51 protein-coding genes, 1 tRNA gene, 3 rRNA genes and 1 pseudogene (1 of these 56 only partly in view) are annotated in these 57,502 nt (G+C 66.5%); 40 read left to right on the top strand and 16 right to left on the bottom strand.

Annotated features, from left to right (window positions below):
• The 18 genes from thrC to G6N51_RS11725 all read left to right on the top strand — a co-directional run.
• A protein-coding gene (thrC, locus tag G6N51_RS11810; protein ID WP_083170156.1) for a threonine synthase crosses the window boundary here: on the top strand, positions 1-326 show its 3' portion. 757 nt of this gene lie to the left of the window's left edge; 326 of the gene's 1,083 nt are visible here — the last part of the coding sequence; its start codon lies beyond the left edge, outside the window; it ends in the stop codon at positions 324-326.
• A gap of 15 nt (positions 327-341) precedes the next feature.
• Entirely contained in the window at positions 342-1,289 is a 948-nt protein-coding gene (gene thrB, locus G6N51_RS11805) for a homoserine kinase (protein ID WP_083170158.1), read from the top strand.
• A 268-nt stretch (positions 1,290-1,557) separates the two neighbouring features.
• The gene (gene rho, locus G6N51_RS11800; RefSeq protein WP_083170172.1) at positions 1,558-3,384 is read left to right on the top strand and encodes a transcription termination factor Rho; all 1,827 of its coding nucleotides are present in this window, start codon (positions 1,558-1,560) and stop codon (positions 3,382-3,384) included.
• 141 nt (positions 3,385-3,525) lie between these two features.
• Entirely contained in the window at positions 3,526-3,762 is a 237-nt protein-coding gene (gene rpmE, locus G6N51_RS11795; RefSeq protein ID WP_083170496.1) for a 50S ribosomal protein L31, read from the top strand.
• 103 nt (positions 3,763-3,865) lie between these two features.
• On the top strand, positions 3,866-4,939 hold the full coding sequence (prfA, locus tag G6N51_RS11790) for a peptide chain release factor 1 (protein WP_083170174.1): 1,074 nt from the start codon (positions 3,866-3,868) through the stop codon (positions 4,937-4,939).
• Positions 4,936-5,784 (top strand): peptide chain release factor N(5)-glutamine methyltransferase, encoded by an 849-nt coding sequence (gene prmC, locus G6N51_RS11785; protein ID WP_083170176.1) that lies wholly within the window; start codon positions 4,936-4,938, stop codon positions 5,782-5,784. Before prfA ends, prmC begins: the two co-directional genes overlap by 4 nt.
• Positions 5,777-6,436, top strand: coding sequence for an L-threonylcarbamoyladenylate synthase (locus tag G6N51_RS11780; RefSeq protein ID WP_083170178.1), 660 nt, complete (start codon positions 5,777-5,779; stop codon positions 6,434-6,436). The genes prmC and G6N51_RS11780 overlap by 8 nt, the downstream gene beginning before the upstream one ends.
• 28 nt (positions 6,437-6,464) lie before the next feature.
• Entirely contained in the window at positions 6,465-7,697 is a 1,233-nt protein-coding gene (locus G6N51_RS11775) for a glycosyltransferase family 4 protein (RefSeq protein WP_142274894.1), read from the top strand.
• A 216-nt stretch (positions 7,698-7,913) separates the two neighbouring features.
• Positions 7,914-8,378 (top strand): ATP synthase subunit I, encoded by a 465-nt coding sequence (locus tag G6N51_RS11770; RefSeq protein WP_083170180.1) that lies wholly within the window; start codon positions 7,914-7,916, stop codon positions 8,376-8,378.
• Positions 8,371-9,126: a F0F1 ATP synthase subunit A gene (gene atpB, locus G6N51_RS11765; protein WP_083170182.1), complete on the top strand. Its 756-nt coding sequence runs from the start codon at positions 8,371-8,373 to the stop codon at positions 9,124-9,126. The genes G6N51_RS11770 and atpB overlap by 8 nt, the downstream gene beginning before the upstream one ends.
• An 84-nt stretch (positions 9,127-9,210) precedes the next feature.
• A complete protein-coding gene (locus tag G6N51_RS11760) occupies positions 9,211-9,459 on the top strand; it encodes a F0F1 ATP synthase subunit C (RefSeq protein WP_024636915.1) in 249 nt (82 codons plus the stop codon).
• Positions 9,460-9,468: 9 nt separating this feature from the next.
• Positions 9,469-9,993, top strand: a complete 525-nt coding sequence (locus G6N51_RS11755) for a F0F1 ATP synthase subunit B (RefSeq protein WP_083170184.1) — start codon at positions 9,469-9,471, stop codon at positions 9,991-9,993.
• Between the two features lie 6 nt (positions 9,994-9,999).
• Positions 10,000-11,340, top strand: coding sequence for a F0F1 ATP synthase subunit B/delta (locus G6N51_RS11750; protein WP_083170186.1), 1,341 nt, complete (start codon positions 10,000-10,002; stop codon positions 11,338-11,340).
• A 57-nt stretch (positions 11,341-11,397) separates the two neighbouring features.
• The gene (gene atpA / locus G6N51_RS11745) at positions 11,398-13,062 is read left to right on the top strand and encodes a F0F1 ATP synthase subunit alpha (RefSeq protein WP_083170188.1); all 1,665 of its coding nucleotides are present in this window, start codon (positions 11,398-11,400) and stop codon (positions 13,060-13,062) included.
• Positions 13,063-13,068: 6 nt separating this feature from the next.
• The gene (locus G6N51_RS11740) at positions 13,069-13,974 is read left to right on the top strand and encodes a F0F1 ATP synthase subunit gamma (protein ID WP_083170190.1); all 906 of its coding nucleotides are present in this window, start codon (positions 13,069-13,071) and stop codon (positions 13,972-13,974) included.
• 20 nt (positions 13,975-13,994) lie between these two features.
• On the top strand, positions 13,995-15,461 hold the full coding sequence (gene atpD, locus G6N51_RS11735; RefSeq protein WP_083170192.1) for a F0F1 ATP synthase subunit beta: 1,467 nt from the start codon (positions 13,995-13,997) through the stop codon (positions 15,459-15,461).
• Positions 15,462-15,496: 35 nt separating this feature from the next.
• A complete protein-coding gene (locus G6N51_RS11730; RefSeq protein ID WP_067747732.1) occupies positions 15,497-15,862 on the top strand; it encodes a F0F1 ATP synthase subunit epsilon in 366 nt (121 codons plus the stop codon).
• A gap of 6 nt (positions 15,863-15,868) precedes the next feature.
• A complete protein-coding gene (locus G6N51_RS11725; protein ID WP_083170194.1) occupies positions 15,869-16,312 on the top strand; it encodes a DUF2550 domain-containing protein in 444 nt (147 codons plus the stop codon).
• Positions 16,313-16,327: 15 nt separating this feature from the next.
• Here G6N51_RS11725 and G6N51_RS11720 read toward each other — a convergent pair whose 3' ends face one another.
• Positions 16,328-16,912, bottom strand: a complete 585-nt coding sequence (locus G6N51_RS11720) for a cob(I)yrinic acid a,c-diamide adenosyltransferase (RefSeq protein WP_083170500.1) — start codon at positions 16,910-16,912, stop codon at positions 16,328-16,330.
• Between the two features lie 187 nt (positions 16,913-17,099).
• On the opposite strand from G6N51_RS11720, the gene murA reads away from it, so the two are divergent.
• From murA to rrf, 4 genes are all read left to right on the top strand, one after another.
• Entirely contained in the window at positions 17,100-18,353 is a 1,254-nt protein-coding gene (murA, locus tag G6N51_RS11715; RefSeq protein ID WP_047322147.1) for a UDP-N-acetylglucosamine 1-carboxyvinyltransferase, read from the top strand.
• Between the two features lie 371 nt (positions 18,354-18,724).
• Positions 18,725-20,254, top strand: a 16S ribosomal RNA gene (locus G6N51_RS11710).
• Between the two features lie 281 nt (positions 20,255-20,535).
• Positions 20,536-23,636 (top strand): 23S ribosomal RNA (locus tag G6N51_RS11705).
• A gap of 92 nt (positions 23,637-23,728) precedes the next feature.
• Positions 23,729-23,841 (top strand): 5S ribosomal RNA (rrf, locus tag G6N51_RS11700).
• The 16S, 23S and 5S rRNA genes sit together here, the layout of an rRNA operon.
• Positions 23,842-23,899: 58 nt before the next feature.
• Here rrf and G6N51_RS11695 read toward each other — a convergent pair.
• From G6N51_RS11695 to G6N51_RS11680, 4 genes are all read right to left on the bottom strand, one after another.
• Positions 23,900-24,403: a methylated-DNA--[protein]-cysteine S-methyltransferase gene (locus G6N51_RS11695; RefSeq protein ID WP_083170196.1), complete on the bottom strand. Its 504-nt coding sequence runs from the start codon at positions 24,401-24,403 to the stop codon at positions 23,900-23,902.
• Positions 24,400-25,887 carry a DNA-3-methyladenine glycosylase 2 family protein gene (locus tag G6N51_RS11690; RefSeq protein WP_083170198.1) on the bottom strand — a complete coding sequence of 496 codons (1,488 nt, stop codon included), beginning with the start codon at positions 25,885-25,887 and terminating at the stop codon, positions 24,400-24,402. The genes G6N51_RS11695 and G6N51_RS11690 overlap by 4 nt, the downstream gene beginning before the upstream one ends.
• A 168-nt stretch (positions 25,888-26,055) precedes the next feature.
• Positions 26,056-26,436 (bottom strand): hypothetical protein, encoded by a 381-nt coding sequence (locus G6N51_RS11685; protein ID WP_083170200.1) that lies wholly within the window; start codon positions 26,434-26,436, stop codon positions 26,056-26,058.
• A gap of 71 nt (positions 26,437-26,507) precedes the next feature.
• Positions 26,508-28,121, bottom strand: coding sequence for an adenylate/guanylate cyclase domain-containing protein (locus G6N51_RS11680; protein WP_083170202.1), 1,614 nt, complete (start codon positions 28,119-28,121; stop codon positions 26,508-26,510).
• 45 nt (positions 28,122-28,166) lie between these two features.
• Here G6N51_RS11680 and nucS point away from each other — a divergent pair, with 45 nt between their 5' ends.
• Together nucS and G6N51_RS11670 are read left to right on the top strand one after the other, a co-directional pair.
• Positions 28,167-28,838, top strand: a complete 672-nt coding sequence (gene nucS, locus G6N51_RS11675; protein WP_083170204.1) for an endonuclease NucS — start codon at positions 28,167-28,169, stop codon at positions 28,836-28,838.
• Between the two features lie 22 nt (positions 28,839-28,860).
• The gene (locus tag G6N51_RS11670) at positions 28,861-29,154 is read left to right on the top strand and encodes a hypothetical protein (RefSeq protein WP_083170206.1); all 294 of its coding nucleotides are present in this window, start codon (positions 28,861-28,863) and stop codon (positions 29,152-29,154) included.
• A 12-nt stretch (positions 29,155-29,166) separates the two neighbouring features.
• Here the strand turns inward: G6N51_RS11670 and mce are convergent, their stop codons facing one another.
• Positions 29,167-29,634 (bottom strand): methylmalonyl-CoA epimerase, encoded by a 468-nt coding sequence (gene mce, locus G6N51_RS11665; protein ID WP_163750690.1) that lies wholly within the window; start codon positions 29,632-29,634, stop codon positions 29,167-29,169.
• A 78-nt stretch (positions 29,635-29,712) separates the two neighbouring features.
• On the opposite strand from mce, the gene G6N51_RS11660 reads away from it, so the two are divergent.
• Entirely contained in the window at positions 29,713-30,894 is a 1,182-nt protein-coding gene (locus G6N51_RS11660) for an acetyl-CoA C-acetyltransferase (protein ID WP_083170210.1), read from the top strand.
• Between the two features lie 186 nt (positions 30,895-31,080).
• Positions 31,081-31,998 carry a tetratricopeptide repeat protein gene (locus G6N51_RS11655; RefSeq protein WP_083170212.1) on the top strand — a complete coding sequence of 306 codons (918 nt, stop codon included), beginning with the start codon at positions 31,081-31,083 and terminating at the stop codon, positions 31,996-31,998.
• A 28-nt stretch (positions 31,999-32,026) separates the two neighbouring features.
• On the opposite strand, the gene glgB is transcribed toward G6N51_RS11655, so the two are convergent.
• Together glgB and G6N51_RS11645 are read right to left on the bottom strand one after the other, a co-directional pair.
• A complete protein-coding gene (gene glgB / locus G6N51_RS11650; protein ID WP_083170214.1) occupies positions 32,027-34,222 on the bottom strand; it encodes a 1,4-alpha-glucan branching protein GlgB in 2,196 nt (731 codons plus the stop codon).
• Positions 34,223-34,245: 23 nt separating this feature from the next.
• On the bottom strand, positions 34,246-36,339 hold the full coding sequence (locus tag G6N51_RS11645) for an alpha-1,4-glucan--maltose-1-phosphate maltosyltransferase (protein ID WP_083170502.1): 2,094 nt from the start codon (positions 36,337-36,339) through the stop codon (positions 34,246-34,248).
• Positions 36,340-36,563: 224 nt separating this feature from the next.
• Here G6N51_RS11645 and glgP point away from each other — a divergent pair, with 224 nt between their 5' ends.
• Positions 36,564-39,233 carry an alpha-glucan family phosphorylase gene (gene glgP, locus G6N51_RS11640; RefSeq protein ID WP_083170216.1) on the top strand — a complete coding sequence of 890 codons (2,670 nt, stop codon included), beginning with the start codon at positions 36,564-36,566 and terminating at the stop codon, positions 39,231-39,233.
• A 2-nt stretch (positions 39,234-39,235) separates the two neighbouring features.
• Here the strand turns inward: glgP and G6N51_RS11635 are convergent, their stop codons facing one another.
• On the bottom strand, positions 39,236-41,248 hold the full coding sequence (locus G6N51_RS11635) for an ATP-dependent DNA helicase (RefSeq protein ID WP_083170218.1): 2,013 nt from the start codon (positions 41,246-41,248) through the stop codon (positions 39,236-39,238).
• Between the two features lie 19 nt (positions 41,249-41,267).
• Complete coding sequence (locus G6N51_RS11630) at positions 41,268-42,581, bottom strand: nicotinate phosphoribosyltransferase (RefSeq protein ID WP_083170220.1); 1,314 nt, start codon at positions 42,579-42,581, stop codon at positions 41,268-41,270.
• Between the two features lie 67 nt (positions 42,582-42,648).
• Here G6N51_RS11630 and clpS point away from each other — a divergent pair, with 67 nt between their 5' ends.
• The 8 genes from clpS to G6N51_RS29555 all read left to right on the top strand — a co-directional run bounded on the left by clpS (position 42,649) and on the right by G6N51_RS29555 (position 48,832).
• On the top strand, positions 42,649-42,954 hold the full coding sequence (gene clpS / locus G6N51_RS11625; protein ID WP_083170222.1) for an ATP-dependent Clp protease adapter ClpS: 306 nt from the start codon (positions 42,649-42,651) through the stop codon (positions 42,952-42,954).
• Between the two features lie 25 nt (positions 42,955-42,979).
• Entirely contained in the window at positions 42,980-43,561 is a 582-nt protein-coding gene (gene aosR, locus G6N51_RS11620; protein WP_083170224.1) for an oxidative stress transcriptional regulator AosR, read from the top strand.
• Positions 43,562-43,577: 16 nt separating this feature from the next.
• Complete coding sequence (locus tag G6N51_RS11615; protein ID WP_083170226.1) at positions 43,578-44,621, top strand: P1 family peptidase; 1,044 nt, start codon at positions 43,578-43,580, stop codon at positions 44,619-44,621.
• 36 nt (positions 44,622-44,657) lie between these two features.
• The gene (locus G6N51_RS11610) at positions 44,658-45,338 is read left to right on the top strand and encodes a rhomboid family intramembrane serine protease (RefSeq protein ID WP_083170228.1); all 681 of its coding nucleotides are present in this window, start codon (positions 44,658-44,660) and stop codon (positions 45,336-45,338) included.
• Positions 45,335-46,150: a glutamate racemase gene (gene murI / locus G6N51_RS11605; RefSeq protein WP_083170230.1), complete on the top strand. Its 816-nt coding sequence runs from the start codon at positions 45,335-45,337 to the stop codon at positions 46,148-46,150. Before G6N51_RS11610 ends, murI begins: the two co-directional genes overlap by 4 nt.
• 85 nt (positions 46,151-46,235) lie before the next feature.
• Positions 46,236-47,018 (top strand): cyclic nucleotide-degrading phosphodiesterase, encoded by a 783-nt coding sequence (locus tag G6N51_RS11600; RefSeq protein ID WP_083170232.1) that lies wholly within the window; start codon positions 46,236-46,238, stop codon positions 47,016-47,018.
• A 24-nt stretch (positions 47,019-47,042) separates the two neighbouring features.
• Positions 47,043-47,822 (top strand): ribonuclease PH, encoded by a 780-nt coding sequence (gene rph / locus G6N51_RS11595; RefSeq protein ID WP_083170234.1) that lies wholly within the window; start codon positions 47,043-47,045, stop codon positions 47,820-47,822.
• Between the two features lie 410 nt (positions 47,823-48,232).
• Complete coding sequence (locus tag G6N51_RS29555; RefSeq protein WP_332107961.1) at positions 48,233-48,832, top strand: DUF4395 family protein; 600 nt, start codon at positions 48,233-48,235, stop codon at positions 48,830-48,832.
• Positions 48,833-48,919: 87 nt separating this feature from the next.
• On the opposite strand, the pseudogene G6N51_RS29550 reads toward G6N51_RS29555, so the two are convergent.
• A pseudogene (locus tag G6N51_RS29550) lies at positions 48,920-49,087 on the bottom strand (aminobenzoate oxygenase); the annotation flags it as partial.
• Between the two features lie 83 nt (positions 49,088-49,170).
• Between G6N51_RS29550 and rdgB the strand changes: the two are divergent.
• Positions 49,171-49,770 carry an RdgB/HAM1 family non-canonical purine NTP pyrophosphatase gene (gene rdgB, locus G6N51_RS11580; RefSeq protein ID WP_083170238.1) on the top strand — a complete coding sequence of 200 codons (600 nt, stop codon included), beginning with the start codon at positions 49,171-49,173 and terminating at the stop codon, positions 49,768-49,770.
• A 38-nt stretch (positions 49,771-49,808) separates the two neighbouring features.
• On the opposite strand, the gene G6N51_RS11575 is transcribed toward rdgB, so the two are convergent.
• The 3 genes from G6N51_RS11575 to G6N51_RS29180 are packed head-to-tail and all read right to left on the bottom strand — an operon-like array spanning position 49,809 to position 50,813.
• The gene (locus G6N51_RS11575; protein ID WP_083170240.1) at positions 49,809-50,159 is read right to left on the bottom strand and encodes a DUF3817 domain-containing protein; all 351 of its coding nucleotides are present in this window, start codon (positions 50,157-50,159) and stop codon (positions 49,809-49,811) included.
• On the bottom strand, positions 50,156-50,536 hold the full coding sequence (locus tag G6N51_RS11570; RefSeq protein WP_083170242.1) for a hypothetical protein: 381 nt from the start codon (positions 50,534-50,536) through the stop codon (positions 50,156-50,158). The genes G6N51_RS11575 and G6N51_RS11570 overlap by 4 nt, the downstream gene beginning before the upstream one ends.
• Positions 50,537-50,552: 16 nt before the next feature.
• Positions 50,553-50,813, bottom strand: coding sequence for a hypothetical protein (locus G6N51_RS29180; RefSeq protein ID WP_232078344.1), 261 nt, complete (start codon positions 50,811-50,813; stop codon positions 50,553-50,555).
• A gap of 470 nt (positions 50,814-51,283) precedes the next feature.
• Here G6N51_RS29180 and G6N51_RS11560 point away from each other — a divergent pair.
• Positions 51,284-51,366, top strand: a tRNA-Leu gene (locus tag G6N51_RS11560).
• 374 nt (positions 51,367-51,740) lie between these two features.
• Here G6N51_RS11560 and G6N51_RS11555 read toward each other — a convergent pair.
• A complete protein-coding gene (locus G6N51_RS11555) occupies positions 51,741-52,055 on the bottom strand; it encodes a hypothetical protein (RefSeq protein WP_083170244.1) in 315 nt (104 codons plus the stop codon).
• A gap of 227 nt (positions 52,056-52,282) precedes the next feature.
• On the opposite strand from G6N51_RS11555, the gene G6N51_RS29545 reads away from it, so the two are divergent.
• Positions 52,283-52,591 carry a hypothetical protein gene (locus G6N51_RS29545; protein ID WP_083170246.1) on the top strand — a complete coding sequence of 103 codons (309 nt, stop codon included), beginning with the start codon at positions 52,283-52,285 and terminating at the stop codon, positions 52,589-52,591.
• Here G6N51_RS29545 and G6N51_RS11545 read toward each other — a convergent pair.
• A complete protein-coding gene (locus tag G6N51_RS11545; protein ID WP_083170248.1) occupies positions 52,588-53,013 on the bottom strand; it encodes a thiol-disulfide oxidoreductase DCC family protein in 426 nt (141 codons plus the stop codon). The genes G6N51_RS29545 and G6N51_RS11545 overlap by 4 nt on opposite strands.
• Positions 53,014-53,161: 148 nt before the next feature.
• Here G6N51_RS11545 and G6N51_RS11540 point away from each other — a divergent pair, with 148 nt between their 5' ends.
• The gene (locus G6N51_RS11540; RefSeq protein WP_083170250.1) at positions 53,162-55,747 is read left to right on the top strand and encodes an ABC transporter ATP-binding protein/permease; all 2,586 of its coding nucleotides are present in this window, start codon (positions 53,162-53,164) and stop codon (positions 55,745-55,747) included.
• Positions 55,744-57,483, top strand: coding sequence for an ABC transporter ATP-binding protein (locus G6N51_RS11535; RefSeq protein WP_083170504.1), 1,740 nt, complete (start codon positions 55,744-55,746; stop codon positions 57,481-57,483). Before G6N51_RS11540 ends, G6N51_RS11535 begins: the two co-directional genes overlap by 4 nt.
• Positions 57,484-57,502: the final 19 nt, after the last annotated feature.

The following is a 57,502-nucleotide window of genomic DNA, read 5'->3' as shown; positions in this document are numbered from 1 at the left end:
GTGCCCCCGCGTCGTGGGCGGCCGCCGTCAACGCGCAGCAGCAGTCGAACGGGCGTTTCCTCGCCGCCACCGACGAAGAGATCCTGGCCGCCTACCACCTGGTGGCCGAGAGCGAAGGCGTCTTCGTCGAGCCCGCGTCGGCGGCCAGCATCGCGGGCCTGCTCAAGGCGGTCGACGACGGTTGGGTGGCGCGCGGGTCGACGGTGGTGTGCACGGTCACCGGCAATGGCCTCAAGGATCCCGACACCGCGCTGCGGGACATGCCGGCCGTGTCCCCGCTGCCGGTGGACCCGGTGCTCGTCGTCGAGAAGCTGGGACTCGCCTGAAATGAAGGCCCGTCGGTGAGCCGGCCGCTGCCCGCCGGGCTGGTGGCAAGCGCCGTGGTGTCGGCGTCCAGCGCCAACCTCGGTCCCGGTTTCGACAGCATCGGCCTGGCGTTGAGCCTGAGCGACGAGATCGTCGTGGAGACAACGGGTTCCGGCCTGGTGGTGCTCGTCGAGGGGGAGAGCGCCGAGCAAGTGCCGCGGGGCCCGGAACACCTGGTGGTGCGCGCCGTCGAATGCGGGTTGCGGGCCATGGGCGTCCGCGCCGCGGGCCTGGTGGTCCGCTGCCGCAACGCCATCCCGCACTCCCGCGGCCTGGGCTCGTCGGCTGCCGCCGTGGTCGGTGGCCTGGCTGCCGCGAATGGCCTTGTGGCACAGGTGGATTCGTCAGAGCTCTTGAGCGACGCGCAGCTGATCCAGCTGTCCTCGGAGTTCGAGGGCCATCCCGACAACGCCGCGGCCGCGGTGCTCGGCGGTGCGATCGTGTCCTGGATCGACAACTCCGGTTCGCGGCCCCGGTATTCGGCGGCGTCGGTGCGGCTCCACCCCGACATCCACCTGTACTGCGCGATACCCCAGGAGCGCTCCCTGACCGCGGAGACCCGGGTGCTGCTGCCCGACCGGGTGAGCCACGACGACGCCCGGTTCAACGTCAGCCGCGCGGCCTTGCTGGTGGTAGCGCTGTCCGAACGCCCCGACCTGCTGATGCCGGCCACCGAGGATGTGCTTCATCAACCGCAGCGCGCGCCGGCGATGCCGGCCTCCGCGGAATATTTGCGGCTCTTGCGGCGTAGTAACGTGGCAGCGACACTTTCGGGGGCCGGTCCGGCACTGATTGCGCTGAGCACGGAGCCGGAGTTGCCCGCGGAAGTGGTGGAGTACGGGGCCGCGAACGGATTTGCCCTCACTGAGATGACCGCCGGCGAACGAGTTCGCTGGAGCCCGGGAGTCAAAGTCCCCGGTTGATCCACAGCGTGGCCGGAGGGTTTGCTTGCTTCCGACAAGGATGCGGGCTATCCTCGGACCCGTCCAGCAATCGCAGCATCTGCATCTGCATAAATACTGCCTTGCCGCTAGGACAACACCAATTCTTCTCGTGAACGAGGTTCGCCGCCTACTCCGCCGACTGAGGCGATCACCGTTGCAGAGTCGATGATTGGGTGCACTCGGCAAATTTGGCTGAATGCAACGAACCCCCCGAATGACCTGATCAGCGGGGGAAGAAAGGAACTCCGTGACCGATACGGACCTGTTCACGGCTGACGCGAGCGCCGACAGCAATGACGCGCCGAACGCCGTGACCCCAGACACATCCGACGTCAAAACCGATGCCCCGGTTGGCTCACTGTCGACCATGGTGCTTCCCGAACTGCGCGCGCTGGCTAACCAGGTCGGCGTCAAGGGAACGTCGGGCATGCGCAAGAACGAACTCATCGCCGCCATAAAGGAAATCAGGGGACAGTCCAACGGGACATCGGCCCCTGCCGCCCCCGAGGACAGCGGCAAGTCCGACGCCGCCGGCGCTGACGCACCGCCCGCCCAGGACCACCAGAACGGTTCGACGACCGAGGCCCCCCGCCGCGAACGGCGCAGCGCCTCCCGCGAGCCGGGATCGGCCCGCACCGGCGACGATGCGGATGGCGAGCGGCCACGCAACCGCGAGGGCGCGACCACCCGCGAGGACGACAACCGCCAAGGTGGCAAGCGCGAGAACGACGAGCGCGGCCAGGACGGCGGAAGCGACCAAAGCGGTGACCAGCAAGGATCGGGCGGGCAGCAATCCCGTGGCGGCTCGAACCAGCAGGACGACGACGGCGAGGGCCGTCAGGGCCGGCGCGGCCGCCGATTCCGCGATCGCAGGCGGCGCGGTGAGCGGTCCGGCGAGGGCGGCGACACCGAGCTGCGTGAAGACGACGTCGTGCAGCCGGTCGCCGGAATCCTTGACGTTCTCGACAATTACGCGTTCGTCCGCACCTCCGGCTACCTGGCCGGCCCGCATGACGTCTACGTGTCGATGAACATGGTGCGCAAGAACGGCCTGCGCCGCGGTGACGCCGTGACCGGTGCGGTTCGCGTGCCGAAGGACGGCGAACAGCCCAACCAGCGCCAGAAGTTCAACCCGCTCGTCCGCCTGGACAGCGTCAACGGCGGCCCGGTCGAGGACGCGAAGAAGCGCCCCGATTTTTCCAAGCTGACGCCGCTCTACCCCAATCAGCGGCTTCGCCTGGAAACCACACCCGACCGGTTGACCACCCGGGTCATCGACCTGATCATGCCGATCGGTAAGGGCCAGCGCGCACTGATCGTGTCGCCGCCCAAGGCGGGTAAGACGACGATCCTGCAGGACATCGCCAACGCGATCACCCGAAACAACCCGGAATGCCACCTCATGGTCGTGCTCGTCGACGAGCGGCCCGAGGAGGTCACCGACATGACGCGCTCGGTCAAGGGCGAGGTCATCGCCTCCACGTTCGACCGGCCGCCGTCGGACCACACCTCGGTCGCCGAGCTGGCCATCGAACGGGCCAAGCGCCTGGTCGAGCAGGGCAAGGACGTCGTGGTGCTGCTCGACTCGATCACCCGCCTGGGCCGCGCCTACAACAACGCGTCGCCCGCGTCGGGCCGAATCCTGTCCGGTGGTGTCGACTCCACCGCCCTGTACCCGCCGAAGCGGTTCCTGGGTGCCGCCCGAAACATCGAGGAAGGCGGGTCGCTGACGATCATCGCCACCGCGATGGTCGAGACCGGATCCACCGGTGACACCGTCATCTTCGAGGAGTTCAAGGGCACTGGTAACGCCGAGCTGAAGCTGGATCGCAAGATCTCCGAGCGGCGGGTCTTCCCGGCGGTCGACGTGAACCCCTCCGGCACCCGCAAGGACGAGCTGTTGCTGTCGCCGGACGAGTTCGGCATCGTGCACAAGCTGCGCCGGGTGCTGTCGGGTCTGGATTCCCACCAGGCCATCGACCTGCTGATGTCGCAGTTGCGCAAGACGAAGACCAACTACGAGTTCCTGGTGCAGGTCTCCAAGACCACACCGGGGTCCATGGACAACGACTGACCGAACCCAGTTCCTCGGCGCGGGGCATCATCGCGACACTTAAACCACGTGCGCCGGGAATGCCGAGGAGCACCCCATTGTTTTGGGAGAGCAATGGTTGACCTGGCATAATCGGTGCTCGACAAGATCGAAGAGGACAGCATGAAAACTGACATTCACCCCGCCTACGGGGAGACCACCGTGCATTGCGGGTGTGGGAACACCTTCCAGACCCGCAGCACCAAGCCGGGCGGCAACATCGTCGTCGAGGTGTGCTCGCAGTGCCACCCGTTCTACACCGGCAAGCAGAAGATTCTCGACAGCGGCGGCCGGGTGGCCCGCTTCGAGAAGCGTTACGGCAAGCGCAAAGGTGCCGCGACGGACAACACCGACAAATAGCTGCGTTGCCGACGCCCGAACTGTGCGAGTAAGCACAGGCCGGGCGTCGGTTTGCGTTTGCGGCAACGAGAGCGCGGGGCTGAACGGGACAGGAGGTGAACACGTGACGCAGCCGGTCCAGACGATTGATGTGCTGCTGGCCGAACACGCCGAGCTCGAGCGACGGCTGGCGGACCCCGACTTGCACACCAATCCCGCCGAGGCGCGCAAGGCCGGCCGGCGGTTCGCCCGGCTGGCCCCGATCGTCGCCACCTACCGCAAGTTGGAGTCGGCGCGGGGCGACTTGGAGACCGCGCGTGAGCTGGCCGCCGACGACGAGTCGTTCGCCGAAGAGGTCACCGAACTTCAGGCAAGGGTCGCCGAATTGGACACCCAACTGACCGACATGCTCGCCCCACGCGACCCGCACGACCCCGACGACATCGTCCTGGAAGTCAAATCGGGTGAGGGCGGCGAGGAATCGGCGTTGTTCGCGGCCGACCTGGCCAGGATGTACATCCGCTATGCCGAGCGGCACGGCTGGACGGTGACCGTCCTCGACGAAACCACGTCGGACCTCGGCGGCTATAAGGACGCGACGCTGTCCATCGCCAGCAAGGGCGACTCGCCCGACGGGGTGTGGTCCCGGATGAAGTTCGAGGGCGGCGTGCACCGGGTGCAGCGCGTGCCGGTGACGGAGTCCCAAGGCCGCGTGCACACTTCGGCGGCCGGCGTCCTGGTCTACCCCGAGCCCGAGGAAGTGGGCGAGGTGCAGATCGACGAGTCGGACCTGCGCATCGACGTGTACCGCTCGTCCGGCAAGGGCGGGCAGGGGGTCAACACCACCGACTCCGCGGTGCGGATCACGCATCTGCCCACCGGCATCGTGGTCACCTGCCAGAACGAACGCTCGCAGCTGCAGAACAAGGCGCGCGCGTTACAGGTGCTGGCCGCGCGCCTGCAAGCGCTGGCCGAAGAACAGGCACTGGCCGACGCGTCGGCCGACCGCGCCAGCCAGATCCGGACCGTGGACCGCAGCGAGCGGATCCGCACCTACAACTTCCCGGAGAACCGGATCACCGATCACCGGATCGGTTTCAAGGCACACAATCTCGATCAGGTACTCGACGGCGACCTCGACTCGATGTTCGACGCGTTGGGCGCCGCCGACAAACAGGCACGGCTGCAACAGGCATGAGTGCCTTGAGGCGCGCGATCGACTCCGCTGCGGCGACGCTCGCCGAAGCGGGGATCGACTCCGCGCGTTGGGATGCCGAGGAGTTGGCCGCGCATGTGGCCGGCACCGAGCGGGGTCGGCTGGGCTTGCTGCGGTCGATCGGCGCCGACTTCCCGGGTCGTTACGGCGACGTCGTGGCCGCGCGGTCCCGACGGGTGCCGCTGCAGCACCTCACCGGCACGGCGGCCTTCGGACCGCTGACGCTGCACGTCGGCCCCGGCGTCTTCATACCGCGCCCGGAGACCGAAGCCCTTTTTGCGTGGGTCACCGAACAGCGCCTCCCTGCCCGGCCCGTCGTCGTCGACCTGTGCACCGGTTCGGGCGCATTGGCGGTGGCGCTGGCCCACAAGCACCCGGCCGCGCGAATCATCGGCATCGATGACTCCGATGTGGCCCTGGGGTATGCGCGCCGCAACGCTGCGGGCACCGGCGTCGAGTTCGTCCACGCCGACGTCACCGAGGCCACGCTGCTGCCCGAGCTGGACGGGGCTGTCGACGTGGTGGTGGCCAACCCGCCCTATGTGCCCGATGCTGCCGTTGTGGAACCCGAAGTCGTTCAACACGATCCACACCACGCCGTGTTCGGCGGGCCGGACGGGATGGCGGTGATCGCCCCCATCGTCCGGCTGGCCGGACGCTGGCTTCGCCCGGGCGGCATCTTCGCTGTCGAACACGACGACACCACCTCGCGTGAAACCGTCGAATTGGTCTGCAAGAACGGGCTTTTCGAAGACGTCCAGGGCCGCCGCGACCTCGCCGGCCGGCCGAGATTCGTCACCGCGCGCAGGAGCGGCGCGGATGGCTGAAGTCTTCGACTGCGCCGATCCCGGCCAGCGGTCGCGTGGAATCGCCTCTGCGGCCGGGGCCCTCAAGGGCGGCCGACTGGTCGTCATGCCGACCGACACCGTCTACGGCATCGGCGCCGACGCCTTCAACAGCGCCGCGGTGGCCGCGCTGCTGTCGGCGAAGGGGCGGGGCCGGGACATGCCGGTCGGCGTGCTGGTCGGCTCCTGGCACACCATCGAGGGCCTGGTCTACACGATGCCGGGCGGGGCCCGCGACCTGATCCGCGCCTTCTGGCCGGGCGCGCTGAGCCTGGTGGTGACGCAGGCACCGTCGCTGCAATGGGACCTCGGCGACGCTCGCGGCACCGTGATGCTGCGGATGCCGCTGCACCCGGTCGCGATCGAGCTGTTGCGTGAAGTGGGGCCCATGGCGGTGTCCAGCGCGAACGTCTCCGGCCGTCCGCCCGCGGTGGATGCCAACGAGGCCCGAAATCAACTCGGTGATCTCGTCGACGTCTATCTCGACGCGGGGACGGCCGAGCAGCAGGCCGCCTCCACGATCGTCGACCTGACCGGCCCGGCCCCCCGCATCCTGCGGCCCGGCCCGGTGAGTGCCGAACGGATCGCCGAAGTGCTCGGCGTGGACCCCGAAAGCCTAACCGCCCAGGCCTAACCGGAGCGGTTCCCCCGTTGCCAGGTTGGTGCAGTACGGTCTCGACGTGTCCAGCGACCCGGCCGGCGGACTAGCCAACCTTGCCAGCGGTTTGCTCGCGCTGTCTGACCGTGGCGCCGGTGTCCCGCTGCGCGAGCTTGCGCTCGTGGGACTGACCGCGGCGATCATCACCTACTTTGCGACCGGTCCCGTGCGGGTGCTCGCCACCCGACTGGGCGCGGTCGCCTATCCGCGGGAACGCGACGTACACGTGACCCCGACGCCGCGCATGGGCGGGTTGGCGATGTTCCTCGGCGTCGTCTCGGCGGTATTCCTGGCCTCCCAACTGCCCGCGCTCACCCGGGGATTCGTCTACTCGACGGGCATGCCGGCGGTGCTGGTGGCCGGCGCGGTCATCATGGGCATCGGCCTCATCGACGATCGTTGGGGGCTCGACGCCCTGACGAAGTTCGCGGGCCAGATCACCGCGGCCAGCGTGCTGGTCACCATGGGCGTGGCGTGGAGCGTCCTCTACATCCCGATCGGCGGTGTCGGCACCATCGTGCTGGACCAGGCCTCGTCGATCCTGCTCACGCTGGCGCTGACGGTGTCCATCGTCAACGCGATGAACTTCGTCGACGGGCTCGACGGACTGGCGGCCGGGCTCGGGTTGATCACCGCGCTGGCGATCTGCATGTTCTCGGTCGGGCTGCTGCGCGATCACGGCGGCGATGTCCTCTTCTATCCGCCCGCCGTGATCTCCGTGGTGCTCGCGGGGGCGTGTCTGGGCTTCCTGCCGCACAACTTCCACCGCGCCAAGATCTTCATGGGCGATTCCGGCTCGATGCTGATCGGCCTCATGCTCGCCGCCGCCTCTACCACCGCCGCGGGGCCGGTCTCGCAAAACGCCTACGGTGCGCGGGACGTGTTCGCCCTGCTGTCGCCGTTCCTGCTGGTGGTGGCGGTCATGTTCGTGCCGATGCTCGATTTGCTGCTGGCGATCGTGCGCCGCACCCGCGCGGGCCGCAGCGCCTTCAGTCCCGACAAGATGCATCTGCACCACCGGTTGCTGCAGATCGGTCATTCCCACCGCCGGGTGGTGTTGCTGATCTATCTCTGGGTGGGCATTGTCGCGTTCGGTGCGGCCAGCACGATCTTCTTCAACCCTCGTCACACCGCGGCGGTGATGCTGGGGGCCATCGTGGTCGCCGGGATCGCGACGGCGATCCCGCTCATGCGCCGGCGCGACGACTACGTGGACGAGGACTACGACAGCAAGTAGTAGTGGTGCTTCGCCATGTGGTACGGTGCAGGTAGAGCCCCAAAAAGCCGCACAAATTGCCGGTCCATCGGACGCAGATCCGAATGGGTCGGCGGAGGACTCGCGTCGGAAGATACCCCTTGGGCGATTCCACTGTGACGTGCGATACGCTCGGCGGGCCACCGATCAGTCGGTCGGGGGACTCCCGCTCCACCAACTTGGGATTGAGGTGCTGCAGTGACGACACCAGCGCAGGACGCGCCGTTGGTGTTTCCCTCTGTTGCGTTCCGCCCGGTCCGCCTGTTCGTCCTCAGCATCGCGATTACCGCGGTGGCAATCGTCATCGCCGGCTTGACCGGTCATCCGATGGTCGGGGTGTTCTTCGGCGTCGGGTTGCTACTGGGTTTGCTCAACGCCCTTTTGGTGCGTCGTTCGGTCGCGTCGATCACCGCGAAAGACCATCCACTGAAAAGCACGATGGCCCTGAACTCGGCCACCCGGCTGGCCATCATCACCGTCATCGGGCTGATCGTCGCCTACATCTTCCGTCCCGCCGGCCTGGGTGTCGTGTTCGGATTGGCGCTCTTCCAGGTCTTGTTGGTGGCGTCGACGGCGCTTCCGGTGTGGAAGAAGCTGCGCGCCGGCGGCGGCGTGGTCGCGGGGTCGGATGGAATGGAAGGAAGAAGCAGCAGCGATGACTGAGACGACGTTCCTGGCCGCCGCGATCGAGGTTGGAGAACACCACCAGGCCAAATGGCTGGGGCTGACGGTGAACACCGACACCATCCTGTCGACCGGGATCGCCGCGGTGATCGTGCTCGCACTGGCTTTCTTCCTGCGGGCGAAAATCACGTCGACCGGCGTCCCCAGCGGCGTTCAGTTGTTCTGGGAGGCCATCACCGTCCAGATGCGCGATCAGATCGAGAGCGCGGTCGGCATGCGGATTGCGCCGTTCGTGTTGCCGTTGGCCGTTACCATTTTCGTGTTCATCCTGATCTCCAACTGGCTGTCGGTGCTTCCGCTGCAATACACCGACAAGTCCGGGCACACCACCGAGCTACTGAAGTCGGCGGCCGCCGACATCAACTACGTCCTGGCGCTGGCCCTCTTCGTGTTCGTCTGCTACCACGTGGCCGGCATTTGGCGCCGCGGCATCGTCGGCCACCCGCTCGCCGTGCTCAAAGGTCACGTGGCGTTCCTGGCGCCGATCAACCTCGTCGAAGAACTCGCCAAGCCGATCTCGTTGTCGCTCCGACTTTTCGGCAACATCTTCGCCGGCGGCATCCTGGTCGCGCTGATCGCGCTCTTCCCGCCGTACATCATGTGGGCACCCAACGCCATCTGGAAGGCCTTCGACCTGTTCGTCGGGGCGATCCAGGCGTTCATCTTCTCGATCTTGACCATCCTCTACTTCAGCCAAGCCATGGAGATCGAGGAACATCATGACTGAGACCGCCATGAATTGTTTTGTCCCACGCATCATTACAGAGGCCTGGTAGACCGCTACCAGCTATCAAGGAGGATAAGAATGGCTCTGGACCCCCAAGTCGCTGCCGCTGCACTCATCGGCGGTGGACTCATCATGGGCGGCGGCGCGATCGGCGCCGGTATCGGTGACGGTATCGCAGGTAACGCGCTGGTCTCCGGCATCGCCCGCCAGCCCGAGGCGCAAGGCCGGCTGTTCACGCCGTTCTTCATCACCGTCGGTCTGGTCGAGGCGGCCTACTTCATCAACCTGGCGTTCATGGCGCTGTTCGTCTTCGCCACCCCCGTCGGCACCTAACGCGCTGTGATGGGTGACGCGAGCCTGAGCGTTCTGGCATCCAGCCAGGTGGTAGCCGAGGGAGGCAACAACTTCCTCGTTCCGAACGGCACTTTCTTCTTCGTGCTGGCGATCTTCCTGATCGTGCTGGCCGTCATCGGCACGTTCGTCGTGCCGCCCGTCATGCGGGTGCTGCGTGAGCGTGACGCCATGGTCGCCAAGACGGTCGCCGACAACAAGAAGGCAGGCGAACAGTTCGACGCCGCGAAGGCCGACTACGAAGAAGCCCTGACGGAAGCGCGGGTTCAGGCGTCGTCGTTGCGCGACAATGCCCGCGCCGAGGGCCGTAAGCTGATCGAAGACGCGCGCGCCCGTGCCGAGCAACAGGTGATGTCGACGTTGCAAATGGCCTCCGAGCAACTGAAGCGGGAGAGAGACGCCGTGGAGCTGGATCTGCGCGCCAACGTGGCGGCCATGTCGGCGACGCTGGCCAGCCGGATCCTCGGTGTCGACGTGGCCCCGGCCACCGCCGCCACCGGGAAGTCTGGACGGTAATCGCGTATGTCGACTTTCATCGGGCAGTTGATCGGTTTCGCGGCCATCGTTTTCTTGGTCGTGCGCTACGTCGTGCCGCCGGTGCGTCGTCTGATGGCCGCTCGCCAAGACGCCGTGCGCCAGCAGCTGAAAGACGCTGCGGCGGCGGCCGATCGGCTGAGCGAGTCCACCACCGCCCACAGCCAAGCCGTGGAATCCGCCAAGACCGAGGCGGAACGGCTCGTCGACGAGGCCCAGACGGACGCGGGCCGGATCGCCGAACAGTTCCGGGCCCAGTCTCAGTCCGAGGCCGAACGCATCACCGCACAGGGCGGCCGGCAGGTCGACCTGCTGCGCACGCAGCTGAGCCGCCAGCTCCGCCTGGAGCTCGGCCACGAAGCGGTGCGGCAGGCGGGCGAATTGGTGCGCAACTTCGTCGCCGATCCGGCGCAGCAATCGGCTACCGTCGACCGGTTCCTGGACGACCTCGAAGCGATGGCCCCCGCGCCCGCGGAGGTCCAATATCCGCTTCTGGCGAAGATGCGCTCCGCCAGTCGCGCGGCGGTGGCCGGGCTGTTGGAGCGGTTCAGTGACATAGCGAAAGACCTTGACAATAAAGCTCTTTCCAATCTGTCAGCCGAGCTCGTTTCGGTGGCCGAAATGCTGGACCGCGAGATCGTCGTCACCCGGTATCTGACCGTGCCCGCCGACGATGCGGCGCCCCGGATCCAGTTGATCGAGCGTCTGGTCTCCGGCAAGGTCGCCGACGTCACGCTCGAAGTCTTGCGGCTAGCCGTCTCGGAGCGTTGGTCGGCCAACTCCGATCTGGCCGCCGCCATCGAGCACATCTCGCGCCAGGCGCTGCTCGAAGTCGCCGAACGTGAGAACAAGATCGACGACGTGGAGGACCAGTTGTTCCGGTTCTCCCGCATCCTTCAGGCCCAGCCACGGCTCGCCATCTTGTTGGGCGACTACGGCGTACCGGTAGAAGGCCGGATCAGCCTGCTGCGCAAGGTGCTTGACAGCGCGAACGACAGAGTCGATCCGATCGCGGTCGCGCTGCTGACCCAGACCGTCCAACTGCTCAGAGGTGAGTCGGCCGAGGAGGCCGTCCAGTTCTTGGCGGAGGTCGCCGTGGCACGTCGCGGCGAGATCGTCGCACAAGTCAGTGCTGCGGCCGACCTCAGCGATGCCCAGCGGTCTCGCCTCACCGACGTACTCGGCCGTATCTACGGCCACCCGGTGACGGTGCAGCTGCAGGTCTCCGACGAACAGCTGGGCGGGCTGCTCATCTCCGTGGCCGACGAAGTGATTGACGGGACACTCGCTTCTCGCCTTGCCGCGGCCCAGGCGCATTTGCCCGACTGACACCAACCATCATCACAAGCACACGCGAACCGCGATCAAGTAGGAAGACGAAACGCCATGGCCGAGTTGACAATCTCCGCTGATGACATCCAAAGCGCCATCGAGGAGTATGTAGGCTCTTTCACCTCCGACACCTCACGCGAAGAGGTCGGTACGGTCGTCGATGCCGGTGACGGCATCGCGCACGTCGAAGGCTTGCCCTCCGTCATGACGCAGGAGCTGCTCGAGTTTCCGGGCGGAGTTCTCGGCGTCGCCCTGAACCTCGACGAGCACAGCATCGGCGCGGTGATCCTGGGTGACTTCGAGAAAATCGAACAGGGTCAACAGGTCAAGCGCACCGGGGAGGTCTTGTCCGTCCCCGTCGGCGACGCATTCCTGGGCCGGGTTGTCAATCCGCTCGGCCAGCCCATCGACGGTCGGGGCGACATCGACACCGATATCCGCCGCGCGCTGGAGATCCAGGCGCCGTCGGTGGTGCAGCGGCAGAGCGTCAGCGAGCCGCTGCAGACCGGCATCAAGGCCATCGACGCGATGACGCCGATCGGCCGCGGCCAGCGGCAGCTGATCATCGGCGACCGCAAGACCGGCAAGACCGCGGTGTGCGTCGACACCATCCTCAACCAGCGGGGGAACTGGGAGAGCGGCGACGAGCGCAAGCAGGTCCGCTGCGTGTACGTGGCCATCGGTCAGAAGGGCACCACGATCGCGTCGGTCCGGCGAGCGCTCGAAGAGGGTGGCGCGATGGACTACACCACCATCGTCGCGGCCCCGGCGTCCGACTCGGCCGGATTCAAATGGCTTGCGCCGTACACGGGTTCGGCGATCGCCCAGCACTGGATGTACGACGGTAAGCACGTGCTGATCGTCTTCGACGACCTGAGCAAGCAGGCCGAGGCATACCGGGCGATCTCGCTGCTGCTGCGTCGGCCGCCGGGCCGCGAGGCCTACCCCGGTGACGTGTTCTACCTGCACTCGCGCCTGTTGGAGCGCTGCGCGAAGCTCTCCGACGAGCTCGGGGGTGGCTCACTGACCGGCCTGCCGATCATCGAGACCAAGGCCAACGACATCTCGGCCTACATCCCGACCAACGTCATCTCGATCACCGACGGTCAGTGCTTCCTGGAGTCCGACCTGTTCAACCAGGGTGTGCGGCCGGCCATCAACGTCGGTGTGTCGGTGTCCCGCGTGGGCGGTGCGGCGCAGATCAAGGCCATGAAAGAGGTGGCCGGCTCGCTGCGTCTGGACCTGTCGCAATACCGCGAACTGGAATCGTTCGCGGCGTTTGCATCCGACCTGGACGCGACCTCCAAGGCGCAGCTGGAGCGCGGTGAGCGGCTCGTCGAACTGCTCAAGCAACCGCAGTATCAGCCCATGCCGGTTGAGGAGCAGGTGGTTTCGATCTTCCTGGGCACCGGAGGCCACCTGGACTCCGTGCCCGTCGAGGACGTCCGGCGTTTCGAAACCGAGTTGCTGGACCACATGCGGGCGTCGGAGGAGAAGTTCCTGGCCGGTATCCGTGACAGCGGCAAGCTTCCCGAAGAGGCCGAGAACCAGCTGACCGAGATCATCAACAACTTCAAGAAGGGCTTCGCGGCCACGGGCGGTGGATCGGTGGTGCCCGACGAACACGTCGAGCCCCTGGACGAAGAAGACCTCGAGAAGGAGTCGGTGAAGGTGAAGAAGCCGGCGCCGGAGAAGAAGGCAAAGAAAGAGAAGAAGTAGCAACCAATGGCTGCCACACTTCGCGAATTACGCGGCCGGATCCGTTCGGCGGGCTCGATCAAGAAGATCACCAAGGCCCAGGAGATGATCGCGACATCGCGCATCGGAAAGGCACAGGCCCGGCTGGAATCCGCCAGGCCCTACGCGTTTCAGATCACGGCGATGTTGACGACCCTGTCTTCCGAAGCCGCCCTGGACCACCCCCTGTTGGTCGAGCGCGACGAACCCAAGCGCGCCGGCGTCCTGGTGGTGTCGTCCGACCGTGGGCTGTGCGGCGCCTACAACTCCAGCATCTTCCGTCGCTCCGAGGAGCTGTTCTCCCTGCTGCGGGAGGAAGGTAAGACGCCGGTCGTGTACACGGTGGGCCGGAAGGCGCTGAACTACTTCAAGTTCCGCAACTGGGACATCACCGAATCATGGACGGGCTTCTCCGAGCAACCTCAGTACGAGAACGCCGCGGAGATCGCTTCGACCCTGGTCGATGCCTTCATGCAGGGTGCAGACGACGACTCGCAGGAAGACCAGGGTGTCGACGAACTGCACATCGTCTACTCGGAGTTCAAGTCGATGATGTCGCAGGCGGCTGCGGCTCACCGGATCGCGCCCATGGTGGTCGAGTACGTCGAGGACCAACCGGAGGTACGCACCCTGTATTCGTTCGAGCCAGACGCGACAACGCTTTTCGAGTCGCTTCTGCCGCGGTACGTAACCACCCGCGTCTACGCCGCGCTACTCGAATCGGCGGCATCGGAGCTCGCGTCGCGTCAACGAGCGATGAAGTCGGCCACCGACAACGCGGACGACCTGATCAAAGAGCTCACGCTGATGGCGAACCGCGAGCGGCAGGCCCAGATCACCCAAGAGATCAGCGAAATCGTCGGTGGTGCAAACGCACTCGCCGACGCTATGTAGCACACGAGGAAGAGAAAAATATGGCTGCTACTACTGGAACGACAGAAAAGACCGAAAAGTCCACCGACTCCGAGACCAGCGGCCGTGTCGTACGGATCACCGGCCCGGTGGTCGACGTCGAGTTCCCGCGTGGATCGGTGCCCGAACTGTTCAACGCGCTCAACGCCGAGATCACGTTCGAGGAGCTCAAGAAGACCCTCACCCTGGAGGTCGCACAGCACCTCGGGGACAACCTGGTTCGCACCATTTCGTTGCAGCCCACCGACGGCCTGGTCCGTGGTGTCGAGGTGACCGACAGCGGCAAGCCGATCTCGGTTCCGGTTGGCCAAGAGGTCAAGGGGCACGTCTTCAACGCGCTGGGCGACTGCCTGGACAAGCCGGGATACGGCGAGGACTTCGAGCACTGGTCGATTCACCGCAAGCCGCCGCCCTTCGAGGAGCTCGAGCCGCGCACCGAGATGCTCGAAACCGGGCTGAAGGTCGTCGACCTGCTCACCCCGTATGTGCGTGGTGGCAAGATCGCGCTGTTCGGTGGTGCCGGCGTGGGCAAGACGGTGCTGATCCAGGAGATGATCAACCGTATCGCCCGAAACTTCGGCGGTACCTCGGTTTTCGCTGGAGTGGGGGAGCGCACCCGTGAGGGCAACGACCTCTGGGTAGAGCTCAAAGAGGCCGACGTGCTCAAGGACACCGCGCTGGTGTTCGGTCAGATGGACGAGCCGCCCGGCACCCGTATGCGGGTGGCCCTGTCGGCGCTGACGATGGCAGAGTGGTTCCGCGACGAAGCCGGCCAGGACGTGCTGCTGTTCATCGACAACATCTTCCGATTCACCCAGGCCGGGTCCGAGGTGTCCACGCTGCTCGGCCGGATGCCCTCCGCGGTGGGATACCAGCCCACGCTGGCCGACGAGATGGGTGAGCTGCAGGAGCGCATCACCTCGACGCGGGGCCGCTCGATCACCTCGATGCAGGCGGTCTACGTGCCCGCCGACGACTACACCGACCCGGCGCCGGCGACCACGTTCGCACACCTGGACGCCACCACCGAGCTGTCGCGATCGGTGTTCTCCAAGGGCATCTTCCCCGCGGTGGACCCGCTGGCCTCGAGCTCGACCATCCTCGACCCGAGCGTGGTCGGTGACGAGCACTACCGGGTGGCGCAGGAAGTCATCCGGATCCTGCAGCGCTACAAGGACCTCCAAGACATCATCGCGATCCTCGGTATCGACGAGTTGTCCGAAGAGGACAAGCAGCTGGTCCAACGCGCACGACGCATCGAGCGGTTCCTCTCGCAGAACATGATGGCGGCCGAACAGTTCACCGGCCAGCCGGGTTCGACGGTGCCGTTGAAGGAGACCATCGAGGCGTTCGACCGCCTGACCAAGGGCGACTTCGACCACATCCCGGAGCAGGCGTTCTTCTTGATCGGTGGCCTCGACGACCTGGCCAAGAAAGCCGAAAGCTTCGGCGCCAAACTGGATTCCTGAGGCGTGAGCGAAAAGGCTCTGAAAGGCTCTGTGGCATGGCCGAATTGAACGTCGAGATAGTCGCCGTCGACCGGAAGATCTGGTCGGGTGAGGCAACGTTTTTGTTCACCCGCACCACCGTCGGCGAGATCGGCATCCTGCCCCGGCACATTCCGGTCGTGGCCCAGTTGGTCGACGACGCCATGGTGCGCGTCGAACGCGAAGGCGAAGACGATTTGCGGGTCGCCATCGAAGGCGGCTTCCTGTCGGTCACCGAAGAGACGGTGACCGTCCTGGCCGAGTCCGCCGCGTTCGAGTCCGAGATCGACGAAAGCGCCGCCAGGGAGGACTCGGAGTCCGACGACCCCCGCATCGCGGCGCGGGGGCGCGGCAGATTGCGCGCCGTCGGCGCGATCGACTAACCGCCGATGAGCGCGCCCATGATCGGAATGGTCGTGCTCGTCGTCGTCCTGGCGGGCGCGGTGGTCGCGCTCAGTTACCGGTTGTGGAAGCTGCGGCAGGGCGGCACCGCGGGAATCATGCGCGACATTCCCGCGGTCGGAGGTCACGGCTGGCGCCACGGCGTGATCCGTTACCGCGGCGGTGAGGCCGCCTTCTACCGGCTCTCCAGCTTGCGTTTGTGGCCGGACCGCCGACTCAGCCGCAGGGGAGTCGAGATCGTCGCCCGCCGAGCACCGCGCGGCGACGAGTTCGACATCATGACCGACGAGATCGTCGTGCTGGAGTTGCGTGATACGACGCAGGATCGCCGGACCGGTTACGAGATCGCGCTCGACAAGGGAGCTTTGACCGCCTTCCTGTCGTGGCTGGAGTCCCGCCCGTCACCCCGCGCTCGTCGTCGCAGCGTCTAGTCCCGGCGCCGCGGGTTAACTCGCGTTCGGCGCGCCGCCGCCGGGCTTCCAGAGCACGTCGCCGTCGGGATTCGCCGCCCGCGCCAGGATGAAGAGCAGATCCGAAAGGCGGTTCAAGTACTTCGCCGGAAGGACGTTGATCTGCTGCGGCGCGGCCTCCACCGCCGCCCACGCCGAGCGTTCCGCGCGGCGGACGACGGTGCGGGCCACGTGCAACAGCGCCGACAGGGCCGAACCGCCAGGCAGCACAAAGGAATTCAGCGCCGGCAGGTTCTCGTTATATTTGTCACACCAGCCCTCGAGCCGGTCGACATAGGGCTGGGTGACCCGCAGTGGCGGGTACTCGGGGTTCTCCACCACCGGGGTCGATAGGTCCGCGCCGGCGTCGAACAGGTCGTTCTGGATCTGTCGCAGCACTCCGGCGATTTCCTCGTCCGGTTGACCTAGGGCGATTGCGACGCCGATCGCCGAGTTGGCCTCGTCGCAATCCGCGTAGGCAACCAGGCGTGGGTCGTTTTTGGAGACTCGCGAGAAGTCACTCAACCCCGTCGTGCCGTCGTCACCGGTTCGCGTGTAGATGCGGGTCAGGTGTATCGCCATGAGCACGACGGTACTGCGGCTCGGGAAAGGGCCGTGCCTCGGCTGACTGCTTGACTCGCCCCCTCGCCGCTTCGGGGCTGGGGGTGCCCCCTCCTCACTCCGCTCCCGCTTCACTCCGCCCCGCGGAGCGCATCGTCGTCAAGCGGCCTGACTGACAAGCCCATACCGCTTCACTAGACTGACGCGGGTGGCTGAGCGATTCGTGGTGACCGGCGGAAACCGGTTGTCCGGCGAAGTCGCAGTAGGGGGCGCAAAGAACAGCGTGCTCAAGCTGATGGCCGCCACGCTGCTGGCCGAAGGCACCAGCACCATCACCAATTGCCCCGACATCCTTGATGTGCCGTTGATGGCGGAGGTGTTGCGCGGCCTGGGCGCCACCGTCGAACTCGACGGCGATGTCGCCCGCATCACCTCTCCCGATGAGCCCAAGTACGACGCGGACTTCGCGGCGGTGCGGCAGTTCCGGGCGTCGGTCTGCGTGCTGGGACCGCTGGTCGGCCGCTGCAAGCGCGCCAGGGTCGCGCTCCCGGGTGGCGACGCGATCGGTTCCCGCCCGCTGGACATGCATCAGGCGGGGCTGCGGCAGCTGGGCGCGCAGTGCAACATCGAGCACGGCTGCGTGGTCGCCCACGCCGATACGTTGCGCGGTGCGGAGATCCAGCTGGAATTTCCATCGGTGGGAGCCACCGAGAACATCCTGATGGCCGCGGTCCTGGCCGAGGGTGTCACCACGATCCACAATGCGGCGCGCGAACCCGACGTCGTGGACCTGTGCACCATGCTGAACCAGATGGGCGCGCAGGTCGAAGGTGCCGGTTCGCCGACCATGACCATCACCGGTGTCCCGCGGCTGTACCCGACCGAACACCGGGTGATCGGGGACCGCATCGTCGCCGCCACCTGGGGCATCGCCGCAGCGATGACCCGAGGCGACATCTCGGTGACGGGCGTCGACCCGGCCCACCTCCAGGTGGTGCTGCACAAACTGCACGACGCCGGCGCGACCGTCACCCAAACGGACAACAGCTTTCGGATCACCCAGTACGAGCGACCCAAGGCCGTCAACGTGGCGACCCTGCCGTTCCCCGGGTTTCCCACGGATTTGCAACCGATGGCCATCGCCCTGGCGTCGATCGCCGACGGCACCTCGATGATCACGGAAAACGTCTTCGAGGCGCGCTTCCGTTTCGTCGAAGAGATGATCCGGTTGGGCGCCGACGCGCGCACCGACGGCCACCATGCCGTCGTGCGGGGCCTGCCGCAATTGTCGAGCGCCCCGGTGTGGTGTTCGGACATTCGGGCCGGTGCCGGCCTGGTGCTGGCGGGGCTGGTGGCCGACGGTGACACCGAGGTACACGACGTCTTCCACATCGATCGCGGCTACCCGTTGTTCGTCGAGAACCTGGCGATTTTGGGAGCGGAGATCGAGCGGGTAGAGTAGCCAAAGTCAGTGTCCCGCAGGGCCGGTCGCCACACCAGGCGGTCGACACCCCGGGCGCTTGACTCCCTCGCTGGATTGGTACTAGCCTGGCACGGCTGCTCCCGAAACGGTCTCTCGAAGACCAAAACTGGGAGTTGACTCCACTGCCGGACTTGTATTAAGCTGGCAGGGTTGCCCCAAAACGGGCGAAACAAGTGTTGTTTGAGAACTCAATAGTGTGTTTGGTCTTTTTATTTTGTTGTTGTTTTTTTGGCCATACCTCGCACTCCCCGTGTGTGGGTATGGCAATCTTTGATGCCAGTTATTTGGTGTCTTTTTGTTAGGTCAGATTTTCTCTGATTTGAAATTCACCTCGTTTTGCGAGGAGATTTTGTTTGGAGAGTTTGATCCTGGCTCAGGACGAACGCTGGCGGCGTGCTTAACACATGCAAGTCGAACGGAAAGGCCCCTTCGGGGGTACTCGAGTGGCGAACGGGTGAGTAACACGTGGGCAATCTGCCCTGCACTTCGGGATAAGCCTGGGAAACTGGGTCTAATACCGAATAGGACCACTTGGCGCATGCCTTGTGGTGGAAAGCTTTTGCGGTGTGGGATGGGCCCGCGGCCTATCAGCTTGTTGGTGGGGTGATGGCCTACCAAGGCGACGACGGGTAGCCGGCCTGAGAGGGTGTCCGGCCACACTGGGACTGAGATACGGCCCAGACTCCTACGGGAGGCAGCAGTGGGGAATATTGCACAATGGGCGCAAGCCTGATGCAGCGACGCCGCGTGGGGGATGACGGCCTTCGGGTTGTAAACCTCTTTCACCATCGACGAAGGTCCGGGTTTCTCGGATTGACGGTAGGTGGAGAAGAAGCACCGGCCAACTACGTGCCAGCAGCCGCGGTAATACGTAGGGTGCGAGCGTTGTCCGGAATTACTGGGCGTAAAGAGCTCGTAGGTGGTTTGTCGCGTTGTTCGTGAAATCTCACGGCTTAACTGTGAGCGTGCGGGCGATACGGGCAGACTAGAGTACTGCAGGGGAGACTGGAATTCCTGGTGTAGCGGTGGAATGCGCAGATATCAGGAGGAACACCGGTGGCGAAGGCGGGTCTCTGGGCAGTAACTGACGCTGAGGAGCGAAAGCGTGGGGAGCGAACAGGATTAGATACCCTGGTAGTCCACGCCGTAAACGGTGGGTACTAGGTGTGGGTTTCCTTCCTTGGGATCCGTGCCGTAGCTAACGCATTAAGTACCCCGCCTGGGGAGTACGGCCGCAAGGCTAAAACTCAAAGGAATTGACGGGGGCCCGCACAAGCGGCGGAGCATGTGGATTAATTCGATGCAACGCGAAGAACCTTACCTGGGTTTGACATGCACAGGACGCGTCTAGAGATAGGCGTTCCCTTGTGGCCTGTGTGCAGGTGGTGCATGGCTGTCGTCAGCTCGTGTCGTGAGATGTTGGGTTAAGTCCCGCAACGAGCGCAACCCTTGTCTCATGTTGCCAGCGGGTAATGCCGGGGACTCGTGAGAGACTGCCGGGGTCAACTCGGAGGAAGGTGGGGATGACGTCAAGTCATCATGCCCCTTATGTCCAGGGCTTCACACATGCTACAATGGCCGGTACAAAGGGCTGCGATGCCGCAAGGTTAAGCGAATCCTTTTAAAGCCGGTCTCAGTTCGGATCGGGGTCTGCAACTCGACCCCGTGAAGTCGGAGTCGCTAGTAATCGCAGATCAGCAACGCTGCGGTGAATACGTTCCCGGGCCTTGTACACACCGCCCGTCACGTCATGAAAGTCGGTAACACCCGAAGCCAGTGGCCTAACCCTTGGGAGGGAGCTGTCGAAGGTGGGATCGGCGATTGGGACGAAGTCGTAACAAGGTAGCCGTACCGGAAGGTGCGGCTGGATCACCTCCTTTCTAAGGAGCACCACGAAAGCACCCCAATTGGTGGGGTGCGAGCCGTGAGGGGTTCCCGCCTGTAGTGGGCGAGAGCCGGGTGCGCAACAGCAAATGATTGCCAGACACACTATTGGGCCCTGAGACAACACTCGGCCAGTCCGTGTGGTGTCCCTCCATCTTGGTGGTGGGGTGTGGTGTTTGAGAATTGGATAGTGGTTGCGAGCATCTAAACGAATGCGTTGCCGGCAACGGTCGCGTGTTCGTTGAAATGTGTAATTTCTTCTTTGGTTTTTGTGTGTAAGTAAGTGTTTAAGGGCGCATGGTGGATGCCTTGGCATCGAGAGCCGATGAAGGACGTGGGAGGCTGCGATATGCCTCGGGGAGCTGTCAACCGAGCATTGATCCGAGGATTTCCGAATGGGGAAACCCAGCACGAGTGATGTCGTGTTACCCGCATCTGAATATATAGGGTGCGGGAGGTAACGCGGGGAAGTGAAACATCTCAGTACCCGTAGGAGAAGAAAACAATTGTGATTCCGTTAGTAGTGGCGAGCGAACGCGGAACAGGCTAAACCGCATGCATGGATAACCGGGTAGGGGTTGTGTGTGCGGGGTTGTGGGATTGATATGTCTCAGCTCTACCTGGCTGAGGGGTAGTCAGAAAGTGTCGTGGTTAGCGGAAGTGGCCTGGGACGGCCCGCCGTAGACGGTGAAAGCCCGGTACGCGAAAACCCGGTACCTACCTTGTATCAACACCCGAGTAGCAGCGGGCCCGTGGAATCTGCTGTGAATCTGCCGGGACCACCCGGTAAGCCTAAATACTTCTCGATGACCGATAGCGGATTAGTACCGTGAGGGAATGGTGAAAAGTACCCCGGGAGGGGAGTGAAAGAGTACCTGAAACCGTGTGCCTACAATCCGTCAGAGCCTCCTCGTGGGGTGATGGCGTGCCTTTTGAAGAATGAGCCTGCGAGTCAGGGACACGTCGCGAGGTTAACCCGTGCGGGGTAGCCGCAGCGAAAGCGAGTCTGAATAGGGCGCATCCCCTTTGGGGTGTAGTGGCGTGTTCTGGACCCGAAGCGGAGTGATCTACCCATGGCCAGGGTGAAGCGCGGGTAAGACCGCGTGGAGGCCCGAACCCACTTAGGTTGAAGACTGAGGGGATGAGCTGTGGGTAGGGGTGAAAGGCCAATCAAACTCCGTGATAGCTGGTTCTCCCCGAAATGCATTTAGGTGCAGCGTTACGTGTTTCACCACGGAGGTAGAGCTACTGGATGGCCGATGGGCCCTACTAGGTTACTGACGTCAGCCAAACTCCGAATGCCGTGGTGTATAGCGTGGCAGTGAGACGGCGGGGGATAAGCTCCGTACGTCGAGAGGGAAACAGCCCAGATCGCCGGCTAAGGCCCCTAAGCGTGTGCTAAGTGGAAAAGGATGTGCAGTCGCAAAGACAACCAGGAGGTTGGCTTAGAAGCAGCCACCCTTGAAAGAGTGCGTAATAGCTCACTGGTCAAGTGATTGTGCGCCGATAATGTAGCGGGGCTCAAGCACACCGCCGAAGCCGCGGCAACCGTAAGGTTGGGTAGGGGAGCGTCCCCCATGCAGCGAAGCTACCGGGTAACCGTGTGGTGGAGTTTGGGGGAGTGAGAATGCAGGCATGAGTAGCGATAAGGCAAGTGAGAACCTTGCCCGCCGTAAGACCAAGGGTTCCTGGGCCAGGCCAGTCCGCCCAGGGTGAGTCGGGACCTAAGGCGAGGCCGACAGGCGTAGTCGATGGACAACGGGTTGATATTCCCGTACCCGTGTGTGGGCGTCCCTGACGAATCAGCGGTACTAACCACCCAAAACCGGATCGACCATTCCCCTTCGGGGGCATGGAGTTTCGGGGCTGCGTGGGACCTTCGCTGGTAGTAGTCAAGCAATGGGGTGACGCAGGAAGGTAGCCGTACCAGTCAGTGGTAATACTGGGGCAAGCCCGTAGGGAGAGCGATAGGCAAATCCGTCGCTCATTAATCCTGAGAGGTGATGCATAGCCGATTGAGGCGAATTCGGTGATCCTCTGCTGCCAAGAAAAGCCTCTAGCGAGCACACACACGGCCCGTACCCCAAACCGACACAGGTGGTCAGGTAGAGCATACCAAGGCGTACGAGATAACTATGGTTAAGGAACTCGGCAAAATGCCCCCGTAACTTCGGGAGAAGGGGGGCCGGAATACCGTGAACACCCTTGCGGTGGGAGCGGGATTCGGCCGCAGAAACCAGTGGGTAGCGACTGTTTACTAAAAACACAGGTCCGTGCGAAGTCGCAAGACGATGTATACGGACTGACGCCTGCCCGGTGCTGGAAGGTTAAGAGGACCCGTTAACCGCAAGGTGAAGCGGAGAATTTAAGCCCCAGTAAACGGCGGTGGTAACTATAACCATCCTAAGGTAGCGAAATTCCTTGTCGGGTAAGTTCCGACCTGCACGAATGGCGTAACGACTTCCCAACTGTCTCAACCATAGACTCGGCGAAATTGCACTACGAGTAAAGATGCTCGTTACGCGCGGCAGGACGAAAAGACCCCGGGACCTTCACTACAACTTGGTATTGGTGTTCGGTACGGTTTGTGTAGGATAGGTGGGAGACTGTGAAACCCCAACGCCAGTTGGGGCGGAGTCGTTGTTGAAATACCACTCTGATCGTATTGGACACCTAACGTCGAACCCTTATCGGGTTCACGGACAGTGCCTGGCGGGTAGTTTAACTGGGGCGGTTGCCTCCTAAAATGTAACGGAGGCGCCCAAAGGTTCCCTCAACCTGGACGGCAATCAGGTGTTGAGTGTAAGTGCACAAGGGAGCTTGACTGCGAGACTTACAAGTCAAGCAGGGACGAAAGTCGGGACTAGTGATCCGGCACCCCCGAGTGGAAGGGGTGTCGCTCAACGGATAAAAGGTACCCCGGGGATAACAGGCTGATCTTCCCCAAGAGTCCATATCGACGGGATGGTTTGGCACCTCGATGTCGGCTCGTCGCATCCTGGGGCTGGAGCAGGTCCCAAGGGTTGGGCTGTTCGCCCATTAAAGCGGCACGCGAGCTGGGTTTAGAACGTCGTGAGACAGTTCGGTCTCTATCCGCCGCGCGCGTCAGAAACTTGAGGAAACCTGTCCCTAGTACGAGAGGACCGGGACGGACGAACCTCTGGTATACCAGTTGTCCCACCAGGGGCACCGCTGGATAGCCACGTTCGGACAGGATAACCGCTGAAAGCATCTAAGCGGGAAACCTTCTCCAAGATCAGGTTTCTCACCCTTTTAGAGGGATAAGGCCCCCCGCAGACCACGGGATCGATAGGCCAGACCTGGAAGCTCAGCAATGAGTGCAGGGAACTGGCACTAACCGGCCGAAAACTTACCAACACACAATCGCAACCACTTTCCATTTCCGCGACAATTCGTCGTAGGAAACTTGGACATCACACCCCCCCACCGAAACCAAATTTAAATAGAGTTACGGCGGCCACAGCGACAGGGAAACGCCCGGTCCCATTCCGAACCCGGAAGCTAAGCCTGTCAGCGCCGATGATACTGCCCATCCGGGTGGAAAAGTAGGACACCGCCGAACATACACAAAAACACCCCCGGCAACGGGGGTGTTTTTGCATTCACGATGCGAGCGATTTCTAGTCGAATAATGTCAAAGCGGCATTCGTCGATGCGTGTTTCCTCTCCAGCGCCAGCAGGGTTTGCTTTCGGTCCAGGCCGCCTCCGTAGCCGGTGAGGCTGCCGTTGGCGCCGATGACGCGGTGGCAGGGGACGACAATCGCGATGGGGTTGTGGCCGTTCGCCAATCCCACCGCCCGTGCGGAACCGGGAGCGCCGATCTGGGCGGCGATTGTTCCGTACGATCTGGTTTCGCCGTAGGGAATTGTCTGCAGCGCCTTCCATACCCGCCGCTGAAATTCGGACCCACGCAATTCGAATTCGAAATCAAACTCGGTCAGTTCACCGGCGAAGTAGGCGTCGAGTTGCTCCGTCGCGTCCTGGAATGCCACGGGATTCGGTGCCCAGCCGGTGCGGCTCGGTTCGTAGGTTTGATCGACCATCCGAAGCATGGTCAGAACCGAATCCTGGCCGGCGAGGGTCAGCGGCCCGATCGGGCTGTCGATGGTGCGGTACTCGATCATGCGACCTCCTGTGGTGGCCATTGGTTTACCGGATGCTCGAGGGTGGTCCATAGGTATTGGGTGGCATAGGAGCGCCAGGGGCGCCAGCGGGCGCCACGGGCGACGAGCGCTCGTTCGTCAGTGGGTAAGCCCAGCCGTTTCGCAGCCAGGCGAAGGCCGAGGTCGGTGGCGGGGAAGGCATCCGGGTCGCCGAGCCCGCGCATCGCAATCACCTCTGCGGTCCACGGGCCGATCCCGGGCACGTCCAGCAATTGTCTGCGGGCGGCTTCCCAGTCGCTCCCGCTGTCCAGGACGATGCTGCCCTCGGCGAGCCCGGCCACCAACGCGCTCAGGGTGCGTCGCCGGGCCTTCGGGACCGCCAAGTGGATGGGGTCGATCTCGGCGAGCTGCTCCACCGACGGGAAAGTATGCGTCAACCCGCCGTCGGGGTCGGTGACCGGCTGGCCGTAGGCCGCGGCCAGCCTGCCGGCGTGGGTGCGCGCCGCCTTGGTCGATACTTGTTGGCCCAGGACCGCGCGAACGGCCAGCTCGGTCTCGTCGACGGTGCGCGGAATGCGTTGTCCGGGAGCCTTTCCCACAACCGGACGCAGGTGTGGGTCGCCGGACAGCGCGTCGTCCACCGCTTCGGGATCGGCGTCGAGATCCAGCAGCCGCCGGCAGCGGGCGATCGCCGTCGTCAGATCGCGGAAGTCGTCGAGGACCAGCACGCTGCGGACGTGATCGACGGCCGGCGTGAGGGTGACGACGGCGCTGCCGAATGGAAGACGCAGGCTCCGCCGATACGCACCGTCGCGGATCTCCTCGCAGCCGGGCACGGTGCCGGCGGCCAGATGGCCGAAGACGCCCTCATACGCGAACGGGGTCCGGACCGGCAATCGCAGGCACACCGCCCCCGGCGAAGCGGAGTTCGACCCGGGCCGGCCGGCCGCGCGCCGCCGCAGCTCCGTCGGCGAGTTCTCGAAGACCAAGCGCACGGTGTCGTTGAACTGGCGGATGCTGGAAAACCCCGACGCGAACGCGACGTCCCCGAACGGCAGGTCCGTGGTCTCGATGAGCAGCCGGGCGGTCTGTGCCCGCTGGGCCCGTGCCAGCGCGAGCGGGCCGGCCCCGACCTCGGCTTGCAGCAGCCGCTCCAACTGGCGGGTGGTGTAACCGAGGTGGGCCGCCAGCCCGCCGACGCCTTCGCGATCCACCGTGCCGTCGGCGATCAACCGCATCGTCCGCGCAACGACGTCACCGCGCATATTCCACTCCGGCGAACCGGGGGACGCGTCGGGACGGCAACGCTTGCAGGCCCGGAATCCCGCCCGCTGAGCGGCGGCCGCGGTCGGATAGAACCGCACGTTGCGAGCGAACGGCGGCCGCACCGGACAGCTGGGCCGGCAATAGATGCGGGTGGTCAGCACCGCCGTGACGAACCAGCCGTCGAACCGGGCGTCCTTGGACTGGACGGCGCGGTAACAGCGTTCGAAGTCGTCGTGCACGCCTCAAGCCTTACACCAGCCGCCCGACAAAACTGGCGGAAAAGCGACATCGTAGTAGTGGCGAGACTCGGGAGCGGCGCGCTGCGGCGCCCCGCACGCGGCGTCGTTGCGGACGCTATCCGCCGTCAGCGCTAGGACGCCGGTGGGACCGGCGCCCTAGCTGAACGACTACGGGCTGGGAGGGGTTCCGACGCACACGCCGCCGGCGCAGGCACCCGCGCCCCCGGGTCCGGCGGACGCCCCGGCGCCCGGCACACCCGCACTCGCCCCGCCGGGCCCGGCACCGGCGCCGGAACCGCCCGGTCCCGCGGTGGTGGCGCCACCCGGTCCGGTTTCGGGGCCGCCACCGCCCGGTCCGGCGGGGGTTGTTGCCGCCGGGGCGGTGGTGGTGAGGCTGGCCGGCGTCGTCACGGTGGTGGTTACGGTCGACGTCGTCGGGTTCTTGTTGTTGTTGTTTGATCCACAACCCGCGGTCAGCGAACTCAAGGCAATCGCCGCGGCGATGCCCGCGGCCACGGAAACACGGCGGGCAGTTGCACTAGCGGTCATGTCAACACCAATCTCTTCGAGGGGGCGATGTCCTTAGTGCCCTTACCCACTCGGGTCCGAATTCAATCGCGTCAGGCCTGCGGGTCGGCGGGCGCAGCGAGCCGAGTGGGGCGCTCGTGTCCGCGAAGTGTCACGGTCTCGCCCAAAGACCAATGGGCGCGTTCGTTCTCGCTCGCACCCTCCAGCGCTTCGGCCGTGGCAAGCAGTCGGTCCGGATGCGACTTGGCGAGCTCGCACAGGCGGGCTGCCTCGTTGACCGGTCCGCCGATCACGGTGTATTCGAAGCGCTCCCTGGCGCCGACGTTGCCGGCGACCACTTGGCCCGCCGCTACGCCAATGCCGGCCTGGCACTCCGGCATTTCGTCGCCGAGCCGCTCGGCGATGGCGCGCGCGGTGGCCAGCGCCTCGTCTTCCGGGCGCTCCAGATGATTGGGGGCTCCGAAGATCGCCAGCGTCGCGTCGCCCTCGAACTTGTTGACCAGTCCGCAGTGTCGGTCCACTTCCTCGACGACGATGCCGAAAAATTGATTGAGCACCGAGACGACCTCGGCCGGGGGCCGGCTGGTAACCAGTTGGGTAGAGGCGACGATGTCGATGAATACGACTGCCACATGGCGTTCTTCGCCGCCCAGCTTGGGGCGCTCGCGCTCGGCGGCCAGGGCGACTTCGCGTCCGACGTGCCGGCCGAACAGGTCGCGCACGCGTTCGCGCTCGCGCAGCCCGTCGACCATTCTGTTGAAACCGCGTTGCAGCTCACCGAGTTCGGTGCCGTCGAACACGACGAGGTCGCCACGCAGGTCGCCGCGCTCGACGCGTCTGAGCGCCGCTCGGACCACGCGCACCGGAGTTGCGGTGAGCCAGGCCAGGATCCACATCAGGAGGCAACCGAAGATCACCGTGGCGACCGAGACGATCAGCACGCCGACCGCGAACTGGGTTTCGGTCAGGTTTCGCATCAGGGCCTGAAACCCCGCCAGAAAGCCGATACCGAGAACGGGCAGGCCCGAGCCGAGGAACCAGACCACCATGGTCCGGCCCATCATGCCCGAGGCGAATCGCCGCGGCGGTGGCCCCGCTTCGAGTGCCTGGGCAGCCGCCGGGCGCAACGCGAACTCGGCGAGCAGATAACTGCCGGTGGCCACCAGGATGCCGCAGATGCCCACCGCGATGAGGAAGCGCGGAATGAACAGCGTGTTGACCAGGCCGTAGAGCGTCGTCAACACCACCGCCCCGACACCCCACAAGATGAGGTCGAAGCGCGCGATCCGCCATGGGGCCAGGAAGGTGTTGCGCTCATCTTCTTCGCTCGGCGCCCGCTCCTCGATCGCCCAGCGCAGCGATACGACCGTCCTGCGGGTGATCCAGAAGGTGCCCACCGCCAGCGCCAGCGCGATATAGGCCGGTGATGCCGCGAAGGTGATCCATAACGGAGCGTCGAACACGCTGGGCTGCGGGATGGCGACGGTCACCAGGAGCAGCGCGACCGCGATGCCGATCAGGTTGGCGCCCAAGACGAGCACGGTCAGGATGACCTGGATGCGGATGCGGCGACGTCCCTGGCTCTCGGAGACCCGTCCCAGCAGCAGGGAGCCGTACGCCGGGGTCTCCGGTAACCGGCCGCTCTGACGGGTGACCGTCTCGAGCACCCGGCCGATGCGTTTTGCCAAGCTCTGGGTGGCCGACATGGTGGCGTCAGCCTAATTTGTCGGCCACGCTCTAAGGTGAGTCGGGTGCGTCTAGTGATCGCCCAATGCACTGTGGACTACGTCGGCCGGCTCACCGCGCATCTTCCGTCGGCGCGCAGGTTGCTGCTGTTCAAGGCCGACGGCTCGGTCAGCGTGCACGCCGACGACCGCGCCTACAAGCCGCTGAATTGGATGAGTCCGCCCTGCTGGCTCACCGAGGAGCCCGGCGATCAGGCGCCCGTGTGGGTCGTGCAGAACAAAACCGGCGAACAGCTGCGCATCACCGTCGAGGCGGTCGAGCACGACTCCAGCCACGACCTCGGCGTCGACCCCGGATTGGTCAAGGACGGCGTCGAAGCCCACCTGCAGGCGTTGCTCGCCGAGCATGTGCACCTGCTCGGTGCGGGCTACACGCTGGTTCGTCGCGAATACATGACCGCGATCGGGCCCGTCGACCTGCTCTGCCGTGACGAACAGGGCGGTTCCGTCGCGGTGGAGATCAAGCGGCGGGGCGAGATCGACGGCGTCGAGCAGCTCACCCGTTACCTCGAGTTGCTCAATCGCGACAGCGTGCTGGCGCCGGTAAAGGGGGTGTTCGCGGCCCAGCAGATCAAGCCGCAAGCCCGCACGCTGGCCACCGACCGTGGGATCCGCTGCCTGACACTGGATTACGACAAGATGCGGGGGATGGACAACGACGAATACCGGCTGTTCTGAGCGTCGCGGCTAGGCTGGCGGTATGGCCCGGCGCCGCACACCGCCACGTCGGCAGCGGCAGCCGTCGCCGCTCCCGGCCCCGCGGGTGGAGATCGGGCCCGACGGTCACGAGTACGAAGTGCGTCCGGTCGCAGCGGCCCGGGCCGTCAAGACCTACCGCTGTCCCGGTTGCGATCACGAAATACGCTCGGGCACAGCGCATCTGGTGGTGTGGCCGGCCGACGTGACCCTCGGAGGCGCCGACGACCGTCGGCATTGGCATGCCCCGTGCTGGACCCACCGCGCCACGCGCGGGCCCACCAGGAAGTGGTCGTGACTGGCCCGGGCCTCAGGCGGCCGGCTCGACCAGCTCGATGAGCACGCCGCCGGCGTCCTTGGGGTGGATGAAGTTGATCCGTGAGTTTGCCGTGCCGCGGCGGGGCTCCTCGTAGAGGAGGCGGATGCCCTGAGAACGCAGGTGCTCGACCACGCCGTCGAGGTCGCTCACCCGGACCGCCATCTGCTGGATGCCGGGCCCGCGCTTGTCGATGAACTTGGCGATGGTCGAGGAGTCGTCGATCGGGGCCATCAGCTGGATCTGTGCGGCGCCGCCCTCGGCACCCCGCACGGCCAGCATGGCCTCGCGGATTCCCTGCTCCTCGTTGACTTCCTCGTGCACCAGGACCATGCCGAGGTGGTCGTGATACCAGGCGATTGCCGTATCCAGGTCGGCGACTGCGATGCCGACGTGATCGACCGCCGTCACCAGCGCGGTGGCCAGGACCTGACGGGCGTCAACTTGATCGGTCGTCATCACATAAAGGTAACCTGGCGGCAAAGATTGCGCTTCTCCGGGAGGCCAGATCGGCCGTCCCCGGACCCTTAGGAGGTTGTCATGACCACGTCGGTGATCGTTGCTGGAGCGCGCACGCCGATCGGCAAGTTGATGGGTTCGCTCAAGGATTTCTCGGCAAGCGACCTGGGTGCGATCGCGATCGCCGGTGCGCTGGAGAAGGCCAACGTGCCCGCCTCGGCGGTCGAGTACGTCATCATGGGCCAGGTTTTGACGGCCGGGGCAGGACAGATGCCCGCCCGTCAGGCCGCGGTAGCGGCCGGCATCGGCTGGGACGTCCCGGCGCTGACCATCAACAAGATGTGCTTGTCCGGCATCGACTCCATCGCGCTCGCCGACCAGCTGATTCGTGCCGGGGAGTTCGACGTGGTGGTCGCCGGCGGGCAGGAGTCCATGACCAGGGCGCCCCATTTGCTGATGGACAGCCGGGCGGGCTACAAGTACGGCGATGTCACGGTCCTGGACCACATGGCATACGACGGCCTGCACGACGTGTTCACCGACCAGCCGATGGGTGCCCTCACGGAGCAGCGCAACGATGTGGACAAGTTCACCCGCGAGGAGCAGGACGAGTTCGCTGCGCGGTCGCATCAGAAGGCGGCCGCGGCGTGGAAGGACGGCGTCTTCGCCGACGAAGTTGTGCCGGTCAACATCCCGCAGCGCAAGGGTGATCCGCTGCAGTTCACCGAGGACGAGGGGATTCGCGCCAGTACCACCGCGGCGTCCCTGGCCGGCCTCAAGCCGGCTTTTCGCCGCGACGGCACCATCACCGCCGGCTCGGCGTCGCAGATCTCCGACGGGGCGGCGGCCGTGGTGGTGATGAACAAGGCCAAGGCGCAGGAGCTGGGGCTGAACTGGCTGGTCGAGATCGGCGCCCACGGTGTGGTGGCCGGTCCGGACTCCACCCTGCAGTCGCAGCCGGCCAACGCGATCCAGAAAGCGCTCAGCCGCGAAGGCATCTCCGTCGATCAGCTGGACGTCGTCGAGATCAACGAGGCGTTCGCCGCTGTCGCGTTGGCTTCGACCCGCGAACTCGGCCTCGATCCCGAGATCGTCAACGTCAACGGCGGAGCGATCGCCGTCGGGCATCCCATTGGCATGTCGGGCGCACGGATCACGCTGCATGCGGCCCTGGAACTGGCCCGCCGTGGCTCCGGTTACGCCGTCGCGGCCTTGTGTGGCGCGGGCGGCCAGGGCGATGCCTTGATCCTGCGGGCAAAGTAGCGGGGCGATCGACGCGCGCCGGCCCCGGTCGATGTTGCTGGCTCGGCCCGCGCGGGATCTTTTGTGATCTTCGTCATATGTCCCGCTCTGCGGCGGTTTGCAGGGGCTTGCCGCCCCGGGCAAAGCGGCGTGACGTCGGCGCCACCGGGTGGATAGGCCATCGAAGAGCATGACAAACTTGACCTCGTGACGCGTCCGCGACCTTCGATTGGCCCCGCGCTGGCTGGTGCGGTCGACCTGTCCGGCCTCAAGGCGCGGGCCCAGCAGCAGCCGACCGGCGGGACCGGCGGAACAACCTCGGCCGCCGAGAATGGCCCGGGAGTATCCGCGATCACCGAGGCCAATTTCGAGGCCGAAGTCCTGCTCCGCTCCGAGGAAGTGCCCGTCGTGGTGGTGCTGTGGTCACCGCGCAGCGACGCGTGCGTCCAGCTCGTCGACATCCTGTCCGGCTTGGCCGGCGAGGACAACGGCAAGTGGTCCCTGGCGACCGTCAACGTCGACGTGGCGCCCAGGGTGGCGCAGATTTTCGGTGTCGACGCGGTGCCGACGGTCGTCGCTCTGGCCGCCGGGCAGCCCCTGTCCAGTTTTCAAGGTATGCAGCCGCCCGACCAACTGCGCGGCTGGCTGGACCAAATTCTGTCGGCGACGGCCGGGAAACTCAGGGGCCCAAGCAGTTCCACGGGTTCCGAGGAGGTCGATCCGGCGCTGGCCGCGGCCCGCGAACAGCTCGAGGCTGGCGATTTCGAGGCGGCCAGGGCGTCGTATCAGGCGATACTGGACGCCGACCCGGGCAGCGCCGAAGCCAAGGGCGCGATCCGGCAGGTCGACTTTCTCATGCGCGCGACCGCCCACCCGCCGGACGCGCCCGCCGCGGCCGCCGCGGCACCGGGCGACATCGATGCCGCATTCGCGGCCGCCGACGTCGAAATCCTCAACCAGGACGTGAGCGCCGCGTTCGATCGCCTGATTGCATTGGTGCGCCGCACATCCGGGGAGGATCGGACCCGGGTGCGCACCCGGCTGATCGAACTCTTCGAACTCTTCGACCCCGCCGACCCCGAGGTCGTCGCCGGGCGGCGCAACCTCGCGAACGCGCTGTACTGAACCCCTCGGTCGGCTCGCTTTCAGCCGCCTACTCGGGCTCGAGCCACAGCGCCGAGTTCGGCGGCAGCACCAGCACCGCCGAGGCCGGTCGGCCATGCCACGGGTCCTCGGTGGCGTCGACTCCACCCATGTTGCCGATGCCGGAGCCGTTGTAATCGGTGGCATCGGTGTTGAGCACTTCGCGCCAGCGGCCGGCGGACGGCAGACCGAGCCGGTAGCCGCTGTGCTCGCTGCCCGCGAAGTTGAACACGCACGCCATCACGGAACCGTCGCTGCCATACCGCAGGAAACTCAGCACGTTGTTGGCCGAGTCGTTGGCGTCGATCCACGAGTAACCGTCGGGGATGGTGTCCTGGCTCCACAGTGCCGGGTGGGCGCGGTAGGTGTCGTTGATGTCGCGCACCATCCGCAGGACGCCGTTGGAAAACCCTTGCTCGTCGAGTTGCCACCAGTCCAGGCCGCGTTCCTCGGACCACTCGGCGCGCTGGCCGAATTCCTGCCCCATGAACAGCAATTGCTTCCCGGGGTGCGCCCACTGGTAGGCGAGCAGGCTGCGCAGCCCGGCGGCCTTGACGTGGTTGTTGCCCGGCATCCGCCCCCACAGGGTGCCCTTGCCGTGCACCACCTCGTCGTGGCTGATCGGCAGCACATAGTTCTCGCTGAACGCGTAGAGCATCGAGAACGTCATCTCGTGATGGTGATAGTTGCGGTAGATCGGGTCGCGGCTGATGTAGTCGAGGGTGTCGTGCATCCAGCCCATGTTCCACTTCATCGAAAAGCCCAGGCCGCCAAGGTTTGTCGGGCGTGTGACGCCGGGCCACGACGTCGACTCCTCGGCGATGGTGACGATGCCCGGGGCCGACTTGTGCACCGTGGCGTTCATCTCCTGCAGGAACTGCACCGCCTCCAGGTTCTCCCGGCCGCCGTAGATGTTCGGCGTCCAGCCGCCCTCCGGGCGGGAGTAGTCGAGATACAGCATGGAAGCGACCGCGTCCACCCGTAATCCGTCGACGTGGTACTCCTCGAGCCAATACAACGCGTTGGCCACCAGGAAGTTACGCACCTCGTTCCGGCCGAAGTCGAATACGTAAGTGCCCCAGTCGAGTTGCTCACCCCGCTTGGGGTCGGAGTGCTCGTAGAGCGGGGTGCCGTCGAAGCGCCCCAGCGCCCAGGCGTCTTTCGGGAAGTGCGCCGGCACCCAGTCCACGATGACGCCGATGCCGGCCTGGTGCAGGGAGTCGACCAGCAACCGGAACTCGTCGGGCGTGCCGAATCGCGACGTCGGCGCGTAGTACGACGTCACCTGGTAGCCCCACGACCCGGCGAACGGATGCTCGGCGACGGGCAGCAGCTCCACGTGGGTGAACCCGTGCTCGAGAACGTACGCCGTGAGCTGGTGGGCCAGGTCGCGGTAGCTGAGTCCGGGGCGCCACGAGCCGAGATGAACCTCGTAGGTGCTCATCGGCTCGAACACCGGATTGCGTTGGGCGCGCTGCTGCATCCAATCGGCGTCCCGCCAGGTGTAGTTGCTGCGCGTCACGCGGGAGGCGGTGTGTGGCGGCACTTCGGTGGCGAAGGCCATGGGGTCGGCGCGCTCCGTGACGACGCCGTCGGCGCCGTGCACGCGGAACTTGTACAGGCCGTCGGCCGGGAAGTCGGGCCAGAACAGTTCCCATACCCCCGAGGAGCCCAGCGACCGCATCGGGGCGTCGCTGCCCGTCCAGCCGTTGAACTCGCCAATGAGATTGACGCCCTTGGCGTTAGGCGCCCACACCGCGAACGACACCCCGTTCACGACACCGTCGGCGGTGGTGAACGAGCGGGGGTGCGCGCCGAGCACGTCCCAGAGCCGCTCGTGACGGCCCTCGCCGAAGAGAAAGAGATCTACTTCGCCCAGGGTGGGCAGGAAGCGGTAGGCGTCGGCGACCGTGTAGGGGTCGGACCCCTCATACTTCACTTCCAGCCGGTAGTCGATGAGATTGACGAACGGCAATGCCGTGGCGAACAGGCCGGATTCGACGTGCTGCAGCGGGAAACGGTCCTCGCCGACCAGCGCGACGACCTCGGCCGCATGCGGGCGGAATGCCCGGATGACGGTGTGGTCGGCGTACTCGTGGGCCCCCAGGACGCCGTGCGGGTTGTGATGCGTGCCAGCCAGCAGGCGCGATAGGTCGGCCGGGTCGGGCGCCAGGTGCGTCCTGGCGAGTTGGTCGGCTTGACTCATGTCCTTTTCACCTCCGGTCCGTTTCATCGTCTGCGCAGCAACGTCATCCGAGACTCATGCGGTATGAGTGGCATGTTGATGACATGCGCTACCGCTCGCGCAGGATCGATGCGAACGTAATTTGCTTGCCCCCATTGGAATTCCTGGCCGGTGATTTCGTCGCGCACCCAGAAACGCTCGTAGGGCTCCATACCCAAAGCCGCCATATCTAAAAACAGCGTGCCTTCCTCGGCGCCGAACGCGTTGAGCGTCACCACCACCAACACGCAGTCGCCGGTCGTCGGATCGAACTTGCTGTAGGCGAGCAGGGTGTCGTTGTCCACGCCGTGAAAGTGGATGGTGCGCAACTGCTGCAGCGCCGGGTGTAGCCGGCGAATCGAGTTGAGCTGCGTGATGAATGGTTCGAGTGACCGTCCTTCGGCCAGGGCGCCCGCGAAATCGCGCGGTCGCAGTTCGTACTTTTCGGAGTCCAGATACTCCTCGCTGCCCTCGCGCACCGCGCGGTGCTCGAAAAGCTCGTAGCCCGAGTACACGCCCCAGGCCGGGCCCATGGTCGCTGCCAGCACCGCGCGGATGGCGAACATCCCCGGTCCGTTGTGCTGCAGGATGGCGTGCAGGATGTCGGGGGTGTTCACGAACAGGTTGGGCCGGCGGAAGTCGGCGAGCGCGGCGATGTCGTTGCCGAACTCGGTGAGTTCCCATTTCGCCGTGCGCCAGGTGAAGTAGCTGTAGGACTGCGTGAACCCGAGCTTGGCCAGGCCGTATTGCCGCGCGGGCGGCGTGAAGGCTTCCGAGAGGAAGAGCACGTCGGGGTCGATGCTCTTCGCCTGGGCGATCAGCCACGCCCAGAAGTTCGGCGGCTTGGTGTGCGGGTTGTCCACCCGAAAGAACTTGACGCCGTGGTCCATCCAATGCCGGACGACGCGCAGGACTTCGTCGTAGAGGCCCGCCGGGTCGTTGTCGAAGTTGAGCGGATAGATGTCCTGGTACTTCTTGGGCGGGTTCTCCGCGTAGGCGATGGTCCCGTCGGGCAGTTCGGTGAACCACTCGCGGTGATCGCGCGCCCACGGGTGATCCGGCGCGCATTGCAACGCCAGATCCAGGGCCACCTCCATGCCCAGTTCGCGGGCCGCGGCGACGAAGGCGTCGAAGTCCTCGATGGTGCCCAGGTCCGGGTGGACGGCGTCATGGCCGCCCTCGTCACTGCCAATTGCCCACGGAGAGCCCACATCTCCCGGGGCTGCGGTGGGAGAGTTGTTGCGGCCCTTGCGGTGGACCTTGCCGATCGGGTGGATCGGCGGCAGGTACACCACGTCGAATCCCATTGCCGCGATCCGCGGAAGCTGGGCGGCCGCTGTGGCGAATGTGCCGTGCACGGGTTTGCCGTCGGCGTCCCACCCGCCGGTCGAGCGGGGGAACATCTCATACCAGGAACCGAAGCGGGCCAGCGGCCGATCCACCCACACGCCGTACTGATCACCGCGGGTGACCAGATCGCGCAACGGATATTCGTCCAGGAGTCCGCCGATTTCCGGCGCCAACGCCAGCGCGGTGCGGGTGACCGGATCCCCCGGCTTCCGCAGCGCCGCGGCGGCGGCCAGGAGTGGGTCTCGCCGCGCACGCGGCACGCCCGTCGCGGCGCGCTCGAACAACGCGGCGCCGACCAAGAGGTCGTTGGACAGTTCCGTCTCCCCCTGCCCGGCGTCCAGCTTGGCCACCAGGCCGTGCCGCCAGGATTCGATGGGGTCACCCCAGCCGTCGACCCGGAACGTCCACAGGCCCACCCGGTCGGGCGTGAAATGCCCGTGGAAGACGTAGGGCTCGAGGCCCATCGTCATCGGCAACAGCAGCGGCTTGATCCGTTGCTGGTCCACCCCTCCGTCGACTTCGGCGGCGAGCTTTACCGGAGCCTGAACCGCTTTGATCCGGCGGGTCTCCGTCACCTGCGGATAACGCGGGCCAAGGTAGCGCACCACCAGGGTCGCAGCGACCGCCTCGTGGCCTTCCCGCCACACCGCCGCGCTAACCGGGATGGTCTCACCGACCACGGCCTTTGCGGGATATGCGCCGCAGGAAACGACGGGTTGGACGTTATCGATCTCGACACGACCAGGCACCACAGCTCCGTTCGAAAATTGTGTGCGGCCAACCGCGGTGTGCTCGTCGCGGATGCCTCTCGTCTGGCGAAACTTCCTGTCGTGGGGAACTTCCTCTGCGGGGAAGCACCGTTGCGGCCCCAATAACTAACCGATACCCACCCTAGTGTCCGGTCACACCCTCGGCGGGAAAAGCGGCCTCTGCCGCCGTGCGCGGGCCGAAATCCTCAGTAAGGTAAGGACGCGTGAAAGCCCTCCGCCGCTTTACCGTCCGTGCTCACCTTCCCGAGCGGCTGGCCGCGCTCGACCAGCTGTCGACCAACTTGCGATGGTCATGGGACAAGCCGACCCAGGACTTGTTTGCGACCGTCGACGTGGAACTGTGGGAGCGCTGCGGCTCAGATCCGGTGGCGTTGCTGGGGGCGGTGAATCCGGCACGCCTCGACGAGCTGGCGCTCGACGAGGCGTTCCTGGGCCGGCTCGATCAGCTGGCCGCCGACCTGAACGATTACCTGAGCCGTCCGCTGTGGTATCAGCAGCAGCAAGCCGACGGTGTGGCGATGCCTGCGGCCATCGCCTACTTCTCGATGGAGTTCGGGGTCGCCGAGGTGCTGCCCAACTACTCGGGCGGATTGGGCATCCTCGCCGGGGACCACCTGAAGGCGGCCTCCGACCTCGGCGTGCCGCTGGTGGCGGTGGGCCTGTACTACCGGTCCGGGTATTTCCGCCAGTCGCTGACGGCGGACGGCTGGCAGAACGAGACCTATCCGTCGTTGGACCCCCAAGGGCTCCCGCTGCGACTGCTCACCGATGCCGCCGGCGATCCAGTCCTGGTCGAGCTGACGCTCCCGGACTCCGCCCGGCTGCACGCGCGGATCTGGGTCGCGCAGGTGGGCCGGGTCCCGCTGCTGCTGCTCGATTCCGACGTCCCCGAGAACGAGCACGAGCTGCGCAACATCACCGACCGGCTCTACGGCGGTGACCAGGAACACCGCATGCGGCAGGAGTTGCTGGCCGGCATCGGTGGGGTGCGGGCGATCCGCGCGTTCACCGCCATCGAGGGCCTGCCCGCACCCGAGGTTTTCCACATGAACGAGGGGCACGCCGGGTTCCTCGGAGCGGAACGCATCCGCGAGTTGATGACCGATGCGGGGTTGGACTTCGACACCGCGCTGGCCGTCGTGCGCTCCAGCACCGTGTTCACCACGCACACCCCCGTGCCGGCCGGTATCGACCGGTTCCCGATCGACATGGTGCGGCTCTACTTCGACGGGCATGCCGGGGACGAACACGGTAAGCATGCCGGGGACGAGCCCGTTAAGAAGGCCGAGAAAGGCGGTGGCAAGGGCGCACCCGTGCTGTTGCCGGGCGTGCCGACGGGCCGAATCCTCGCGCTCGGCGCCGAGGACGATCCGACCAAGTTCAACATGGCGCACATGGGCCTGCGGCTGGCACAGCGGGCCAACGGCGTTTCGCTGCTGCACGGCGAGGTGAGCCGGGCCATGTTCAACGAGCTGTGGCCCGGGTTCGACACCGATGAGGTGCCGATCGGGTCGATCACCAACGGCGTCCACGCTCGCACCTGGGCGGCGCCTCAGTGGTTGCAGTTGGGGCGTGAGCTGGCCGGATCGGATTCGTTCGGCGATCCCGGCGTCTGGCTGCGGCTGAACCAGGTCGATGCCGGCCATCTCTGGTGGATCCGCTCGCAACTGCGCTCGCTGCTGGTCGAGGACGTCAGGCGGCGGCTGCGCAAGTCATGGCTGGAACGTGGCGCATCCGAGGCCGAATTAGGTTGGATTACAACGGCCTTCGACCCGAACGTGCTCACCATCGGGTTCGCCCGGCGGGTGCCCACATACAAGCGGCTGACGCTGATGCTGCGCGACCCGGAGCGGCTCGAACGCCTGCTGCTCGACGAGGACAGGCCGATTCAGCTGATCGTCGCCGGGAAGTCGCACCCGGCAGACGACGGCGGCAAGGCGCTCATCCAGCAGGTGGTGCGCTTCGCCGACCGGCCCGAGGTGCGGCACCGCATCGCGTTCCTGCCCGACTACGACATGTCCATGGCGCGCCTGTTGTACTGGGGTTGCGACGTCTGGCTCAACAATCCGCTGCGGCCGCTGGAGGCCTGCGGCACCTCCGGGATGAAGAGCGCGCTCAACGGCGGGCTGAACCTGTCCATCCGCGACGGCTGGTGGGATGAGTGGTACGACGGCGAAAACGGCTGGGAGATACCGTCTGCCGACGGCGTCATCGACGAGTCCCGCCGCGACGATCTAGAGGCCAGTGCGCTCTACGACCTGCTGGAGCTGGCGGTGGCGCCCAAGTTCTACGAACGCGACGAACACGGAGTGCCGCCCCGATGGATCGAAATGGTGCGGCACACACTGCAGACGCTCGGGCCGAAGGTGCTGGCCTCGCGGATGGTGCGCGACTACGTGGAGCGGTACTACACGCACGCCGCGCAGTCGCTGCGCCGGACCGTCGGGCCCGCCGAGGACGGTGAGGACGGCCGTGAGTTCGGCGCGGCGCGCGAGGTGGCCGCCTACCGCCGGCGCGCCGAGGAGGCGTGGCCCAAGATCACCATCACCGACGTGGACAGCACCGGACTGCCGGACACGCCGGTGCTCGGCTCCAAGATGACCCTGACCGCCACGGTGGCGCTGGACGGGCTCGCGCCCGACGAGGTCACGGTCCAAGGGGTGGTGGGCAGGGTGGACGCCAGCGACGCGCTGCTGGACCCGGTCACCGTCGAGATGTCGTATACCGGGACCGCCGAGGGCGGTAACCAGGTGTTCTCCACGACGCTCTCGTTACCGCTGGCGGGGGCGGTGGGATACACGGTGCGCGTGTTGCCCCATCACCCGATGCTTGCCGGCAGCGCCGAACTGGGCCTGGTCACCCTGGCCCGCTGACCTCAAGCGGGCAGGCCCTCCGACGTGGTGCGCAGCCGCTCCAGCGCCGCACGGACCTGGGCCGGGTCGGTGGTCTGCCAGAACGGCGGCAGCGAGGCACACAGGTAGCCGCCGTAACCGGCGGTGACCATCCGCGAGTCCAGCACCGCGACCACCCCGCGGTCGGTGACGCGACGCAGCAGCCGACCCGAGCCCTGCGCCAACAGCAACGCGGCATGGCTGGCGGCGACCGCCATGAAGCCATTGCCGCCGCGCGCCGCCACCGCGCGTTGCCGCGCGCCAAGCAGCGGGTCGTCCGGTCGCGGGAACGGGATGCGGTCGATGAGCACCAGGGACAGCGACGGACCCGGCACGTCGACGCCCTGCCACAGCGACAACGTGCCGAACAGCGACGTCTGCGCGTCGGCGCTGAACTGCTCGACCAGCGCGGAGGTGCTGTCGTCGCCTTGACACAGGACCGGCGTCGACAACCGCTGGCGCATGGCCTCCGCGGCGGCCCGGGCGGCCCGCATCGACGAGAACAACCCCAGCGTCCGCCCGCCCGCCGCGGTGATGAGCTCGGCGATCTCGGTCAGCTGCTCGGCGGACCCGGTGCCGTCCCGGCCGGGTGGCGGGAGGTGGGCGGCGACGTAGAGGATTCCCGCCTTGGCATGGTGGAACGGCGAGCCCACGTCGACGCCGCGCCAGGGGGCGTCCTTGACGGTGTCCGCCGCGGTGAGGCCCCACGCCGCGGCCATCGCGTCGAAGGATCCGCCGATGGTCAGGGTGGCCGACGTCAGCACGGTGGTTGATCGGGCGAACACCCGGTCGCGCAGCAGACCCGCAACGGACAGTGGCGCCACCCGCAACACCGGGCGCATCGAGCCCCTGTTGTCCTCGTGATCGAGCCACACCACCTCGCTGCGATCGGGAATCGCCGGAGCGAACGACGTGAGAACCCGCGACGCGGTATCGGATATCTCGCTCAGCGCCGCCACCGCTTCGGCCCGCGCGGCGGCCGCTTTCGCGTCGCTGGTGGTGTCGATCGCCGAACGTGCCGCGCCCGCCGCGTCGCGCAGGGCGGTCAGGTAGGTCGCCAGCTCCTCGTCGAGGCGGTCGATGCGACCGGGAGTGGCGTCGTGGATCGCCGCGGCGAAGTTCGCCGTCGCCGCTTCCAGCCGCTGCGTCAGTTCGGGATCGACCAATCGCGAGATCCGCCGCGCCGCGACGCCCAGGGCGGCCGGCGTCAGCTCCGCGGTGGCCACCGACGTCACCCGATCGACCAACTCATGGGCCTCGTCCACCACCAGCAGCGCGTGTTCGGGCAGCACCGCCGAGTCCGCGACGGCGTCGATGGCCAGCAGCGCGTGGTTGGTGACCACGACATCGGCACCGCCCGCCCGGCCGCGCGCCCGTTCCGAGAAGCACTCCGAGCCGAACGGGCAGCGGGCCACGCCCAGGCATTCCCGCGCCGAAACGCTGACCTGCGACCAGGATCGTTCCGGCACACCGGGTTTCAAGTCGTCGCGGTCCCCGGATTCGGTGGTCGACGCCCAGGCCGTGAGCCGTTGGACGTCGCGGCCCAGGGCCGTGGCCGCCATGGGATCGAAGAGCTCCTCCTGCGGCCTGTCGCCGGCGTCATCCTCCGTGTCGGCGCCACCGTTGTGAATCTTGTTCAGGCACAGGTAGTTACGGCGACCTTTGAGCAGCGCGAACTGCGGGCGGCGGGGGAGCGAATCGCCGATCGCGTCGATCAGGCTGGGCAGGTCGCGGTCCACGAGCTGCCGCTGCAAGGCGATCGTGGCCGTGGACACGACGACGGGAGAGTCGTCATCGATGGCGCGGACGATCGCGGGCACCAGGTACGCCAGTGATTTCCCGGTCCCGGTGCCGGCCTGCACGACGAGATGCTCGCCGGTTTCGAATGCCCGCGCGACGGCGTTGGCCATTTCGAGTTGGCCGCTACGCTCACTGCCGCCGAGCGCTGCCACGGCGACGGCCAGCAACTCGGGCACGGAGACTTCGGACGTGGTCAGCCTCTTTTGCTCTGCGGTGTCATCGGCGGCCGGCGGCGATCTGCGTCGTCGGGATCGCAGGCTCGCCCTGCGACAGGTTCAAGCCCTCCCACGGCAGACTGCGCAGCCCGGAAGCTACCAGCTCGCGCGCCGCGCCCACATCCGGTTTGGACACCGTGTCTCCGCCGCGGACCAGCGGGACGGTCAAGGGCCGGGACGGTTCGGTGATCGCGGGCCGGCGGCCCGCCGGATACACCACCTCCTCGGTGATGGTGCCGGACGGGCGCGTCAGGCGCAGTGCCTCTTTGCGGCCCCCGCGAGATTCCTTATGGCTGCTGCGCTTTTGCACCGGAATCCCGTCGACCTCGACCAGCTTGTAGACCATGTTCGCCGTGGGTGCGCCCGAACCGGTCACCAGCGAGGTGCCGACGCCGTAACTGTCCACCGGTTCGGCACCCAGGGCGGCGATGGAGAACTCGTCGAGGTCACCGGAGACGACGATGCGGGTCCTGGTGGCTCCCAACCGGTCGAGCTGCTCGCGGACTTGGCGCGCGAGCACGCCGAGCTCGCCCGAGTCGATGCGGACCGCGCCGAGCGACTCCCCGGCGGCGGCCACGGCGTTGGCCACACCGGTCGTCACGTCGTAGGTGTCCACCAGCAGCGTGGTCTCGACGCCCAGCGCGTCGACCTGCGCGCGGAATGCGGCCAGTTCGGTCACCTCGGCCGGTTCCCCGCTCGCGTGCAGCATGGTGAACGCGTGCGCCGAGGTGCCCTCCGCGGGGATCCCGTATCGGCGCTGGGCCTCGAGGTTGGAGGACGCGGCGAAACCGGCGATGTAAGCGGCACGCGCCGCGGCGACCGCGGCGCGTTCGTGTGTTCTCCGGGATCCCATCTCGATCAGCGGCCGGTCTCTGGCCGCGCTCACCATCCGCGCGGCCGCGGACGCGATCGCCGTGTCGTGGTTGAAGATCGACAACGCCAGCGTCTCGAGCACCACACATTCGGCGAACGTGCCGGTCACCGACAGCACGGGGGAGCCGGGGAAGTACAGCTCACCTTCGGCGTAGCCGTCCATGTCGCCGGCGAACCGGAAATCGCGCAAGAAACGCAACGTATCCGGATCGAGGAATTGCGCCAGCAGCCCGCACGCCTCGTCGTCGAAGCCGAACTGCGGCAATGCTTCGAGCAGCCGGCCCGTCCCGCAGACCACGCCGTAACGGCGGCCCTCCGGGAGTCGGCGCGCGAACAATTCAAAGGTCGTCGGGCGGTTCGCGGTGCCGTCTCGCAGCGCCGCGGCCAGCATCGTCAACTCGTATTTGTCGGTAAGCAGCCCAGTTACGACCGGGTGGTTCATTCCATAACGGTATCGGCTGCCGTCAGGGGCTCGGAAACCTCACCCGGGGCTCGGTATCGTGTAAACCATGGTTGGAATGTCAGCGCCCGCTAAGCCGGGTACTACAGGACAACGCGAGTCCGCTCCGGTTGACGCCACGGCGAGTCCGTGGGTCACGATCGTGTGGGATGACCCGGTCAACTTGATGACCTACGTGACGTATGTGTTCCAGAAGTTGTTCGGCTACAGCGAGCCGCACGCCACCAAACTGATGTTGCAGGTGCACAACGAAGGCAAGGCGGTGGTCTCGGCCGGCAGCCGGGAGTCCATGGAAGTCGACGTGTCCAAGCTGCATGCCGCCGGGTTGTGGGCGACCCTGCAGCAGGACCGTTGATCTTCGAGGGCTTCGGCGATTACCTGTGCGCAAATGGAAGCGCGTCGAGACCGCGGACGGTCCCCGTTTTCGGTCCGCCCTGGCGGCTCACGAGGCCGCCCTGCTGAAGAATCTCGCGACGGCCATGGTCGGGTTGCTCGACGAACGTGAATCATCCTCGCCCGCAGACGAACTCGAGGAGATCACCGGCATGAAGACCGGAAACAGCGATCCGCCTAAGGATCCCACCCTGCGCCGGCTGCTGCCCGATTTCTTCCGTCACGACGACGATGACCCGCTGGCCCCCGACGCCGCCGACAGCCTCAACGCCGCGTTGCGAAGCCTGCACGAGCCCGAGATCATCGACGCCAAACGCCGTGCCGCACAAAGGTTATTGGAAACCGTTCCGAAAGACGGCGGCCGGTTCGACCTCACCGAGGAGGACGCGAACGCCTGGGTCGCGGCGGTCAACGACCTTCGGCTGACGCTGGGGGTGATGCTCGAGGTGGGCCCGGAGGGGCCGGAGCGCCTGCCCGCCGACCACCCGCTGGCCGTGCACTTCGACGTGTACCAGTGGCTGACCGTCCTGCAGGAATACCTTGTCCTGGTGCTCACGGGGCCCCGATGAGCCGGACGGCTGCCGGATGAACGCCATCACCGACGTGGGGGGCATCCGCGTCGGTCACCATCACCGACTCGACCCCGACGCGACGCTGGGTGCCGGATGGGCCTGCGGCGTCACCGTCGTGCTGACCCCGCCCGGGACCGTGGGTGCTGTCGATTGCCGGGGCGGTGCTCCCGGCACCCGGGAAACCGACCTGCTGGACCCGGCCAACACGGTCCGGTACGTCGACGCGGTATTGCTCGCCGGTGGCAGCGCGTACGGTCTGGCCGCAGCCGACGGGGTCATGCGCTGGCTGGAAGAACGACAGCGCGGCGTGGCGATGGACGGCGGGATGGTGCCCATCGTGCCCGGCGCGGTGATCTTCGACCTGCCGGTCGGTGGCTGGGACTGTCGCCCGACGGCCGAGTTCGGCTACCTGGCCTGCGAAGCCGCCACGGGCGGCCATGATGCACCGGCGGTCGGGAACGCCGGCGCCGGCGTGGGGGCGCGGGCCGGAGTGCTCAAGGGCGGTGTCGGGACGGCTTCGACGGCACTGCCGTGCGGGGTGACCGTCGGCGCAATGGTCGTGGTGAACTCCGCCGGCGACGTCGCCGACCGGGTCACCGGCCTGCCGTGGTCGGCGGACTTGATCCGGGAATTCGCGCTGCGGCCACCGCCGGCGGCGCAGGTCGAGGCCTTCGCGCAGTTGCCGACCGCGTCCGGCCCGCTGGAGAACCCGCTCAACACCGTCATCGGGGTGGTGGCCACCGACGCGGCGCTGAGCCCGGCCGCGTGCCGGCGCGTCGCCGTCGCGGCCCAGGACGGCCTGGCCCGGACCATCCGCCCCGCGCACACTCCGTACGACGGGGACACGGTGTTCGCCTTGGCGACCGGGGCGGTGGAGGTGCCGCCCGCGCCGGACCCACCCGCCTCGTTTTCACCGGAGATGCGGCTGGCCGCGGAGGTGGGCGCCGCGGCGGCCGACTGCGTGGCGCGGGCGGTGCTGGCCGGCGTGTTCGCCGCGGATTCGGTGGCGGGGATACCGACCTACCGCGACCTGCTGCCCGGGGCGTTTGCCCGATGAGAAGTTCACCGCCGTCCGCGCCGGTAACCTGCAGCCATGGCTAAAACCACCCCGAAGGGACGCCCGGGCGTGCCGGCGGACCGCGCGAAGCGGCCCGGGTGGATGGTGGGCGGGGCGACGATCCTCACCTTCGTCGCGCTGCTCTACCTGGTCGAGCTGGTCGACCAGCTGACGGGGCATTCCCTGGACGAGAACGGCATCAGGCCGCTCGAAGCGGACGGGTTGTGGGGGATCGTCTTCGCGCCGGCCCTGCACGCCAACTGGCAGCATCTGATGGCCAACACGATCCCGCTCTTGGTGCTGGGTTTCCTGATGACGCTGGCCGGGCTGAGCCGGTTCGTCTGGGCCACCGCGATCGTGTGGATTCTCGGGGGCTTCGGCACCTGGCTTATCGGCAATGTGGGCAGCTCCTGCGGGCCGACGGACCACATCGGGGCCTCCGGCCTGATCTTCGGCTGGCTGGCCTTCCTGCTCGTGTTCGGCATCTTCGTGCGCAGGTTCGCCGACATCGTGATCGGCCTGGTGGTGTTGTTCGCCTACGGCGGCGTGCTGCTCGGCGCCATGCCGGTGCTCGGCAGGTGCGGCGGGGTGTCCTGGCAAGGTCACCTGTGCGGTGCGATCGCCGGCGTCGCCGCCGCCTACTGGTTGTCCGCGCCGGAACGGAAGGCCCGCGCGAAGAGAAAAGCCGGCACCGCGGTGCCGCGTCCCAAGACATGAACTCGCCCTTGGCACCCGTCGGGATCTTCGACTCCGGCGTCGGGGGACTGACCGTCGCGCGGGCGATCATCGACCAGCTGCCCGACGAGGACATCGTCTACGTCGGTGACACCGGCCACGGCCCGTACGGTCCGCTCACCATCCCCGAGGTCCGCGCGCACGCGCTGGCCATCGGCGACGACCTCGTCGGTCGCGGGGTCAAGGCCTTGGTGATCGCCTGCAACACGGCGTCCGCGGCGTGCCTGCGGGACGCTCGCGAGCGTTACGACGTACCGGTCGTCGAGGTGATCCTCCCGGCGGTGCGTCGGGCGGTCGCCACGACACGCAACGGTCGCATCGGCGTCATCGGCACGCGGGCGACCATCAACTCGCACGCGTACCAGGACGCGTTCGCCGCCGCCCGCGACACCGAGATCACCGCCGTGGCCTGTCCGCGCTTCGTCGACTTCGTGGAGCGGGGGGTGACCAGTGGGCGTCAGGTGCTCGGACTGGCCGAGGGCTACCTCGAGCCGCTGCAACGCGCGCAGGTCGACACGCTGGTGCTCGGCTGCACGCACTACCCCCTGCTGTCGGGGCTGATCCAGCTGGCCATGGGCGAGCACGTGACGCTGGTCTCGAGCGCGGAGGAGACCGCGAAGGAAGTGCTTCGGGTGCTCACCGAGCGCGACCTGCTGCGTCCGCACGACGCGCCGCCCGCGACCCGGGTCTTCGAGGCGACCGGCGACCCCGAGGCTTTCACCAAGTTGGCGACGCGGTTCCTGGGTCCCGCGGTCACCGGCGTGCAACCCGTTCACCACGTGCGGATCGACTAGTGCTGATGGTGGCGACCGTGGCGAGATTCTCATCACACGAATGCGGCGATGTTTTCGTCACGGTCGTATCGGGCATGGCACAGTAGTGTCCGTGCGAATAACCGTGCTCGGCTGCTCGGGCAGCGTGGTGGGGCCGGATTCGCCCGCGTCGGGTTATCTGCTTCGGGCACCGGACACTCCGCCGTTGGTCATCGACTTCGGCGGCGGCGTGCTGGGCGCGTTGCAGCGCTACGCCGACCCCGCCTCCGTGCATGTGCTGTTGTCTCATTTGCACGCGGATCACTGCCTTGATCTGCCCGGCCTGTTCGTGTGGCGGCGCTACCACCCGTCGCGCCCGGACGGCAAGGCGCTGTTGTACGGGCCGGGCGACACCTGGTCGCGGCTGGGGGCGGCGTCGTCGCCGTATGGCGGCGAAATCGACGACTGCTCAGACATTTTCGACGTTCGGCACTGGGTCGACGGCGAACCGGTCACTTTCGGATCGCTCACGGTCACGCCGCGGGTGGTGGCCCACCCGACGGAGTCTTATGGAATGCGGATCACCGATTCCACCGGCGCCTCACTCGTCTACAGCGGTGACACCGGCGTCTGCGACCAGCTCGTCGAGCTGGCGCGCGACGCCGACGTCTTCCTGTGCGAGGCCTCCTGGACGCATTCAGCGGACCGCCCGCCCGCCCTGCATCTGTCGGGCACCGAGGCCGGCAGGACCGCCGCACAGGCCGGCGTCCGCGAGCTCTTGCTGACCCACATCCCGCCGTGGACCTCGCGCGAGGACGTGATCACCGAGGCCAAGGCCGAGTTCGACGGGCCCGTGCATGCGGTGGTGTGCGGCGAGTCGTTCGATATCCGTCGCTCCGAACGGGTCTGAACACCCCACGTTAGGGTTGGCGTCGTGACGAGACGAGAAGACGGCCGCCTTGACGACGAGCTTCGCCCCGTAGTCATCACCCGCGGGTTCACCGACCATCCGGCGGGGTCGGTGCTGATCGAATTCGGCCACACCAAGGTCATGTGCACCGCCAGCGTCACCGAGGGGGTGCCGCGCTGGCGCAAGGGGTCGGGTCTGGGGTGGCTGACCGCGGAGTACGCCATGCTGCCGTCGGCCACCCACACGCGTTCCGACCGCGAATCGGTGAAGGGACGCCTCTCCGGGCGCACCCAGGAGATCAGCCGGCTGATCGGCCGGTCGCTGCGGGCCTGCATCGATCTCGCGGCCCTGGGGGAGAACACCATTGCCGTCGACTGCGACGTGCTGCAGGCCGACGGCGGCACCCGGACCGCCGCCGTCACGGGCGCCTTCGTGGCGCTGGCCGACGCCGTGACCTACCTCGCGGCGGCGGGCAAGCTGTCCGATCCCCGACCGTTGTCGTGCGCGATCGCGGCGGTCAGCGTCGGGGTGGTCGACGGCAGGATCCGGGTGGACCTGCCCTACGAGGAGGACGCGCGGGCCGAGGTCGACATGAACGTCGTCGCCACCGACACCGGGACTCTGGTGGAGGTGCAGGGGACCGGCGAGGGGGCGACGTTCCCGCGCTCGACGCTGGACAAACTGCTCGATGTGGCGCTGGCCGCCTGCGACAAGTTGTTCGCCGCCCAGCGCGAGGCGCTGGCCCTGCCGTACCCGGGTGAGCTGCCCGAGGGGGGCCCGGCGCCGAAGGCGTTCGGCAGCTGACCGCTTCGGGCGGCGATGCAGAGCCGAGCGATGTAGGGGCACCACCCGCTTTCGGCGGCGAGGGACGACACTCGTGGCAGCCTCCTGGTCGCCGCCCAACGAAGCATTCCCGGCCCCAAGGATCGCCCATCAAATCCGCGGCAGAACAAAACCCGGCCAGACGGATAGCTGGTTGGCAGCTATCCCGGCGTCAAGCGTGGGCGTCGTGCTTCGGCTAGAGCGGATCTGGTCAGACAGCTCGCCCCCGCGGGCCAGTCGTGTAGGTCACGGGGTATTGGTCGGTCCTAGCGTTGCCTTTAGTCGAATCAGAGTGGCTGGCCGAAGCCGCCCACAATACCGTCATGCTAAACTAATAGATATCCAATTGAATTTAGGCAAGCCAATGTTTAGCGACGTTTTAGGATCAATTGATGGGCAGTCGGCCAGTCCCACTTGAACATGCTTTTCTCAATACGCCATGGTGGGCAATGGGGCAGATCACGCATGCGCATGCGGAACCCCGCATCAACGAAGTCGCGACCCGCGCAAGGGCGGGTTTGCTAAATATCATCTCGGCGATCACGATCGCATTGTTGCTTTTGCGTCCGGAAACCGATCCGGTGATCATCGTTGGTCCGCTCGTGCTTTTTGACATGTTGGCGGCGGCGGTCAGCGGACTAACTCCATTCAGCCCCACTGGAATTCTCGGCACGGCGTTAACAATGGGCATTCGTCCGGTATGGAAGCCAACGCGGCCGAAACGGTTTGCGTGGTTGCTCGGTGCCGCTTTAGCAGCGACGTGTCTTGCCATGCGCCTGTTAGGGGCGTCGCCCGTAGCGATGGCGGCCGTTGTGGCGGTCTGTTTTATTCTCACATGGTCAGAGGCCACGCTGGGATTTTGTGTTGGCTGCTACATGCATAAATTGATTTGGGGTTGTCAGGACTGCGAGGTCCCTTACGTCAGGGAAATAGCACCCCGGCCCGCGATAAGCCAGGAACGTCCAGCAATCAACTTGGAAAGTCGCGCATAGGCGCGGGACGCAAAATGGCGCGGCCCGGTCGGCCCGGGCGGTGACGACGCAGATCAGGATTCGACACCCGTCTGCGTTTGGATACCGGTAGGCCGGCACTTGCTTGCCCAGCGAATCCGGCGCCGCCATGTCACGCAGCACGCCGAAGGCGGCGAGCGCGAGCCCTTCGATGAGCACCTGCATGCCGAGGTAGGGCATGTCCCAGCCCGAGTCGCGCAGGATGTCATCCAGCAGTGCGGTCAGGTTCTTGTTGATAAGGCGGCGCGGCATTCCGGCTAACTTGTTGTCGTGTGCATGGGTGGCTCTTGCGGAGGTGGCGGCATGGATCGGATTAACCGGTGACCGAGTTGCTGGTCTCCAGCCGCAACCTCAAGAAGTTGGCCGAATTGCGCCGGGTGCTCGACGCGGCCGGCTTGACGGGGCTGACATTGCTCTCGTTGCGCGACGTCCCGCCGTTCGATGAGGCGCCCGAGACGGGCGCGACGTTCGAGGACAACGCGCTGGCCAAGGCGCGGGATGCGTTCGCCGTGACGGGCCTGGCCGCCGTGGCCGACGACTCCGGCCTGGAGGTGGCCGCTCTGAACGGCATGCCCGGCGTGCTGTCGGCGCGCTGGTCGGGCAACCACGGCGACGACGCCGCCAATACCGCGCTGCTGTTGGCGCAGATGCGCGACGTGCCCGACGAACGGCGCGGCGCGGCGTTCGTGTCCGCCTGCGCCCTGGCCGGGCCGGCGGGCGAGGTCGTCGTCCGCGGCGAGTGGCCCGGCCGCATCGCCCGGGAACCGCGGGGCGACGGCGGCTTCGGGTATGACCCGGTTTTCGTTCCCGACGGTTCGGAGCGCACCGCGGCGGAGCTCAGCCCCGAGGAGAAGGACGCGGTTTCCCATCGCGGTCGCGCCCTCAGGCTGCTGGTGCCGGCGCTGCGGGAGCTGGGTTAGGGCCCGCGGGGTGTGAAAGCGGCCGGCAGAGTCGAGCCCTACAGGCCGAAGCGGGCCTTGACGTCCCTGGTCTGGAAGTGTTCGACGATGATGCCCAGCAGCGGGATCGTCCCGGCGAGCAGCACACCGATGGTCTTGGGAATCGGCCAGCGCACCTTGACCGCCAGGTTGAACGCGGTCAGGACATAGATGAAGTACACCCAGCCGTGGACCACCTCGATCCAGCGGATCTCGTGGTGCAAGACGAGGTGCGACACGATCTCGTAGCACAGCGCGATCAGCCAGAGACCCGTCGTCCACGCCATGATCCGATAGCCGAGCAACGCGGTGCGGATCTTTTCGACGGGGAAGGCAGACGTCGGTGCCCCTGGTGTCTCCGGTGTGGTCATGCGGTGGTCCTGTTCTGTTTTTCGGCGTCTTGTTTGGCAAGCTCGGCCAGGTACGCGTTGTACTCGGCCAGCGCGGGATCGTCGGACGGCTGCTGCACCGGCTTGGGGCGCTCGGGCAGCAGGCCGGCGGGTATCTCGGTGAGGGCGGCGTCGTGCCGGGGCTCCGGCGGCATCTCTTCGTAGCGCACGTATTTGCGGTACGCGTACACGCAGAACCAGGCGAACAGCGGCCACTGCAGCGCGTAGCCGAGGTTCTGGAACGTGCCCGATACCGACTGGAACCTCGTCCACTGCCACCAGCCCAGCGCCAGGCAGCCGCAGGCCGCGACGATCACCAAGGCGATCAGCGCGGGCCTGCGACGACGCGTAGTGGACACCCCTTGACGGTACCGCTCACGATTTGGGTCCGCCGAATTCGTCGAGGCGTGCCACCGCCGCCTTGCGGTACACGGCGATGCCGTACGTGCTCGGCCGCGTCCACGGGATACCCATGTGGTCGAGTGCCGCGGTGAACCGGCCGCGGATGAACTCCTCGGTGGCTTGATTGATCAGCGCCTCTTGCCCGGGTTCCAGCCGAATCGGCCTCAGGTGCTTCTGGCCGGGACCGTGTTGGGGCAACAGACACGGCCAGTGCTTTGAGTACAGCGAGACCACGACGCATCCAGTCGTTCGCGGATGGACTGCTGCGTGCTGCCCAGTCATCACGATTTCCATCGCGGCGCAACAACGCTCGACAATTTCCGGGTACTTCTTGTCGAGCGTGATTCTCAGGTGCCAGACCCGCTGGGAGCTGTGAAACACAGCCGTCGCCCAAGTAAAGGCCAAGCAGGTAGCAGTATGCCGCTGGCGGGACAGCAGAAAATCATGACCGACGCCGCATGGCCCTCCGCTCACCGATCTCGTCCGGATTTGTGGCCGTCGCCGCCAGTTCCGAACCCTCGTTCGTGGCACACCGATTCGTCGCGAAATTGCGCAGTCGTTTGCTCCGGCTGCGACGAGGCGCCGCACGAGTTCGAACTCCTCCGCCGACCGCACGCTGTGCACCTTTCCCCCTGTGTGGAACCCGAAGTAGGCGGGACTGCCGACAGGTCCTGCGGCGAGCTGAGCTGTACGATCAGCACGCTGCGGGCGTGATGGAATGGCAGACATGCCGGCTTTAGGTGCCGGTGCTCGAAAGAGCGTGAGGGTTCGAGTCCCTCCGCCCGCACTGCTCTCCAAGGCCGTTAGTGCTGGTACAACCAGTTTCTGAGGTTGCTACGAGGCGGCGTGCCCGCATCCTTCGGTGAGTATCGGGCGTGCAGTGTCACCTCTACTGCGTCCAAGTCGTCGTCGAACAGGTCCGCGTAGGTGTCAGGCGTCGAGCAACGTGCATCGGTACATCGCGAAAACGCTTGTAGCCCTTGATAATCCGCGGCAAGTTGTGCATCTTGACGACGCCACCGCTCACGTCAACCACGCTCACGCGGGTGAGGCGTGGGGGCCAGTGCCGGCCGATAAAGCAGGAGGGTCGGGCCCACCACCCTGTTTCCGCGGCGGCGGGCCCAACGGCTAGATGACCGGCTTTCAGTGCGCCTGGGAGGCTTACATTTTCCTGGTCAGTACCGGCGCGTGATTGGGCGGTGCGATGGGCCGGTGGGGGTTCGTGCGTGCCGGGGCATCGGTGACGACCGTTTTCCCACCGGTGCAGGTGACCAGCTTGCCGCCGACAATGACGCCCTGGCCCTCGTCGATCGGGATGTCGTAGCCGTCAGGGTCGGTGTAGTGGCATCCGCCGCTCGAGCCAGTGGGCCCGCTGGGCTCGGCGTAGGCGGTGGCGGGGGCCAACGTGACGATGGCCAGCGCGCCAAACACCGTGGCGGCGTACTGGAAGCGAGTCGGCTTGCGAGTGTTCTTCATGGTGATTCCTTCAGGTCGTCGCGGTCCGAGGTTCGGACTGCGTTCATCGACCTGGAGCAACCAGGAGCACCGAAAGGGACACTTTCCGCCGGGTTACAAATAGCTCCCGTGGACTCCCTGACATGTCCTGGCTTCGAGTCCCTCCGCCCGCACCGTCATTTGCTGCGGCAAAGCGCCAACCCCTTTCTGCTGGGTATGTCAGCTGCACGGGACGCGAGGGAGGCGCCATGGCCACCGGAAACCAGTCACGCGAAGAAGTCGTTACTGCAAGAGATGCGGAGCTCGCGGAACGCAGAGCCGCGGAGGCGCGCGCACGCGCCGCTCACGCGGGGCTGTCAGCCGCTCGCAGCTTGGAGGAATCGGCTCTCAAACACGAAGAATCCGCCCTAATGCAAGACCGGACCCTCGAACAAGGCGTGTCCGATGTGGACATACACCGCGAATCGGCGGCCAAGCATCGCGACGCGGCGGTCGAGGACCGCAAGCTGGCCGAGCTCAAGCGCAAGGAGTCCGAGGCCGACCACGCCGTGGACTAAGCGTCCAAGAATCGCGCGCGAACCTCCGGCGGCGGCAGCGGGCACGTGTCGTGCTTGCCGAAGATGCGATAGCGGACGTCGGCGACCCGGTCGTAGAGCCAATCGCGCAGCGGTGTGGGAATGACGCGAGCCACCCGCAGCAACTTCCAGGGGCCGCCGAGGTAATTCACCACCCGCAACGCGGCGGCGGATCGCACGGCGACGCGTTCGGTGGGCTGGCCGGGTTCGTCGACGAAGACCATCGAATCGACGCCCGCGATCGCGGGATGCCGATCGAAGACCCCTCGGGAGAAGTCGCTGTCCAGCGCCGCGAAACGTAGGGAGCCGTCCGGGTCGAACCGAAGGATGGTTTGCACCACCGAGTTGCAGACGCCGCAGACCCCGTCGTAGAGCAACACGGGCGGCGCCGATTCACCGCTCACGCCACCAGGCTACTTGCCGGCGCCCACGACCCGGGTTTGACCTTTGGTAAGGCAACCCTTAGTTTGTGCGGTAACTTGTCGAGTAGGGGTCCGCCGGGCCGTCGGGTGAAGTCGTCGCGGAGTTGAGCGCCGCGGGAAGGGACCGCTGATGGCACGCGGATTCTCCGGTGCGATGTTGCGTAGCTTCGGCGCCCGCGATCACACCGCGACGGTGGTCGAAACCGTCGAGATCGCACCGCATTTCGTGCGCATACGGATGATGTCACCGACATTGTTCGAAGACGTGGATGCCGAACCCGCCGCCTGGCTGCGGTTCTGGTTTCCGGACCCGGACGGATCGACCACCGAATTCCAGCGGGCTTACACGATTTCGGAGGCGGACGTTCCCAGCGGCCGCTTCGCCGTCGACATCGTTCTGCACGATCCCGCCGGCCCGGCATCGAAGTGGGCGCGCACCGCCGAACCCGGGGCCACGATCGCCGTCATGGCCCTGATGGGCTCGTCGCGCTTCGACGTGCCCGACGAGCAGCCGGCCGGCTACCTGCTGATCGGGGATTCGGCGTCGATCCCGGGCATGAACGGGATCATCGGAGTCGTTCCCGACGACGTGCCGATCGAGATGTATCTCGAGCGGCACGACGACAACGACGTCCTGATCCCGATCGCGCCGCATCCGCGGCTGCAAGTGCACTGGGTGCCCCGGCGTGACGAGAGATCGCTTGCGGTCGCGATCGAAAGCCGAGATTGGTCCAACTGGTACGCGTGGGCGACGCCCGAGGCGACCGTGCTCAAGCACGTGCGGACGCGGCTGCGTGACGAGTTCGGCTTCCCCAAGTCCGAAATACACGCCCAGGCCTACTGGAGTGCCGGGCGCGCGATGGGCACGCACCGTGGTGAAGACCAGGGGACTACCAAGAACGTTGCAGCAGAGCAGGTCTCGCCGCCAGCGCCCGGCGACAAGACGCCCAGCCCGGCCGCGCGCGGCAGTTGGCGCGTCCAGGCCGCCGGCCGGCTGCTCGCGCCGCTGCGCTCGGCGCTGATCCTGTCCGGTGTGCTGCAGGCCGTCATCACGGTGGTGCAGCTGGCGCCCTTCGTGCTGCTGGTCGAGCTGGCCCGGTTGCTGGTGGCCGGGGCGCCCGCGGCGCGACTCTGGGACGTCGGGCTCGCGGCCGTCGCGCTGCTGGGACTGGGCACCGTCCTCGGTGCGGCCCTCACGCTGTGGTTGCACGTCGTCGACACGCGGTTCGCCGCCGGCCTGCGATCGCGGCTGTTGCGCAAGCTATCTCGCTTGCCGCTGGGCTGGTTCACCGCGCGGGGATCGGGCTCGATCAAGAGGCTGCTGCAGGACGACACGCTGTCGCTGCACTATCTGGTCACCCACGCCATCCCCGACGCGGTCGCGGCGATCATCGCGCCGGTGGCGGTGTTGATCTATCTGTTCGCCGTGGACTGGCGGGTGGCGCTCGTGCTGTTCGTGCCCGTCCTGGTGTACCTGGTGTTGACCTCGTCGCTCACCATCCAGTCCGGCCCGCGCATCCCGCAGTCGCAGCGCTGGGCCGAAAAGATGAGCGGGGAGGCCGGTGCCTACCTGGAGGGTCAGCCGGTGATCCGCGTCTTCGGCGGCGCGGCCGCATCCAGCTTCCGGCGCAACCTGGACGAGTACATCGACTTTCTGGTCTCCTGGCAGCGTCCATTGGCCGGCAAGAAGACGCTCATGGACCTGGTCACCCGGCCGTCGACCTTCCTGTGGCTCATCGTGCTGACGGGCACGCTGCTCACCACCAGCGGGCGGATGGATCCGGTGAATCTCTTGCCATTCCTGTTGTTGGGCACCACCTTCGGCGCGCGACTACTCGGTATCGCCTACGGGGTTGGCGGTATCAGCGCCGGCGTGCTCGCCGCGCGGCGCCTGCAGAACACCCTCGACGAGCCCGAGCTCGAAGTGCGGGAGCCGGACCGGCCCGCGGATCCGTCGGCGACGGTGGTGTTCGACGGCGTCAGCTTCGGCTATCGGCCCGGTGTCCCGGTGATCCGCGGCGTGTCGCTGACGCTGCATCCCGGCACGGTCACCGCCCTCGTCGGCCCGTCCGGGTCCGGCAAGTCGACGCTTGCTGCCCTGCTGGCCCGCTTCCACGACGTCGACCACGGGACGATACGCATTGGGGGACAGGACATCCGGTCGATGTCCGCCGACGAGCTCTATGCGAAGGTCGGATTCGTCCTGCAGGAGACGCAGCTGGTGCACGGCACCGTCGCCGACAACATCGCCCTGGCCGTCCCGGACGCCACCGCTGCGCAAATCGAGGAGGCGGCGCGCCAGGCGCACATCCACGACCGGATCATGCGGTTGCCGGACGGCTACGACACGGTGCTCGGCGCGGGAACGGGCCTTTCGGGCGGGGAGCGGCAGCGGCTGACCATCGCCCGCGCGATCCTCGCGGACACCCCGGTCCTGATCCTTGACGAGGCCACCGCGTTCGCCGACCCCGAATCGGAATACCTTGTGCAGCAGGCCCTCAACCGATTGACGCGGGACCGCACCGTCTTGGTGATCGCCCACCGGCTGCACACCATCACCGGGGCCGACCAGATCGTCGTGCTCGACCACGGCCGGATCGCCGAACGTGGCACGCACGACGAGTTGCTGGCCGCCGACGGCCGCTACCGACGGCTGTGGGAGGGCGGCCGACGGGACCCGGTCGCGGCCACAGCGACCCGGGAGGGCTCGCGATGATCCGCACCTGGTTGGGCCTGGTCCCGGCGGATCGCCGCGCCCGGGTGGCCGCCTACGCCGTGCTCGCATTGCTCTCCGTGGTCATCCGAGCGGTCGCCGCTGTGCTGCTGGTGCCCCTGGTGGGCGCGCTGTTCAGCGGCGCCCCACATCGCGCGCTGGTGTGGCTGGGCTGGCTCACCGCCGCCACGGTGATCGGCTGGGTGATCGACGCCACGACGGCGCGCATCGGCTTCGATCTCGGTTTTGCCGTGCTGGACCACAGCCAGCACGACGTCGCGGACCGCTTACCCGCGGTCCGGCTGGACTGGTTCACCGCCGAACACACCGCGACGGCGCGGCAGGCGATCGCCGCGACCGGGCCGGAACTGGTCGGCCTGGTCGTGAACCTGCTGACGCCGCTGATCTCCGCCGTCCTGCTGCCCGCGGCCATCGGGCTGGCCTTACTCCCGATCGCGTGGCAGCTCGGCCTGGCCGCGCTCGCGGGTGTGCCGTTGCTGCTGGGCGCGCTGTGGGCGTCGGCGCGACTGGCGCGGCGTGCCGACACCGCGGCCGACGCGGCCAACAGCGCGCTCACCGAGCGGATCATCGAATTCGCCCGCACCCAGCAGGCGTTGCGGGCCGCGCGGCGGGTTGAGCCGGCGCGCAGTCTGGTCGGCGATGCGCTGGCCGCGCAGCACGGCGCGACCATGCGGCTGCTGTCCATGCAGGTTCCCGGTCAGCTGCTGTTCAGCCTGGCCAGCCAGCTCTCCCTGATTCTGCTGGCGGGGGCGACCGCGGCGATGACGGTGAACAAAACCGTCACCGTCCCCGAGGCCATCGCCTTGATCGTCGTGATCGTGCGCTACCTGGAGCCGTTCACCACGATCAGCGAACTGGCACCGGCGCTGGAGAGCACCCGCGCCACGCTCGACCGCATCCGTTCCGTGCTTGCGGCGCCACCGATGGACTCCGGGCCCGCCGCGTTGCCCGTCGCTGCGGCGGCGCCCCGCATCGAGTTCGACAATGTCGTGTTCCGGTATGACGGCGCCGGCGCACCGGTGCTCGACGGGGTGAGCTTCACCCTGGAGCCGGGCAGCACGACGGCGATCGTCGGGCCGTCCGGGTCGGGCAAGAGCACCGTCCTGGCGCTGATCGCGGGGTTGCACGAACCCGGCCGCGGCCGGGTCCTGATCGACGGCGTCGACGCGGCGACGCTGGACACCGAAGCCCGACGGGCGGCAAGCAGCGTCGTGTTCCAACATCCCTACCTGTTCCACGGGTCGATCCGGGACAACGTGTTCGCCGGGGACCCAGGCGCGGGTGACGAACAGTTCGGCCGGGCCGTGGCCCTCGCCCGCGTCGACGAACTCATCGCTCGGCTGCCCGACGGCGCCGACACGGTCGTCGGCGAGGCCGGCTCGGCGCTGTCGGGCGGCGAACGCCAACGGGTCAGCATCGCGCGGGCGCTGCTCAAGCCGGCGTCGATACTGCTGGTGGACGAGGCGACCAGCGCCCTGGACACCGAAAACGAGGCGGCGGTGGTCGACGCGCTGACGCTCGACCCGCGGCCGCGCACCCAGGTGATCGTCGCGCACCGACTGGCCAGCATCAGTCACGCCGACCGCGTCCTGTTCCTCGACGATGGCCGGGTGATCGAGGATGGAACGGTCGGCGAATTGCTCGCGGCGGGCGGGCGTTTCGACGAGTTCTGGCGGCAGCAGCACGAGGCCGCGGAATGGCGGATCCTCGCCGACTAGGTCACCGTAGTCGACCGCG

The sequence above is a fragment of the Mycobacterium paraseoulense genome (assembly GCF_010731655.1).
GTDB lineage: Bacteria > Actinomycetota > Actinomycetes > Mycobacteriales > Mycobacteriaceae > Mycobacterium > Mycobacterium paraseoulense.
The sequence above is the reverse complement of the archived record's forward strand: the minus strand, read 5'-3'. Positions and strand labels throughout refer to the sequence as shown.

Excerpts from the sequence above, each read along its gene's own strand:
- G6N51_RS11750 (WP_083170186.1), top strand. The coding sequence starts at position 10,000 with ATGTCGACTTTCATCGGGCAGTTGATCGGTTTCGCGGCCATCGTTTTC.
- G6N51_RS29545 (WP_083170246.1), top strand. The coding sequence starts at position 52,283 with ATGGCCACCGGAAACCAGTCACGCGAAGAAGTCGTTACTGCAAGAGAT.
- G6N51_RS11535 (WP_083170504.1), top strand. The coding sequence starts at position 55,744 with ATGATCCGCACCTGGTTGGGCCTGGTCCCGGCGGATCGCCGCGCCCGG.
- G6N51_RS11540 (WP_083170250.1), top strand. The coding sequence starts at position 53,162 with ATGGCACGCGGATTCTCCGGTGCGATGTTGCGTAGCTTCGGCGCCCGC.
- G6N51_RS11555 (WP_083170244.1), bottom strand. The coding sequence starts at position 52,055 with ATGAAGAACACTCGCAAGCCGACTCGCTTCCAGTACGCCGCCACGGTG.
- G6N51_RS29555 (WP_332107961.1), top strand. The coding sequence starts at position 48,233 with ATGGGCAGTCGGCCAGTCCCACTTGAACATGCTTTTCTCAATACGCCA.
- G6N51_RS11720 (WP_083170500.1), bottom strand. The coding sequence starts at position 16,912 with ATGGCGATACACCTGACCCGCATCTACACGCGAACCGGTGACGACGGC.
- prmC (WP_083170176.1), top strand. The coding sequence starts at position 4,936 with ATGAGTGCCTTGAGGCGCGCGATCGACTCCGCTGCGGCGACGCTCGCC.
- G6N51_RS11615 (WP_083170226.1), top strand. The coding sequence starts at position 43,578 with ATGAACGCCATCACCGACGTGGGGGGCATCCGCGTCGGTCACCATCAC.
- G6N51_RS11670 (WP_083170206.1), top strand. The coding sequence starts at position 28,861 with ATGGCCCGGCGCCGCACACCGCCACGTCGGCAGCGGCAGCCGTCGCCG.
- G6N51_RS11680 (WP_083170202.1), bottom strand. The coding sequence starts at position 28,121 with ATGTCGGCCACCCAGAGCTTGGCAAAACGCATCGGCCGGGTGCTCGAG.
- G6N51_RS11755 (WP_083170184.1), top strand. The coding sequence starts at position 9,469 with ATGGGTGACGCGAGCCTGAGCGTTCTGGCATCCAGCCAGGTGGTAGCC.
- G6N51_RS11660 (WP_083170210.1), top strand. The coding sequence starts at position 29,713 with ATGACCACGTCGGTGATCGTTGCTGGAGCGCGCACGCCGATCGGCAAG.
- atpD (WP_083170192.1), top strand. The coding sequence starts at position 13,995 with ATGGCTGCTACTACTGGAACGACAGAAAAGACCGAAAAGTCCACCGAC.
- murI (WP_083170230.1), top strand. The coding sequence starts at position 45,335 with ATGAACTCGCCCTTGGCACCCGTCGGGATCTTCGACTCCGGCGTCGGG.
- G6N51_RS11695 (WP_083170196.1), bottom strand. The coding sequence starts at position 24,403 with ATGATCGAGTACCGCACCATCGACAGCCCGATCGGGCCGCTGACCCTC.
- atpB (WP_083170182.1), top strand. The coding sequence starts at position 8,371 with ATGACTGAGACGACGTTCCTGGCCGCCGCGATCGAGGTTGGAGAACAC.
- G6N51_RS11725 (WP_083170194.1), top strand. The coding sequence starts at position 15,869 with ATGAGCGCGCCCATGATCGGAATGGTCGTGCTCGTCGTCGTCCTGGCG.
- G6N51_RS11740 (WP_083170190.1), top strand. The coding sequence starts at position 13,069 with ATGGCTGCCACACTTCGCGAATTACGCGGCCGGATCCGTTCGGCGGGC.
- G6N51_RS11730 (WP_067747732.1), top strand. The coding sequence starts at position 15,497 with ATGGCCGAATTGAACGTCGAGATAGTCGCCGTCGACCGGAAGATCTGG.
- G6N51_RS11780 (WP_083170178.1), top strand. The coding sequence starts at position 5,777 with ATGGCTGAAGTCTTCGACTGCGCCGATCCCGGCCAGCGGTCGCGTGGA.
- atpA (WP_083170188.1), top strand. The coding sequence starts at position 11,398 with ATGGCCGAGTTGACAATCTCCGCTGATGACATCCAAAGCGCCATCGAG.
- rpmE (WP_083170496.1), top strand. The coding sequence starts at position 3,526 with ATGAAAACTGACATTCACCCCGCCTACGGGGAGACCACCGTGCATTGC.
- clpS (WP_083170222.1), top strand. The coding sequence starts at position 42,649 with ATGGTTGGAATGTCAGCGCCCGCTAAGCCGGGTACTACAGGACAACGC.
- G6N51_RS11610 (WP_083170228.1), top strand. The coding sequence starts at position 44,658 with ATGGCTAAAACCACCCCGAAGGGACGCCCGGGCGTGCCGGCGGACCGC.
- G6N51_RS11630 (WP_083170220.1), bottom strand. The coding sequence starts at position 42,581 with ATGAACCACCCGGTCGTAACTGGGCTGCTTACCGACAAATACGAGTTG.
- G6N51_RS11685 (WP_083170200.1), bottom strand. The coding sequence starts at position 26,436 with ATGACCGCTAGTGCAACTGCCCGCCGTGTTTCCGTGGCCGCGGGCATC.
- G6N51_RS11575 (WP_083170240.1), bottom strand. The coding sequence starts at position 50,159 with ATGACCACACCGGAGACACCAGGGGCACCGACGTCTGCCTTCCCCGTC.
- glgB (WP_083170214.1), bottom strand. The coding sequence starts at position 34,222 with ATGAGTCAAGCCGACCAACTCGCCAGGACGCACCTGGCGCCCGACCCG.